Here is a 56502-nt window from a genome sequence, read left to right on the forward strand (position 1 = left end):
AGAGGGCGACCAGCGCCTCCTGGTAGGCCGCACTCTCATGCGCCGCGACGGCCTGCTCGAAGCTGTCGAACTCGATCAGGACGGTGCGCTCGGCGATTCCGGCGTCATGCGCCACGACCCGACTGCCACGGGCGAGGATCCGACCGCCCCCGGCCTTGACGGCCGGACCGGCCAGCTTGTTGTAAGCAGCCAGCTTCTCAGGGTCTGAAATGGTGCGGTAGGCGCTGACCCAGTAGCCCTTGGGCATGGAACCTCCAGTGTTGGGATGAGTGCATCTGACTTACGGGTTGGTCTCGGACGAGCGTCGGCGGGCGAGAGCGAGGCTAGTCAGCGTCGTGATCGCCATGGCGCCGATGCCGACCAGCGCCGCGGTGGTGTAGGCGCTGTCGTCGGGGAAGAGGTGGCCGGGGCCGGTGCCCGCGGCGAGGATCAGGCCACAGATGGCGCTGCCCAGGGAGTACCCGACGCTGCGGACGACGTAGTTGAAGCTCATGGCGCTCGACGTCTCGCTCTTGGGGGTGACGGCCAGGATGACGCCGGGCATCGCGGCCGAGAAGCCGCCGACGCCGAAGCCGAGCACGCCCATCGCCGCGAACAGTTCGGCCAGGTCCGACCGGGCCGCCGCGAACAGGGCGAACCCGCCGCCGACCACGACGGCGCTGCCGGCCAGGAGCAGGGGGTCGGCGATCCGCGCCCGGACCCGCGGCGTGAGCTTGCCGGCGACGAACCCCAGCACCGAGAACGGGATGAGGACCAGCCCGGCGACGAAGGTCGTCAGCCCGAAGCCGTAGCCGGCGCCGTGCGGCGTCTGCGCGTACCGGGTGATGAGCGTGAGCAGGAGGTACATGCCGATTCCGCCGACGAACATGGCGAGGTTCGCCCCGGCGACCGCCGGGTGCCGCACCGCCCGCACATCGACCAGGGGCGTCGTGCTGCGCAGCTCGATGACGGCCCAGACGCAGAGCAGCACCACCGCGACGACGGCGAGGCCCGCCGCCACGGCGAGGTGCCCGCTCCACAGATTCCGTTCGCCGGCGAGGAACAGCACCAGGAGCAACGCAGCGGCCAGGACGACCGCGCCTGCCACGTCCACGTGGGCGGAGCGGCCTTCGGGGGCTTCGGGCATGGAGCGCCACGCGGTCAGGAGGGCGGCGGCAGTGACGACCAGGCCGAGGCCGTAGGCGGCCCGTACCCCGCCGAGCTCGGCGAGCAGTGCGGCCAGCGGGTAGCCGACGCCGGCCCCGATGATCGAGACCACCGAGATCAGGGCGATCACGGCCGCACTGCGCTCCTCGGGGAGGTGATCCCGGGCCACGCCCATCATCAGCGCCGTAAGCCCGAGCCCGACGCCCTGGGCCGCCCTGCCGGCCAGCAGCCACGCGAACGGCAGCGGCAGCACGGTGAGCGCGCTGCCGGCGACGACGACCGCCAGCGTGGCGAGGATCGTGGCCCGCCGGTGCGGGCCGGCTCCGAGCCGGCCCAGGACCGGCGTGGCGACGGCGCCGCTGAGCAGCGCGACGGTCAGCGTCCACTGCGCGCTGCCGAGCGAGACGTGGAACGAGGTCGCCACGCTGGTGATGAGCGGCGTCCCGAGGCTGGCGACCGCTGCCACGACCAGAGCGATGAACATCAGGGCGGGGACCAGCAGCCGCGCTTCGGAACGCGCCACCGGGAATGCCTTCACCGCGCCACCGCCGACCGGCTGCCCGGTCACTGCTTCGGCCCTTCGCGGTCCTGGCTTTCGAGCTCTTCCAGATGCTTCAGCGCCGGAAGGGCCGCCACCAGCGCCTCGACCTCGTCGCAGGTGAGCTCGCCGATCAACCGCTCGAACGCGTGGACGCCCGCCTGGCGCCGCGTCCGGACATAGGAGGCGCCGGCCTCGGTCAGGCACACCAGCGTGACCCGCTTGTCAGACGCGTCGCCCCGCCGCTCGACCAGGCCGGACTCCTCCATCACCCGGACCAGGGCGGTCATCGCGGGCTGGGTGACGCCCTCGACCGCGGCCAGATCGCTGATGCGCCGCGGGCCGGTCCGGTCCAGGGTGGCCAGGGTGGCGGCGGACGTCAGGCTCATGTCCCGGGGCAGGCGTCTCGCGGCCCTGGTGGCCAGGCCGTAGAGGGCTGCCCCGATGGCGGCGGACGCGCCAGGAGCGGTGTCTTGACGACTCACGCTCGAAGCATAACATTTTTATATTCATAGTTTATGGATATCCTTTGGCGAGCTCTACCCTTCTGCCTGCCGACAGGCTGCGCGCAGGGCCACCATCCGCGCCGTTCGGGGCCAATGACAGCGTTCTTACCGGCACCCCGACATTCCGGCCCGGGGTCTTTCCCCGATCGTCGGGCGCGGTGCCCAGCGGCGGAGGCCTCCTCCCGTCCCATGCGTGGGCGGAACGGCGAGGTCAGCCACTCTGGGATATCCCATCTTCCCCATGATCTTGTAGGCCGGCCTCCATCTGAACCACTATTCCGGCAAGGCTTGGCCGGCACAGACCTCGCGGACACATCGGTCTCAGTTTCCGCTGGACTGGCCGAGCAAGTGGTCATGGAGCGACATGAAGGGGTTCGGCGATGCGAAGCACGATCGCATGGAGGATGTCGAAGGGTGCAGCACTCTCGGCAGCGGTAGCCGGCATGGTCCTCTTATCGCCGGCACCGCAGGCGAACGCGGGGACCTGCACTCTCGGATTCATCTGCGGCTACGTCGAGAACTACCTGCCAAGTTCGTACACGATGAAGATCGCGGAGCTCGGGGTCGGCTCGGAGACGTGCGTGACCCAAGAGGGGACCTTCACCTGCAAGACGTACTGGCTGCCCAGCGGAAAGAAGAGCAAGGACATCGGCGTCAAGGACGCCGACGCGTTGACGGTCGAGAACGCCGCATGGACCACGAATAACAACAGCACCTGGTTCGCCGCGGGCGCCTGGCAGAGGATCCACGACGACCAGGGGCGTGTTTGCAGCGTGGTGGACGGGCATCCGGCCTGCTATCAGAACTGACGCTCCCCGGGAAACCTATGCGGCTGGGTGGCCTCGACGGCTGCAACGCGGGCGGCGTATACCCGGTGCGCCTTGTGCTCAGCCGGGCCCGGCGCTGTCGGCGGCGGCAGCACTTGGCTCCAGCATGGTGCGGTGAAGTGCAAGCGGGGCCACTATGCGGACCGAATAGCCGGGGCCGCGGCGGATGTTCCGTCCTGGGACGAGGGCCAGGCGGACGACCTCGTCCCCAGCGATGCGCAGGAGATCGGCGAGTCGTCCGGGCAGGTCGAGGACCACGTCCACTTGTGGAGCGAGCACATCGTCCAGCTCGCCGGAACGGAATGGGGGCATGTCGAGCGGGCCAGACAGGTAGCGGGCGCCGGCGGCGTCGAGAACGCGGCGGATACCGCCGCGGCGAGCGTGGCCGAGTGCTTAACCAATTTCGGATGCTGGCGTACCCGCTCCTTGTCGGTCGCGGTCGCGTCGCGGTCGCGGTCGCGGTCTCGGCCTTGCCGCCGAGCTCGGTGGTGACGAGCAGGTCCAGCATCTCCAGACAGTCGTCGACCGCCTTGCCCTCCAGGGAGATCACCGTGGCCAGCAATGTGGGGAGCTCGCGGGAGGGGCCATGGCGGCGCAAAGCGTTCGCCGTGGCCTGCATGCCGTACCGCGCCAGATCGACCATCCGCCGGTGCGGCACCTCCGGCGGCAGTGGCATGGCCCCCAGCCCCGCTCCGAGGATTTCCCCGGCGAGTTCCAGCGCCTTCTCCAGATTCCTGCCCGAGGGCGCCGGGCCCTTGCGCCAGCGTTCCAGGTCCGAGGAGCGCCGGCCTTCGGGCACCTCCAGCAGTATCTCCAGGATCACCCGCTGCCGCGGCGCCAGCACCCCGCGCAGCGTGTCATAGAGCCGGTAGGTGGCCTAGGGGCTGTCTTCGAAGTGGTGGCTAGAGCCAGAGCAGGAGTGCTGCGATGGTGACCACGGCGGTGTATGAGGTGACGGTCTTGTCGTAGCGGGTCCTCGACCGTGGTGGATGCCGGGACTCGGACCGGAGATGTGGCTGGGCGCCCGATTACCACCGACCCACGCGACTGCTCGGTGGTCCCCGACGAGGCGGGTGGCGCGATCAATTTACAAACCGCCCGTGCTCGTCGGGCGGCCTGATCTCCTGCGGCGGTCACTCGTCGTACGGCTCCAGCCAGCCGCGGCTGCGGGCGGTCAGGGCGATCTGGAAGCGGGTCCTGGCGCCCAGCGCCTTGGCTGCGTCGCTGATGTGCTTCTGCACGGTGCGCCGGCTGAGCCCGAGGACCCGGGCCACCGCGTCGTCCTTCATGCCGGCGGCCAGCAGGCGCAGGATGTCCCGCGTGCGGCCGTCGAGTCCCTCCGGCAGGCCGCTCCCCCCGGGCACGGCGGGCTCGGGCGTGTTCAGCGCGACCGGCACCGCGCGCTCCCAGACGCTCTCGAACAGCGCGATCAGCACCTCCAGCAGGGCCGGGGAGTGGATCAGGAGGGAGCCCGCAGCCGGGTCGTCCGGACGCAGCGGCATGATGGCCGCCGTCCGGTCGAAGACGACCAGCTTCATCGGCACGCCGGCGCACACCCGCAGCCGGCCGCCGATGGCGGTGCCGCGCAGCACGGTCTCCAGCGACCTCTCGTCGGTCAGCCCGTCGGTGTCGTACACCGACCGGAACAGGACGCGCTCCCCCCAGGTGAGGTCCGCGTTCCCCGACGGCTCCCGCAAGGAGGTCACGTACGGCGGCTTGGCCAGGTGCAGCACCTGGTCGCGGCTGGATCTCAGCAGGTGGGCGTAGCGGGCGGCGACCTCCTCGGGCGACTCGAGGGCCTCGAACAGGTCGGAGGCCACGTAGCGGCCGGCGGCGGCCCGGTACGCCTCGTGCAGCCGTTCCATGTGCAGCTCGGCCAGCGCCAGCTCCTCCCGCCTGCGGGCGAGCAGTGAGCCGAGGCCGCTGCGGGGCGGGCTGGCGCGCCAGCGGACGGGGGATTCGCCGATCCGCACCGCCAGGCACTCGGCTTCGAGCGAGGTGAGGGCGGCCCGGACGTCGTCCGGCGGTAGGCCGACGGCCGCGGCGACCGCCTCCTCGGCGGAGGCCGGATGAGCGACCAGGTGTTCCAGCACCCGCCCGGCCAGGGAGGGCAGACCCGTCCCCGCCCACGACCCTCCGGGCGACAGGTCCATCGCGTGCTCCTACAGACCCTGACGAAGTGGCGGGGTTGATCGTACGCCCCCTCGCCGGGCCGGATGACCCGGCCCTCCCCTTCCTTTCTCACCTGCGCAACTGCGCGAACCCGCAGCGGTCAAGTCCTTGTCCCCGGGACGGCGCCGCGCGATGGTGATCGACGGCTGATCGGACAAAAGGGATCAGTTTACATGTTTGACATTTTGAAGGGACACAGATGTCCATAGGTTTCAGACGTGTTCCGGCCTTATTCGTGGCCGGGACGCTGCTGACCACCACGATGTTCACCGGCGCGGCCGCCTCGGCCGACGACGGCCCGGCGGAGACGGACGCGCCGGCGGCGCACTCCGTCACGCTGGCCGACGGGTCGGTGGTGCGCTGGTTCGACGACGGCACCGGAACGCTGACCGACAAGGCCGGCAGGACGCGCGCCTTCCCCGTCCCGCAGACGCGCGGCCGGACCGGTCTCGGCACCCCCCTGAACCCGACCGCCGCCATGCTGCAGCGCCGCGTGGACGCCGCCCGCCTCGCGCCCTACACCGTGGGCTCGGACACCGGCGCCGCCGGGTCTGCGGTGCGTCCCCAGACCATGAACTACGGGCCGGTCACGCTGCCCGCCTCCGCCCTGTCGGCCGGCCGCGCCTTCGCGCGCGCGACTCCCAAGGGCGCGACCCCCAAGCCCGGCCCCTCCCCCGCGCCCGGCGCGCTGCCGGCCAACGAGGGCCTCACGACCTCCTTCCAGTCGTACCTCAACGCCGGAGGCGTCAACGCCGTCGGCGCCTTCGCCGACACGGCCGCCTACCTGCACGCGCTTCCCGGCACCGGTCAGATCATCACCAACGTGTCCCTCGGCGACCTGACCGACCAGTCGATGGCCGACGCCGGCGACGACTATGTGCGGTCGTACGGCCCGACCACGATCGTGAAGGACGGCCAGCGCTACCTCGACTATCCGTCGATGCCGCTGATCCCCACCTACACCACCGACAACGACGGCCGTCTCGACCCGACCGGCGCGACCGAGGGGCAGGACCCCAACCTGGCCGAGGTCCTCATGGACTTCTCGCTCATGGCGCCCCTGCCGCACGACCGGCAGCGCCCAGAGGCGACCGGCAGCGGTGCCACCGACCTGCTCGGCATCGCCCCCGGCGCCCAGTACCGCCTGGTCGTGCCGAAGGAGCCCTCGTCCCACGGCATCGCCGTCGCGTTGCGCGCCGCCGCCGGCCAGCGGCCGCGCCCGAACGTCATCACCGCCAGCCTCGGCTTCGGCACGGACATGTCCATCGGCTTCCCCTCGCGGTGGCTGGAGGACGACCCGGAGGTCCGCGCCGCCCTTGAGGACGTCGTCGACTCGGGCATCGTCGTGGTCGTGTCCGCCAACGACGGCACGCGGCTGGCCCTGCCCGTCTCGATCGGTCCCGACGGCGGCAGCACCCCCACCGAGCGGACCGACCGCGCGTCCGAGCAGACCAGCATCGACGACGTCGGTCCCACCACGACGCCGTCCCGCGTACGGGACACCGGCGTGATCGACGCCGGCGCGACCACCGTGGACGACACCCTGACCTCGTCCGACGTCCGCACCGCGGTCTATCCGACGACCCGCTACAACGGCTCGGCCGGCTACTCCAGCGGGTTCGGCAGCCGGGTCGACCTGGCGGCGCCGGGCGACAACCTGCCGACGCTGATCCACACCCCGGACGGCCCGGGCCTGGTGTTGAACGGCGGCACCTCCGCCTCGGCGCCCATGATCGCGGCCGCCGCGGCGAACGTGCTGGCCGCCGCCTCGGCCACGCACCAGGAGCTCACGCCGGCCCAGGTGCGCGACCTGCTGATCTCGACCGGACGGCCGGTGGCCCAGCCGCCCCAGGCCGACCAGGATCTGCACATCGGCCCGCAGCTGGACGTCACCGCCGCCGTGGAGAAGGTGCTCGCCAAGCACTTCCCCATCGCGACCTCCGCCGTCCGGCTGTCGGTGGCCCACCGGCAGTTGCTGTCGTCCGACACCGTGACGTCCTTCGTCGAGGCCACCGACCCGGCCCACCTGGACCTGAACGGACCCGCCGACTTCTGGGGCACCCCCTCCGGCCAGAACGTCGTCGCACCGATCACCTTCGGGCTCGACATGACCGGCCGCGGCGACGACCTGACCTACCGGCTGCGCGTCGGCGACCACGGCGTGATCCCCTCGACGGGCCCGAGCCTGCGGCTGCTTCCTGGGGAGATTCTCGCGGCCGCCGGGCTGCCGGCGGCCTCCGACGCCGAGCGGACCGTCCCTGTGGTCTTCGAGGCGCTCGACCACGGCAAGGTCGTCGCCGCGCAGTCGCAGCAGCTCACCTTCTCCGCGACGGACGGCACCTACACGGGAGCACTGGCGCCCGACCTGCCCGGCTCGGTGCCGCTCGGCCGCCCGGTCACCGTGCGGTACGACCTCACCGGCGTGCGGAACCTGACCGACCCGGCCCTGGTGCTGTCGTCCGTGGGCCACTGGAGCCCCCTGTCGACCAGCGAGAAGTTCCGCGCGCAGTGGAGCACCCCGCTCACCGCCCCCAAGGGGACGGTGACGATCCCCGCCTCCGCCTTCGCTCCGGGCGGCGCCGGAATCTACGGCGTCGGCATCGTGCAGCAGGGGGTGATCTTCGGTGACTTCCGGGCCCTCCGCGTCGGCGTGGGGGCCGACCAGCGGCCCGAAGCGCCGATCCTGTCCGCCGGTGACACCAAGCAGGCGCACGCCGTCGCCCTGACGCTCGCCGCGCCCAAACTCACGGTGTCGTGGGACGTTCACAAGGTGCCCGGCGCCGATGGGGCGTCGATCGAGTTCCTCACCCCCGCCCCCACCCTGTACGGCTCGCTGAACACCACCACCAACCAGAACGGCAGCGGCCGCGACGACAACGGGGTCGACCACGTCTCCACGCTGCTGCGGCCGCTGCCCTCGGTCAAGGGCACCACCGTGCTGGACCTGAACGCCCTGGGCCTGCCCACCGGCGTGCAGTACCCGGTGCGCGTCCTCGCCACGAGCAAGGGCAGGCCGGTCGGCCAGGCGTCCCCCACGTCGTTCGTGGAGTACCGCGACGGCGACCTGGTCACGGGCGCGCTGGAGAACTTCGACGTGTCCGGCGGCACCGCGCTCATCGCCACCGACGAGTTCGCGGACGGCGACGACGGCTGGACGCACGTCCAGGCCTCGGCGACGACGCCGTACACGCTGAAGACCGGCACGCTGGGCGCCCCGCTCGCCCGGGAGTCGGGCGACGGACGGATGCAGCGGGTGATCGGGACCGACCCGGGCACCGGCCACACGCTCATCGTGCGGCCCCCGTTCCTGGTCGACGCGCCGGCGCTGGTCGAGTTGCGGGACACCCGTACCGGGGCGCTGGTCGCCCAGGCCTCGCTCGGGGATGGTCCCGACGCGCCGCGGACCCTGTTCCAGGGCGCCGCGATCGACCTCACCCGTCACCGGGCGGGCCTCGTGACGTACGACGTGAACAACGGCCTGGCCGCTCTGTGGCCGTTCGACATGAAGACGGGCGCAGTCGGCAGCCCCATCCCGGTGAACCCGGCGAACACGGGACGCGCCTTCAGCAACGTCAGCGTCGACGAGTCGACCGGCACGTTCTTCGTCGCCACCTCCGGCACCCTCGGCACGTGCCTGTCCGGTCGGGCGCCGTACTGGGGAGTGCGAGTGAACCTGGACGCCACGACCGCGTCCCCGGTCACCACCCTCCCCCTCTGCACGGCCGGGCTGCTCCCGGACGGCAGGGGCGGCCGTCTCTACGTGCTCAGCGGGGCGGTCACCCCCGACTACTACAGCGGCGAGTTCCCGACCAGCAGCTGGATCGCCGGTGACCAGTCCACGCTCACCGGGCCGTCCCCCGCCGACCTCGGCGCCCGGGGCCCCGCCTGGGCCGCGCTCGACGACATGAACCACGTCGCGATCGTCGCCCACCTGTACGAGGTCGGCACCATCGACGACAACAACGCGCAGAGCGAGATCACGGTCGTCGACCCGGCGACCGGCAAGGTGCTGGCCCGCCACCCGGTCGTCAACCTCGGCAACTCCACCCTCAGCACGTCGAACTTCGACTTCACGAGCCGTCGCGGGCTCTTCCTCGACCCCGCGACCCGTACGGGTTACGTCGTCAACCCGTACGGCAACGGCCTGGAGCGGTTCCGCTACTGAGGGCCCCGGCGCCGCCGCCCGCATGGCGGCGGCGCCGCACCGCCGGCGTGCTTCAGGTGAGCCGGGTCAGTCCAGGCAGAACTCGTTGCCCTTGGGGGTCGGTCATCACGATGTGGCCGGCCTCCAGCGGAGGAGCGGGCTCATACCGGCGTACCCGCGTCCGAGGTATCCCGCCGATCCGCTCACGCCGCGGGCCGCGCCGCCGCCGGCCGGCAAAGCTCCACGGCGACAAGGGATACGACTACGCCCACTTGCGCGCCTTCCTCCGCGGCCGTGGCATGATCCCGCGATCGCCCGCCGCGGGATCGAGTCCAGCCAACGCCTGGGCCGCCACCGCTGGGTCGTGGAGCGGACCGTCTCCTAGCTGGCCGGCTGCCGCCGCCTGCACCGCCGCTACGAACGCCGGGCCGACCATTTCGCGTCCTTCGTCGCCATCGCCGCCGCCCTCATTTGCTACCGCCGACTGGCCAAATGAGACGACGTCTTAAGAGGGCGTTTGATCCTGCGGGTTCCGTCTGATGTGGTTTCAGGTGCCGCGCCAGGTAGGGGTGGATTCGCCGGTGAGTCGGCGGGCCATGAGGTCGACCATGGCGAGATGGATCATGGCTTCGGAGCGGGCGGGCAAGGCTTCGTAGTCGCGGACCAGGCGGCGGTGGAGCATTAGCCAGCCGAAGGTGCGCTCTACCGTCCAGCGGCGTGGCAGAGGAGTGAATCCCCTGGTGGCGGGGTCTTTGCGGACGACTTCCAGGTCGATGCCGAGCGTGGCGCTGTGTTCGATGACGCTGGTGCGGTAGGCGCTGTCGGCCCAGGTCTTGGTGATCGTGGGGTGGGTGGCGGCGACCTGGGTGAGCAGGTGGCGGCCGGCGGTGGGATCGGACACGCTGGCGGCGGTGACCAGCACCGCGAGCAACAGGCCGAGGGTGTCGGTGACGATGCTGCGCTTGCGGCCGACGATTTTCTTGCCCGCGTCGATGCCCTGGGTGGCGGAGACGTTGGTCGAGGTCTTGACGCTCTGGGCGTCGATCACGCAGGCGGTCGGTTCGGGATCGTGGCCCTCGGCCGTGCGGACTAATCGCCGTAACATGCCGCTGAGCTGGGCGAATACGCCGTCTTTCTGCCAGTGGGCGAAGTAGCCGTAGACGGTGGCCCAGGGCGGGTGGTCGTGGGGCAGGTAGCGCCAAGGGATGCCGGTGCGGTCGACGTAGAGGATGGCGTTGAAGATGGCACGCAGGTCGTGCTCGGGAGGGCGTCCGATGTCCAGGCCTCTGCCCCGGCGTTCGGTGCGCCAGGCGGTCAGCACGGGTTCAACGAGCTTCCAGCGGGCGTCGGACAGATCGCTGGGGTACGGTCGCTGTTGGGTCATGTTCTGGGCGTAGCGCGTGAGATGGCGGGCCGCCCAGATCTGTACGGGTTTCCGTCACCAGCGGGTAAGCCACAGACCGCCGCATCTTGGGATGAGACAGGATTTTCTGCCACAGAACGACCCCTGACCGCCCAGGTGCTTGGCTGCGACGGCTAGCAGATCACGCGAAACCCATCAAAAACGACACTCGATCAATCCGTCGACTCCGGCGAAACACGGATTGATCAGGATCAAACACCCTCTTAGGGGCCGTCCCGGAAACGGTCGTTTCCGGGACGGCCGTCGAAGTCCTCCTCCGCGGGCGTGCGGACCACTCGCCGCAGCGCCCCTTCCCTGGTGAGGAAGCCGTTCGTGGGGGTTCTTCCGGTTAGGGCTCGCCTTCCACGTCGGCGAAGCGTGTGGTGATCTGCTGGCCGGACAGCCGCGGTGTCCCACCCAGCTCCAGCGACGCCGGCACTGTTGCCGCAGCCCGCAACCCCGCCAGGGCCACCTGGAGAACACGTTCCCGCTGCCCCTCGTCGACGTACTCGACCGTGCTGATGCCTGAGATCATCCGCAGGACGTCGTCAATCGAGACCTCCTGGCGCGCGGCGCCTACCCGCTGTGCCCGTTCGAGCAGGGGCTCGCCGGCCGCGCGCATCGCCCTGCGTCCGGCCTGGAAGCCGTCGGTGCTGCGGTTGAGCGCGTCGGCGAAGGCCAGCTTGGTGCCGATGTACTCGACGAACCGGTGCAGCCACGCGACCAGCGCCTCCCACGGCTCCAGCTCGACGACGACCTCGGCCTCGTGGCACAACGCCTCCACCTCCTCACGGTGGACCTCCTCGACCAGATCCTCCCGGGTGGGGAAGTTGCGGTACAGCGTGGCGATGCTCACTCCGGCGCGGCGCGCGACGTCCTCGAGGGAGGTCTGCGCACCCTTCTCGGCGAATGTGTCGCGGGCCGCCGCGACCAGGGCGTCGAAGTTGCGGCGCGCGTCCGCGCGCTTCGGCCGCCGAGACACCAGCCCAGGCTCCATGCCACCGTCCGCCCTTTCTTGACAACCGTAGGGTCCCTACGGTTAAAGTGTAGGGGTACTTTCAGTTTACCTGAGGAGTGAAAGATGGTGTCGTCCATCGAGAGCATCGCCCTGGTCACGGGTGCCAACAAGGGACTGGGCCTGGCCACGGCCCGGCAGCTCGCCGAACGTGGCTGCACCGTGCTGCTCGGCAGCCGCGACGCCGAGCGCGGCGCCGTGGCGGCCAGGGAACTCACCGAGTCCGGGCTCATGGTGCGCCCCGTGCGCATCGACGTCACGGACGACACCTCCGTGACCGAGGCCGCCGCGTTCGTCGACCGCGAGTACGGCCGCCTCGACGTGCTGGTGAACAACGCCGGCGTGCTCGCGCGCAAGCCCGCTACCGAGGTGTCGGCCGACGACCTGCGCCCAGAGTTCGAGACCAACGTCTTCGGGATGGTGCGGGTCGTGCACGCGATGTTGCCGCTACTGCGCCGCTCCCCGTCCCCGCGCATCGTGAACGTCTCCAGCGACTCCGCCACCTTCGCCAACGCCACCGAGCAGGGCTCCATGTTCGCCCGCTCGCACGACTCGTTCGCGTACTCGGCGACGAAGGCCGCGGTGAACATGCTGACGGTCAAGTACGCCAACGCCTTCCTCGACGACCCGGAACTGGCCCATGTGAAGATCAACGCCGTGACGCCCGGGTACGTCGCGACTGATCTGAACGGCTTCAAAGGCGTGCGCAGCACCGACGAGGGCGCCCGCGCCGCGGTGCACTGGGCCACGGTCGGCGACGACGGCGAGACGGGCGGCTTCTTCGACGAGCACGGCCGCGCCCCCTGGTGACGCCTCGGACGATCTCACTCCGGCCGAGTCCATCCCGGGTCCACCTTTCTTCCCCGGGAACGGGCCCGGCCGGTAAATCCTCTCCGGCCCCAAGTGTTGGGAGAACGGCGTTCAGGACAGTTGACAAGGCCGCCCGGCCCCGTGCGACGCTGATGCGCGAAGCTCCTGATCACCCTTCCCCCCAGTCACGGAGCGCGCATGGTCCGTCTCGCCCTCTCCCCCAAGATCCTTCACGGTCTCGACTTCGGCGCGCCGGCCGCCGAGCGGGACATCGGGCGGGGACTGGAGAAGTACTTCGTCGAGTCGCCCGCCTACCGGCGCGTCGAGGCCGGCGACAAGACGATCGTCATCGGCAGCCGGGGCTCGGGGAAGAGCGCGATCTTCCAGATGCTGGCCAGGCGGGAGAGGTCCAGGGGCACCCGGGTGATCGAGCTCAGCCCCGACGACTACTCGTACGAGCTGCTGAGCGCGACGATGGCGGCGGAGGACGCGGGCTCGTGGGCGAAGCACGGCGCGTACGCCGCGGCCTGGAAATACCTGCTCTACGTCCTCATCATGAAGGAGGTCGCGCGCAAGGGGATGCGGCTGGCCCGCGGCGGCGCCGACATCCATCGCTACATCCGCGACAACCACTCCACGGTGGGGATGGGGCCCCTCTCGCTCCTCGTCTCCTACCTGAAGCGCCTGGAGACCGTGAAGCTCGGCCCGATAGAGGCCGGGGCCAGGACCAGGGAGCTGGACAGGCTCTACAAGCTCGAGGAGATCCACAACCTGCTGCCGTCGCTCAGGCGCGTCCTCGACGGCGTCCGGGTCGTCGTGCTGGTGGACGAGCTCGACCGCGGGTGGGACTCGTCGGAGGACGCCCAGGCCTTCGTGTCCGGCCTCTTCCAGGCGTGCGTCTCCATCAACGGGCTCCACGACAACCTGCGCGTCTACGTCTCCCTGAGACAGGAGCTGTACGACGACATCCCGGCCCTGTACGAGGACGCGCAGAAGCACCGCGACCTGCTCGAGACGGTTCGATGGTCGCCGGACTCCCTGCTCAAGCTCATCGCCAGGCGGATCCGCCACTCGGCCAGGGAGATGGGCTACGACCGCGACGTCCTCGACCGGGCCGGTGACCTGAGTTGCTGGAACGCGGTGTTCGGCAATCCGCCGGGGATCCCGGCCGCCGGCTCGTTCGCCTACGTCGCCGAGCGGACCCTGCACCGCCCCCGGGAGATCATCGAGTTCTGCACGGCGGCGCTCGACGCGGCTCGGGACCGGCACCCCACGCTGCCGCTCCCCCTCGGCGCCATCGGCTGGGCGGAGCCGGGCTACTCCGCCGACCGCGCCCAGGACATCGCCGCCGAGTTCCGCTTCCAGTACCCGGGCCTACTGGGCGTGTTCGACGCCTTCCGCGGCCGCGGTCCGGTCGTCGACCGCGACGACCTCGAGTTCGTCTGCCTGGAGCTCGTCACCGGTGAGATCCGGGTGAGCGCCGCCTCCTGGTGGCTGCGGGAACGCAGCCCGGAGAACCTGATCGAGATCCTCTGGCAGGTCGGCTTCCTGAAGGCCAAGCCCAACGGCGACGACTCGCCGTTCGTCGGCGTGCACGAGGTGGCGCATCTCAATCTCGCCGCCGTGAGGCGCTTCGAGGTGCACCCGATGTTCCAGTCGTACCTCGGCGTCTCCCCAGGTTGATCACTCGTTGAGTTCAGCCATTCGTGGTCCAACGCGCGTCGGGGTGGGTGTCGTCTGGGCCATGGAGGCGAGGAGGCGTAGTTTCTCATCGCTCTCGCTACCTTGATCGGCGTAGTAGAGGACCAGGAGCAGGTCGTCTACGGGGAGCTTGTCTCGGTGCAGGCGCAGCTCACCGACGACGAGATGGTTCACGGTGGTGGTGCCGCCGTCGAGGTTGCGGACGTCGTGGCGCGCCCAGAGAGTCCGGAACCGCTCGCTCGACAGGGCGAGCTCGCCCACCAGTTCCACGAAGCGCGGGTTGTCGATGTCGTCGCCGATGGACTTCCTGAAAGCGGCGATGAATCCTTCCGCGGAGCGCGTCCAGTCCTGCTGGAACGCCTGCTCCTCGGGATCGAGGAGCAGCGATCGAAGACGGTTGTACCCGGGCTTGAGGCGTGGAGAGAGCGCGACCGCGAGCCGGTTGGATGCGAGCACATCGAACGCGCGTCCTTCCACGAACGCGGGAACCTGCACGCTCGCGAGGAGCTGATGCAACCGTGCGGGCACGCGTTCAGGCTTCCGGCGCCGCTGCGGCCTCGGGCGCGGGGCGACCATGCCGAGGAGGTATTCCTGCTCGAACTCGTCAAGATGCAGGACCCGCGCGAGCGATTCGAGGACCTGTGGCGAGGGGTTCTTGTCGCGGCCGCGTTCCAGCCGCAGGTAGTAGTCGGCGCTGATGCCCGCGAGCATGGCGACTTCTTCCCGGCGAAGCCCGGGAACGCGGCGGCTCGCCCCTGCCGGAAGCCCGACCTGATCCGGAGTGACCAGCGCCCGCCGGGCGCGGAGGTAGCCGCCGAGCAGGTTGGAGCGGTTGTCGTCGCTCATGCTCAGGATCGTAGTTCAGTGCCGCCTCAGCTAAGGGGGCCCTGACAGGACCCCGGAAGACGGGGGTACTGCCTCCGGCCGGAGAACAGGTCGACGCTGAAGGTGTCGCCGCACTGGTGGACCGGTTAAGAGCTGCTGCGGTACGGCCACACGGTCCGAACACCTGGTGACCCGAACGATCATCGACTGCGCCGACCGGCTTGTCGCTGTCGGCGCCCTGAGCAGGAGCAATCAATGGACATCACCAACCGCACCGTCTTCATCGCCGGCGCCACCTCGGGAATCGGCCTCGAGCTGGCTCGCCGCTTCGCCGCGGCCGGCAGCGTCGTCATCGTCGGCGGCCGGCGAACCGACCTGCTCGACCAACGCGCGGCTGAGGGGTTCGCGACCGTTCCCATCGACGTGACCGACCGGGACAGCATCGACCGTGCCCGCGACACGATCCTGCGCGGCCACCCGAGCCTCGACACGATTATGACGATGTCCGGGGTCATGCTCCTCGAGGACCTGCGCGATCCCGCGCACTTCAGTGCCGCGGAGAAGACGATCGACACCAACCTCCTCGGCACCATCCGCGTCATCGACGCGTTCACCCCGCACCTGATCGGGCGCGGCACCGGCACCATCATCACGGTCACCTCGGGCATCGGTTTCCTGCCGTTCCCGGTCATGCCGACCTACGCCGCCTCGAAGGCGGGCGTGCACGCCTACTCCGAGGCGTTGCGCGCGCAACTGGACGGCACCGGCGTCGAGGTCTCCGAACTCGTCCCCCCGGCGGTCGCCACCACTCCGGAGCAGGCACAGCGCAACCCCCGCGCGCTCAACCTGGCCGAGTTCTCCACCGAGGTCATGGACCTGCTCCGGACTGACCCCACTCCGCACGAGATCCTCGTCAAGGGCGTGCTGATGCACCGGTGGGCCGAGCGCGACGGCACCTACGACGAGCTGGTCGCCCAGCGGTCGCAGGCGCTCGCCATGCTCCCGAGCCGTCAGTGAGCACGACGGCCGCTCAGGGCGTCCCGATCACCAGATCCAGTTGACCGTTAAGGACTTAATGGTTAAGTTGTGAAGTATGGACGCACCCGGCACTGCTTCTACCGGCCCTCTGGACAGACTCAAGGTGATCAATTGGGCCCAGATGCAGGCAGGGCAGGAGTGGATCCGCTCCCGGGGACTCAGCGTGCAGCAGGCATTCGTGCTGGACTACCTCGCTGACCACCCCGGGGCCATCCAGCGCGACATCGCGGAGGCGACACGGACGACGCCCGCGAATGTCTCCGGGGTCCTGCGCGGCCTGGAAGCACGGGGTCTCGTCGAGCGGCGCTTCGAGGACGGTGACGTGCGCAGTAAGCGGGTCTTTGCCACCGACGCCGGGATCGACCTCATCTCCGGACACGAGGAGGCGATGCGGGCCGTGGACGAGTCGATCCTCGCTCCCCTGACCGTGCAGGAGCGGGCCACTCTGCAGGCGCTGCTCGACAAGATCACCGCCGTGCTGCCCGGCCTCGGCGAGTCCTGAGTCCCACGCCGCCAGAACCAACACCGGGTCACCCGACGTGTCGGCAAGGAGCCGGCGCGCGCTCGAACCTGCCCGGGGCCAGCGCGTGGACCAAGGAAAGGAGCGTCGTCATGACGACGCAGGCAGAACAGACACTGACCATGATTCGAGAGGTGTGCGCCCTGGGACGCGTCGAGTTCGATCGCCCGCACACCGCCGAGGGCGACCCCGCCGCCGGGCGGGCGCTCGTCCAGGGACTGCACGCCATCGACGAGGGCGGCGAGCCCAGCGACATCTCCCTGTCCCTGGGCCTGCTGGCACCGCGCGCCCCGTACTTCGACCAGCTCGTGCTGGATGCCCTCGCGGCCGGAACCCGCCAGATCGTCAACCTCGGCGCCGGCTACGACGACCGCGCCCTGCGGTTCAGGCACCCGGGCGTGCAGTTCTTCGACCTGGATCTGCCGGAGGTCGTCGCCGACAAGGCTCTCCGCCTCCAGGCACTGGACACCGACATCACCCACGTCACGTTGGCCGCGGTGGACTTCGCAACCGACGACGTCGCCGCCGTCCTGGCCCGCGCCGGGCACGACGCCCGGCAGCCGACCCTCTTCATCAGCGAACACCTCGCCCTCTTCCTGCAGCCGAGCGATGTGGAACGTCTCCTGGCCGGCGTCTCCACCTGCGCCGCGAAGGGAAGCACCCTGGCCCTCACCGCAGAGGTGCACCCCGCCGGCCTCACCTCCGCCCTCGTCGTCTCGACGGTGGCGGAGGTGATGTTCGCCGGAGCCGTCCTCCTGCAGACCATCAAGACCCGCGACGCCTGGCTGGGCCTGTTCAAGAAGCACGGCTGGCAGGTCGAGAACGCCACCGAGGTGACGGCCGTCAACCACTTCGAACTCCCCATGGCCGACAAGTCCGTCCAGATTCAGACGCAGTTCCTCACCGCAACGACCGTCTGACACAGACCGGCCCCCATGTCAGGGTCGCGTCCGGCTGGGTTCCGTGAGAACCGGCGCAGCGGGCGGGTCAGCTCCCTGAGCTCACGCGTGACGGGACGCTACCGGCTTCGTCATCCGGCACGGCGCAGGGTACGGCCCGGCCGCCGTGGCCGGGCCGCCCCAGGTGATCTCAGGCCGGGACCAACTGCCATTGCTGGTTGGCGCCGCCGTTGGCGGTCCACTGCACGACCTGGGCGCCGTCGGAGGTCGACGCGCCATACACGTCCGCCAACAGCCCGCTGCTGTAGCTGACGATCGTGTAATAGCCGTCGCCGGTGGACCGCAGGTACCACAGCTGGTTGGTGCCGCCGTTGGCGGTCCACTGCTGCAGTTGCAGCCCTTGGGTCGTACTGCCGCCGTTGACGTCGAGGACCTTGCCGGTGGGCACGTAGCGCAGGGTGTAGGCACCGCCCTGACCGCTGGTGACGGTCCACGCGGCGGAGCCGGTCTGCTGCACGGCCTTGGCGCCGTCGGCGGACGAGTTACCGGCCACGGCCAGCGGTTTGCCGCTGTTGCGGTTGACGATACGGTAGGTCGCCCCCGACACCGGGCCGCCAGAACCGGACGCGAGGGTGAAGTACTCGACCGCGTCGGTGAACGTCGTGGCACCCGACTTGGTGGTCGTCAGTACCAGGTACACCCGTGAGCCGCTCGCCGGGGTGGTGAAGGTGACGGGCTGGGTGACCCGCGAACCGAGGGGGATGTTCAGTGTGGTCTGTCCCGACGCGATCACGGTGCCGTCGGGCCGGTCGAGCCGTGCCGACCAGGAGAAGCCGACGGAGGCGCCGCGCAGGTCGTCGTTGAAGACGGTGATGTTGCGGGTCACGGAGGTGTTGGGGGCGTAGGTGTTCACAGCCTGCGGCAGCGGGAAGGTGCCGTTGGCGTCGGAGACCCCGGACGCCGACCAGTAGGGCAGGTCGATCGCCGTGACCGGGTTGAACGCGGCTTGGACGCGCTGGATCTCAGGGTTGCTCCAGGGATCGGGCAGGTTGTCCGCACCGTAGACCGGATGGCCGCCCTCCTCCGGCACGAAGTCCGTGGAACGCACCCCGGGCACGAAACCGGCCCACGCGGACAACAGCGTGTACGGGCGCAGGTCGGCGGCATCCTTGCCACGCTTGGCGGCCGTCGCCGTGGCGAACCACATGAAGCCCTGCTTGGTGTTGCACTTGTTCCAGACGTACTCGCCCTCACCGTCGGGTCGGCTGGTCACGGGAGCCAACCGCTCCCCGTACTGCCCGACGCCGTCGAGGTAGTGCGCGAAGACCGCGAAGTTGCCGTACCTCATGTTCGGATACCGGCTGGGTGCGTCGGCACCGGGCGCGGCGTCGAGGCTGACCGGGCGGGTGCCGTCGTCGCCGTTCATCGCCGCGTAGAGATCCTGCTCGAACTGCTCGGAGTCGTTGCCGAAGGTCGGTTCGTTGGCCTGGCTCCAGCGGATGACGGCGGGATGGTTGCGGTCCCGCACGGTGAGCGCGCGGGCGTGAGCCACCATGGTGTCGTGCCCCGCGACGAAGTCCTGCGCGCTGCCGCGGATGCCCGTCTCGTCGATGATCATCAGGCCCATCTCGTCGGCCACGTCGAGCATGTACGGGCTGGCCGGCTCCTGGTGGATGCGCACCACGTTGTAGTTGAGCCGCTGGTAGTTGTCCACGGCCTGCGGCCAGCCGCCGTTGCCCGTCGACGGCGGGAGGAAGCCGGGCAGCGTGTCGTAGGCGTCGCCCTTGCCTCCGTTGTCGACCCGGTCGTAGTCCGCGCCCTGCAGGTTGTCACCGCGGAAGTTCACCCGGACGCCGTTGATGTAGTAGTACTCGCCGTTCTGGGTGGTCTCCCGGAACCCGAACCGGTACGTCGCGTCACTTGTCCGGCCGTCGTCGGTCGTCGCGCGAACCTTCAGCCGGTGGAGCTGGGCTCGATACCCCGACCGGTAGGGGACGTTCGGCCACCAGTAGGAGGTGCTGCCGAGGTTCCACGCGACGGAATCGACCGTGACCTTGGCGGTCGACCGCGCCCCCACGGTCACGGTACGGGACGGCAACGCGGGGTAACCGAACGTCCCGCCGCCGTCCGACGACAGCTCGCCGGTCACCGTCACCGATCGGGCGCTGCCGGAGGCGTTGGTCACCCATACGTCGTAGCCGAGGGTCTGATTCGCCACCGACGTGCGGATGAACGTGTCACTGACGTACACGGCCGGATACACCCGCAGGAACGCGGAGCGGAAAATGCCCTGCGGAACCGCCTCGGACCAGTCGGCGGCCACGGGCACGATGTACTTGCCGTTCGCCGGGTTCTTCAGCGCGCCGCGGCCCTTCACGTCAACGGTGATCGTATGAGTGGTGCCCGGGGCGGCGTAGGCGCTGATGTCGAACTTCGACGGGGTGAAGGCCGTGGTCTGCGTCGCGACCACCCGGCCGTCCACCGACAAGGTCGCCTGGTGGTTCACGGCGCCGAACTCGATCCACGTCGACTGCGGCTGTCCCGAGTCCGGCACCGTCACCGTACGTGAGTACACCGCCTGGGACACATCGGTGAAACCCTGCTTGTACCAGCCGCCTCCGGGTACCTTGATCGACGTCGTCGACCGGCCCGCCGGCGTGAAGCTCCACGTCCCGGCGAGATCGACCGAGGCGATCGCGGCATTGCCCGCGGTGACGCCGTCGATGTCCCCAGCGGCGGCGGCAACTGCCGCGGTGGACGCCGACGGCGCGGACCGCTGTGCGGCCACAGCCGGTTGAGCTCCGATCATCGCGACCAGCAAGGACGCCACCACAGTCGTCCAGTTGCTCAACCGCCGTCGGGCGCGACGAGGAAGATCGCTCCGATTCACGCGTAATCCTTTCGAGTGCATCCCTTGTGCGATGTGCGTCTCATCCGGCCGCCGGCTGTCCAGGCCGTTGCCGTTCGTCCGCGCGAACCGAGGGCTTGATCGGGGCACGCTGTCTCCGAGTAAGGGGTGTGTCGTATCGGTTCGACGGCATGGACGGACATCACACGTAAGCCCCGGATGCCCTCCTGTCAAGGCTCACGGTTCAGTGGAGATGGGATCACTTCGGCCATGCGGTGCCACCACAGCCGATTCACCTTAAGTAAGTCGAACGGATGCAACTTTCAGAGCACATCGGATGCCTCGTACCTGGGGTGTGTCAGCGGTTCACGAGACCGGGAACCGAAGCGCATGCGGCAGGAACATCCCGACGGAGTCGGACCTCTCTAGCGACTCGATTCGATGCCCGGCGCTGGTGCGGCCGGCGTTCGGGCGATCGTCTCCCCGGCTGTCGCGTCGACCCGCTCCAGCAGCATCTGGCGGGGGCAGCAGTGCTCGCCTCAGCTCGCGCCGCTCCAGCAGTAGCGGCACTGCGGCCCCCTTTCGGTTCCTGGGGCAGGGGGCGGCGGTTTTCCGTCCCCTGCCCCAGCCGGTCAGCCGCCGAAGTCGGCCTTGTGATCGTTGGTCCACTGGGCGTAGGTGCGCGCCGGATGCCCGGTGATCTGCTCGATGACGTCGTTGACCGGCGCCGGCTTCCCGACCGCCCTCGCCATGAGACCGAACAGCGCCGCCAGGAACTCGGCGTCCATGAACTGGCTCATCTGCGCCAGTACGGGCTCGGGGTCGAGGTCCTCGACGGTCAGCGTCCGTCCCAGCGTTTCGCCCAGGATGCGTACCTGCTGTGCCTGAGTCAGCGACTCGGGGCCGGTCAGGTCATAGGCCCGGCCCGCGTGCCCGCCGCCGGTGAGGATCCGCGCGGCCACCTCGGCGACGTCCCGCTCGTGCACGGCGCTGAAGGCGGCTTTGGTGTACGGCGCGCGGATCACATCGCCGCCCTGCAGTTGCATCGCGAACGTCAACGAGTTGATGGCGGGGAACATCAACCGCAGGAACGTCCACTCGATCCCGGACGCCTCGATGGCCCGCTCGACGTCACGGTGATACTGGGCGATCACGTCAGGCTGCCGCTCGGCCCCGCCGTCGACGGCCCCCGACGACAGGAACACCACCCGCCGCACCCCGGCCTCGCACGCGGCCTCCAGGAGCGGAGCGACATCCATTCCATACTGGAGGACCAGGAAGGCGGCCTCGACATCCTGCACCACCGTCGGCAGCGTCTCGGGCTTGGTCAGATCACCCTGGACGACCTCGACGCCCTCGGGCAGCCCGGCCTTCTCCGGAGACCGGGTCAGCGCACGCACCGGCGCCCCAGCGGAGACAAGCTCCTCAACCGCCTGACGTCCGAAGTGAGCCGTGGCGCCAACGACCAGATACATGAAGGGTTTCCTTTCATTCGATGACATGCGTGACAGGGAAATTTCGTGGTTCAGGATGCTGCTTCCGGTGTCAGCGGACCTTGCGGAAGAACTGCCGGATGTCGCCGACCAGCAGGTCCGGGGCGTCGTGGGCGGCGAAGTGGCTGCCGCTGTCATAGACGTTCCAGGAGACGATGTTCTTGTGGTCGCGCTCGGCGAACGTGCGGATCGACTGGTAGTCCCAGGCGAAGTTCGCCAGGCCGAGGGGGACGGTGGTCGGTTCCGGCACGGTGGTGCCCCGGCCGTTCGACTTCTGTTGCACGGGTGCCGCCGCCGCGTCCTCGTAGTAGAACCGGGCCGATGAGGCGGCCGTGTTGGTCAGCCAGTAGATCATCACGTTGGTGAGCACGAAATCGGGATCGAGCGACCCGCCGAGCAACTGTGCGCTCCAGCCCAGCTGGCCGGCCGGGGAGTCCGCCAAGGCGTGGGCCAGGTTCTGCGGCTCGGTGGACTGGAGCTTGTCGTATGCCCCGCGGTTCTGGGTGAACCACTCGGCGAACCGGAGCTTGCCGAGCTCCTCCTCGGAGAGGCCGGCCAGCTCGGCGGGGTCCCCGGACGGGAACGAGAAGACCTGCGTGACGTGCACGCCGCAGACGTGGTCGGGGTCGACCCGGCCCACCTCGGGTGAGATCAGCGATCCGCCGTCGTTGCCGGCCGCGCCGTACCGGTCGTAGCCGAGCCGGCGCATCAGCTCCGCCCAGGCGCGGGCGACCCGGTAGCGGTTCCAGCCCGGCTCCCGGGTCGGGCCGGAGAAGCCGAAGCCCGGCACCGACGGGATGACCAGATGGAAGGCGTCCGCCGGGTCGCCACCGTGGGCGCGGGGGTCGGTGAGCGGGCCGATCACGTCCAGCCACTCGACCACGGTCGTCGGCCAACCGTGGGTCAGGATCAGCGGCGTCGCATCCGGCTCCGGTGACCGGACGTGCAGGAAGTGGACGCTCTGGCCGTCGATCTCGGTGGTGAACTGCGGGTACGCGTTGAGCTTCGCCTCCCAGGCCCGCCAGTCGTATCCGGTGCGCCACCGTTCGACCAGCCCCTTGACGTAGCCCACCGGAACGCCGTACTCCCACCCGGGCGGCACGGGCCCGGCCGGTGCCGCCGAAACGTCCAGGGACAGCTCCTCCGCCCACCGGGTCCGGGCCAGCCGCTGCTGGAGGTCGTCAAGATCGGACTGGGGGACGTCGATCCGGAACGGAGTGATGGCGTTGTCGTTCGTCATGGTCATCACGGTAGAGAGCAATTAGGTAAGGCCCGTTCCTAATGGCCTGGCAGACTTCAGGGAATGTTGGAAACCTCGGCGCGGCTGCTGCGCCTGCTCTCCCTGTTGCAGACACCCCGCGAGTGGACCGGCTCCGAGTTGGCCGAGCGGCTGTCGGTCAGCACCCGGACCGTCCGCAACGACGTGGATCGCCTGCGGAACCTCGGCTATCCGGTGCACGCCAGCCGGGGCGCCGTGGGCGGCTACCGGCTCGGCGCCGGTGCCACGCTGCCGCCGCTGCTGCTCGACGACGAGGAGGCGGTCGCCGTCGCGATCGGGCTGCGGACCGCCGCCGGTGGCACCATCACGGGGGTCGAGGAGACCTCCCTGCGGGCGCTCGCCAAGCTGGAACAGGTCTTGCCGTCCCGGCTCCGGCGCCGGGTCAGCACCCTCCAGCAGTACGCCGTCGCGGTGCCCAGGGATGAGCCCGGCCCGCGGGTCGACGCGGACACCCTGACCACGATCGCCACCGCCTGCCGGGACCATGAGCGGCTGCGGTTCGACTACCGCAGTCACGACGGCTCGGACAGCCGGCGGGACGTCGAGCCCTACCGGCTGGTCAACTGGGGGCGACGGTGGTACCTCATCGGCTTCGACGTCGCGCGGGCCGACTGGCGGACGTACCGGGTCGACCGGATCAGTCCGCGTACCCCGACGGGTCCCCGGTTCACCCCCCGCGAGCTGCAGGAGGACCCCGTCAACCAGGTGCGCCGGGGAGTGTCGTCGGCCGCCTGGCGGTACCGGGCCCAGGTCACCCTGCACGCCCCGGCCGATGTGGTCGCCGAACGGATCAACGCGGCCATCGGCACCGTCACGCCGGTTGACGACACCCGGTGCCTGCTGGACACCGGCGCCGACAGCGTCGAGGCGCTCGCCGTCCACCTCGGCCTGCTCGGCATCGACTTCACGGTGACAGAACCGCCGGAACTGGTCGAACTCGTACGTGTCCTCGCCGACCGCTACCACCGCGCCACCACGCGCTGATCGTCCGCATAAAAGCCTGGGAACTCGGGGGCCGGCGGATGTCGAGAATGCTCCGGCGGCTCCGTCCCAGGGGCGGATCACGACAACGACCCTGGAGGGACGCCATGCGAGCGAACGAGATCACCGAGATCCTGGACCGGCCGATCAGCCGAGAGCTGCTGGCACGGGACATCACCCGGCTGGGCTACGTGGCCAAGGACGGCACGCCCAGGAACGTCCCGATCGCGTTCACCTGGAACGGTTCGGAGATCGTCATGTGCACCACGAAGAACGCCCCGAAGCTCCCGGCTCTGCGCGAGAACCCGATGGTCGCCCTGACGATCGACACCGAGGTGCACCCGCCCAAGATCCTTTTGATCCGCGGCCGGGCCGAGCTGGACGTCGTCGACGGCATCCCGGACGAGTACCTCCACATGAACGGCTCGTACGAGATGACGCCCGAGCAGCGCATCGAGTGGGAGGCCGAGGTCCGCTCGCTCTACGACGGCATGGTCCGGATCGTGGTGACGCCGACGTGGGCGAAGCTGATCGACTTCGAGACGACCCTGCCGAGCGCGGTCGAGGAGCTGATCCGGCAGCGGGCCGAGCGTGAGCGCGCCTGAACACTGCCCGGGCGCGCATGGCGTGGCTGCCCTGATGCTCCTCGCTGAACCGTTCGGCCTGCACCGGTCCCGGCCCGGCGCCATGGCCGGTTTCCCGGATCATCGGATCCGCGCCGTGTATATCCGACCATCCAGGCACAGGGACGGCCGGCATGAGTATGATCCCGGGTATGAGCGGAGATCGAAAGGCGCGGATCACCATCACCGTGGACCCCGACGTCCTCGAATACGCCGAGCACCTCGTCGCCGCCGGTAAGGCCACCAGCGTGGCCGCCGTCTTCAACGACGCCATCGCGGAAAAGCGCATCACTGATCAGCGTGCGCTGGCGCTGCTGCGCGAACGCGCTCGTCAGGCCGACCCGGTCCGGGTGGCCCGCATGATGCGGCACGTGAACCGCCAGCTCGCCGAGCACGGGTTCCCGGCGGCATCAGGTGAGTGACCTAACCCCCACGCCGTACATCCTCGACACCAGCGTGCTGGCCGACGTCGCCCGAGGCGACGCCGATCTGATCGGCCTCCTGCAGGACCTCGACCAGGCGGGGCAACCAATCATCGTCCCCGCGCTGGCGGCCGCCGGGGCGCTCCTCGACGGCCGCGGCTCGCCGGACGCTCAGGCTCTCCTCGCCGGCCTGGCCGCGTTCGAGCACGCCGTCGTCGCCCCGCTGGACGGGGTCGCCCAATCCTCCAAGCTCGTCGACACGATGGCTGTGACCGGACTCGACGTCTACGACGCTCACGCCGCCGCCATCGCGGACGTGTCGATCTGCCCGATCCTCACCCTGCGCGGCGGCAAATGGCAGCAGCCGTCTCGCGCCCTGGGCAACCCCCTGCACGTCATCGAGATCGCCGACCCTGACGACTGATCGCACGACCGCGCCGGTCGAGGACTCCCGCCGGGAGTCGCTCCCCGCGGGATCCTCTGCGGTGACGCCGGCAGAGCAAGGAGGGTGACGGCCTCGTTTCAGGCTCCGATCCAGGCGTCGACGAGGTCGAGCCGCTCGAGTGGGGGTTCGGGCGGGCGGAATCCGAGTGCCTCGGTCAGGACGCTGTCGACGACCGGGTGGAGGCGTTCCTCGACGAACGTCTGCCAGTCGGCCTCGGACTCCCACACGTCGACGTAACGCAGGCCGTTGCCGGTGCGGTAGGCCAGATGCGCGATGAGCCCCTTGGGCGGCTCGGGTCCCAGCCCCTCCTTGATGCGGGCGTAGATGTCGGGCCCGATCGGGACCTCGTAGGTGAACGCGTGTGCCATGGGGACCTCCCCAGCGACTTTGATCCGAAATGCCTTCGGACGAATAGTGTTAGCATGAGCCCCGTGCCAGGACAGGTCAAGAGGCGATACGACGCCAGCGGGCGACGGGAGGCGGCCGAGGCCAACCGGCGGGCCATCCTGGAGGCGGCCCGCGAGTTGTTCACCGCCCGCGGCTACGCGGCCACGACGATGAACGACATCGCCGAGCGGTCCGGCGTCGCCCTGGACACCGTCTACGCCGCTGTGGGCCGCAAGCCCGCGCTCTTCCTGGAGCTGGTGGAGACCGCGCTGTCCGGCACCGACCGGGCCGTTCCCGCCCGGCAACGCGGGTACGTCCAGGCCATCCGCGCCGAACCCGACGCCGGGCGCAAGCTGGAGATATACGCGCAGGCGATCGGGGAGATCCACAGCAGGCTGGCGCCGCTGCTGCGCGTCGCCCAGACTGCGACGCATCCGGAGGTCCGCGAGGTCTGGCAGGACATCGCGCACCGGCGTGCGGTGAACATGCGGGAGCTGGCACAGGACCTCGTCGACACCGGACAGGTGCGGCCGGGGATCGACGTGGACGAGATCGCCGACGTCGTCTGGGCGACCAACTCGCCGGAGTTCTACTGCCTGCTGGTCGAGGACCGGGGCTGGCCCGCGGAGCGGTTCACCGCGTGGCTGGCCGACACCTGGCGTCGGCTGCTCATCGTCTGACGTTCGGGCCGGAGACCACCGACCGGCCGCAGCCCATTTCGAGACCCCCGTGCCACCGGGCTGGCATGCTGGGGCGGGCGGCACACCGTTTTCGGCCGGGCGGCAGGGGCGATTCCTGCGCGGCCGGGGAAGTGACGAGGCCTGCGGTGGGTGGGATCCAGGAACAGCTTCAGCGTCATATCGACACGCTGGTCGGTACCGGCGCGGAGACCGGTGTGCAGGTCGCCGTCTACAAGGACGGCGTGCTGATCGTCGACGCGGTGGCCGGCACGGCCGACCCGGCCACCGGCCGGCCGCTCACCTCCAGCACGCCGATCTTCAGTTTCTCCACCGGCAAGAACGTGTCGGCCACGCTCGCGCATCTGCTCGTGGCGCGTGGGTTTCTCGACTACGACAGCCCGGTCGTCGACCTGTGGCCCGAGTTCGGTGTGCGCGGCAAGGCCACAGCGACACTGCGGCACATACTGACCCACACGGTGGGTCTGCCGGCCATGCCGCGCGAGATCACCCCGGCTGAGCTTCCCGACTGGTCCAGGGTATGTGAGGCGCTCGCCGCTGCCGGGCCGCGCTGGCGGCCGGGCGCCGCCACGGGCTATCACTCCTACACCTTCGGCTATCTCGTCGGCGAGCTGGCCCGCCGCGCGACCGGGCGGTCCATGGGCGAGCTCCTGCGTGAATGGATCACTGTGCCGCTCGGTATCGAGGGGCAGCTGTACTTCGCCGTTCCGAAGGAGTCGTTGCCGGGGTTGGCGCGTCTGGAGCACCAGGCGGGGCAATGGCCTGCCGGCCCGGACGACGGTGACGCGATCCTCGCACCGTGGGAAGGCCGGCCGAGTGCCGATTTCGGCAACGACGGCGAGATCCTTGGCGCCGATATCCCGTCGGTGGGTACGGCCACCGCGCACGGGCTTGCCGCGATGTACAACGCCGTGCTGCAGGGTGAACTCGTCGATTCCGCGCGGTTGGCGGAACTGCCGCGGGTCGCGTTCGAGGGGGTGGACCAGGTTTTCGGCAATCCGGCGCGGATGGCGCTGGGCTACCCGCTCGGCAGGGTGGGCGCCCCTGCCGAGGAGAACTCCGTGGCGTTCGGGTGGCCGGGCGGGGGCGGAAGCTACGCCTACGCCGACCCCGCGCGAGGGGTCGCCTTCGCGCTGACGAAAACCCGGCTCGTCCCGAACTTCGACACCGCGCTGTCGGTCACCACGCTCCTGGCCGACCATCTCGCCGAGGCCCGCTGACCCCCGCGCGGATGCGCCCGGGGTGGAATTCGCGACGACCACAAGGAGAGGTTCATGTCCGCTCATACGACCGGCGACTCGACCACGCCGCAGACCAGCCTCGGCCCGTTCTCCTCGCCCGGCGCCAGCCCGACGCCGTGGGAGACGACGGAGTGGGCACTGCGCCGGATCCAGAAATTCCAGCTGTGCACCGTACGCCGGGACGGCCGCCCCCACGTGACACCGTTGCTGGCGATCTGGACGCTCGGCGCGATGTGGTTCACCACCGGCGACGGCGAGCAGAAGGCCAAGAACCTCAGCGCCAACCCCTACTGCGCGCTGACCACCGGAACCGACACCCTGACCGGCGTGGACTACGTCATCGAAGGCACCGCGAGGCTGGTCACCGACCCGGCCACCAGGCAGACCGTGGCGACCGCGTTCGAACAGGCCTATGGCTGGCAGCTCACCCGCGAGGACGGAACCTGGTACCAACTGGGCGACGCCGTTCGGACCGGGAATGTTCAGCTCTACCGGGTCCAGCCGGACAAGGGGTTCGCCTTCGCCACCGGTACCCACTCGTCCCAGACCCGCTACCGGTGGAGGTGAGGGCACAGCGCCTGGCTGCCACCGGCTCGGGGACCCTGGTCAGGCGGTTCCGGTGAGGCCGCGGAGCGCCAGGCCCAGGCCGAGCACGACGACGACGCAGGCGGTGACGATCGGCGCCACCGCCGACAGACGGGCCGCCACGCCGTGGCTCCTCACCGCGACCCGGTGCAGCGATCCGGCCAGCCTGACCAGGAGCAGCCCCGCGGCGGTGAGCGAGGCGGCCATCCCGATGCCGTAGGCGAACACGAGGGCGATCCCGAACCAGGTGCGGCCGAGCGCGACCGCGCCGAGCAGGACGACGAGCGCCGACGGGCTGGGCACCAGTCCCCCGGCCACGCCCATGCCCACGAGCCCGCGGCGCGAGCCTCGCTCCTTCCGCCCGTGATCTCCTCGCTCCCGCTCCAGGAGCGCCACCCCGCCGCTCTCCGGGCTCCGAGGTCCGTCACCGGCACCGTGCACGTGGCCGTGGCCGTGGCCGTGTCCATGGCCGTGTCCATGGCCGTGTCCATGGCCGTGCTCGTGATGACCGGGTTCGTGGCCATGACGGCCCTGCCAGGCCGACCTCAGGAGACCCGCGCCGATCGCGGTGATCAGCAGGCCGCCGGCCAGTCCGAGCCAGCGGACCACCGACTCGCCGGTGAGGGTGGAGAAGACGGTCAGCAGCAGGCCGGCCACGAGAACGCCGAGGGTGTGGGTGCCGGTCACCGTGGCGCCGACGATCAGCGCGTCACGCGGACGGCCTCGCCGCCCGGCGAGGTAGGCGGCCATGATGGTCTTGCCGTGGCCCGGGGCCAGAGCGTGGCCGGCGCCGAGCAGCGTGGCCAGGAGGACGGCCAGCAGGCCCAGCGGCACGGTCAGTGACTCGGTGCCGACCAGCCCGGTGAACGTCTCGTCCAGAGCGGCCAGTGCGTGTGCGACCGGTCCGCCGGCCGTCAGAGGCGACGCGGCCGCGATCGGCCCGGTCCCGGTGGCGACGCGCAGCTCCGCCGTACGCTGGTCGAGCGGGCTCGCCAGCAGGTCGCCGGGATAGACGCGCAGTTGCTCGCTGACGCTCGTGCCGGGAACAGGCGAGCGCACCAGACGCACCCCATCCGTGGCGACGGCGGTGATCTCCCGCCAGCCCAGCCGGTCGGCGAGGAAGGCGTCACCGAACTCGACCGTCCCCCGGGTCGCCGTGGACGCTGACAGCCGGCACGTCAGACGGCTGGTCGGCAGCCCGCCCTGCCCCGGCGCGTAGGCGAAGCCGGCCGCGGAGATCCGCCACGGCGTCAGGGTCCCGTTCACCGTGAGCCGCTGCGCGGCGGCGAGCTCGCGGCATCTGGCCATGCCGTACGCCGACCGCTCGGCGTCGGACACCGTTCCCGATCGGTCGGCGTCGACGACGGGGCGGGCCTGCAGCGTGGGCAACTCCGCGCTGTCCACGATCGCCAGGTTCGCGACCCCGTCCGGGGTGATCCGCAGGCCGTTGTAGTGGTTGACGGTGAAGTTGCCCAAGGGGTGCAGGGGCACGGCGGCGGCGGGGGCCGCGGTCACGCCGAGCATCGCGCCCAGCGTCAGGCCGGCCGCCGCGGCCGCCGTACCGAGAGTCCTTTTGAGCATCATGAGAACCTCGCCAGCGCGGGAAGATCGGGTGAGAAGGCGGGGTCGGCGTCGCGGACCCTGGCGGCGGATCTCCGTGCGTCCTCGTTCATCCCGAGGGCGCGCTCGATCTCCGCGCGGTGGTGGTGGAGCAGCGCGTTGCGCCAGCCGGTGGAGGTGGCCGTGCGGGCGTACGGAAGCGCCTCCCGGTCGCGGCCGTCGCGGTGCAGGGCCCAGGCGAGGGCGTCGGCGGCGACCACGCTCGGATTGCGGGCGTACTCGGCGCGGGCGTGTTCCACCGCCAGCGCGGGAGAGCCGTGGTCGGCCTCGTACTCGGCCCAGGTCAGGTCGTCCCTGACCCCGGCGGCCTTCATCAGGTCGCGCTGGGCGCGCAGCAGCGTCCACTGGTCCGCAGGGTCGCCGCCCTCCGCCGTCAGCACCTCGCCGTACTCGATGACGTACTGGGCGAGCGGCAGCCGGGCGACCACGGTCTGGTAGAGGCCGGCCGCCTCGGCCAGCCGGCCGCCGAGGGCGGCGGCCCTGGCGGTTCCCGCGAGGGCGGGGGTGAAGTCGGGGGCGGCCTTCAGCGCGAGGCGGTACTGCTCGGTGGCACCTCTCAGGTCACCGGAGTGCAGGGCCAGCTCGCCCAGGTAGTGGTGGCAGTAGGCGATGTCGGCGGGCGAGAACGCGTCGTCGAGGGCGTGCTCCAGCATGCGGCGGGCCGTGGCGCGGTCGCCGCGGATCTCGGCGTCGTAGGACGCCCGCGTGAAGGCCGCGACGCCGGGGTGCAGCGCCATCATCCTGTCGATCGCCCGCGTGGCGTCGCCGTACCGCCCGAGCTGGGTGTAGGCGTCGGCGAGCACCGCCTGGGCGCCCTGGCCGTACGGGTTGGCGGCCTCCGACTGCCGGGCCAGCCGTACGGCCTTGGCGAAGTCGTGGCGGCCTGCGGCGAGCGCGGCCTGACCGGTGAGCGCCGCGAAGTTGCCGGGGCGCAGGGCGACGGAGCGGGCCAGCGCCCGCTCGGCCCGTGGGTAGAAGGACGGGTCGGCGGTCAGGCGCGCCTGCTGGACGTAGGCGGAGCCGAGCTGGGCCCAGGCCTGGTAGTCGCCAGGGAGACGCCGGAGCCGGGTGGTGAGCGCCCGGATCGCGTCCTTCAGCGAGACGACGGAGACCGGGATCTCGGTGGTCTGCGCCCCGTCGGTGACGGGCGGCGACGACCGCTCGCCGGTGACGAGGGCGGCGCCCAGAGTCAGGACGGAGGCCAGCCCCAGCGCGGCGGCGGCGATCCGGAGTGTCGCGGAGGTCTTCACGGTGATCCCCTCGGGAACGGGCGCGGGACCCGGGCGGACCGGGTCCCGCGCCGCCGGTCAGCCGGCGTTGACCGACGCGTGGCCGGGCAGCGGGATGTAGGGAAACCGCGTGGTGAACGGCTTGTCGTTCTGGTCCACCTTGTCGCCGGCGGCCAGGGCGTCGACCAGCTTGCCGGTCTGGCCGGCGCCGGCCATCGCCTGGAGGGCGATGTCCACCACGTCGTCGCCCAGACGGCGCCCGTTCGGGAAGCCCTGCAGGTCGCCGGCGAGCACGCCGAGCCGGTTCGGGTTCGCCGCGGGCGGGATGGACATGTTCAGCCGCAGCATCTCCGAAGGACGCAGCCTGCCCGCGTCCTTGTTCAGACTCTGCGAGTTGAGATCGGCCTTGATCGGGCCGTTGGCCTTGGCGATGCCGGTCAGGAAGATCTCGACCAGGTCGTTCCGAGGGGTCTTCGGCGCCTTGAGGCCGTAGATGGCCTCAAGGAGCCTCGGCACCTCGGGCTCGGTGACGCGCTTGACGACGGCCGGGACGTCGGCGTCGTTCCTCGGCGGCAGCGCGTTGAACGCGTCCTTTAGCCCGGCCGGGACGACGACCTCGTTGACCAGGGGCTGGCCCAGGCGGGAAACCTGGACGTACCCCCGTGGGCTCCACTTGTCGACGGTCGACCAGACGCCGATGACCGGGTTGCGGCGCGCGTCGGCGCGCAGCGCGACCTCGCGCTTGGGCACCTGCAGGGCCAGGCTGTGCACGTTGTAGCCCTTGAGTGTGTCCCGGCCGACCTCCGACAGGTTGCCGCCGTAGAGCAGGTCGAAGACCCGCAGGTCGGCGAAGAACGCCTCGTCGGCCTGCCCGGCGAACGCCTTGCCGCCGCCGGGCAGGCTCCTGATGGACTGGGCGCGCAGTCCGGCGTAGTCGGGCATCGAGGCGGGGCCGGTGTCGCTCGGCGCCACGACGCCGTTCGAGACGAGCGTCCGCACCCCGCCGGGGGTGATCCTCTTGAGCGTGTATCGCTGCCTCAACAGCAGGTTCTTGTCGTTCAGCGAGGTGACCGGACCGTTGTCGTAGAGGAAGGTGCCCGTGTTCCGCCGGTCCTCGTTGCGGAAGGTCCACTCGTAGGTGACGTCGGGCCTCGCGTCGCCATTGCTGTCGATCTTGATGGAGTAGCGCGAGCCGGTGTCGAACTGGTAGAAGTTCGGGCCGCCGGTCGGCTCCTCGAACGGGATGAAGTTGGCCATCAGGGTGACCGTGTCGGGCTTGTCCGGGCTGACGAAGGCGTACACGTCGGTGTTGTCGTTGCGGGGGTCGCCCGCGATCATGGGGGCCTCGCGATGCGAGGACGCCACGCCGGTCTCCGCTCGGAGCAGGGCGAGCGAGGACGCGGTCACCACGCCTGCCGTGCCGAGGGCGATGAGAACGCGCCGACTGATTCGGAGCTCCATTGTCTGCTGGGTCCTTTCGGCTCCCGTCCACGCGAGTGGCCGGTCGATGCGGTACGGAGGAAAGGAACCGGCCGGATTCCTGTCTCTCGTTCGCCGCCGGTGGGCCCGGGGATTGGTCCGAGAATCTCCCGCGAAGGAAATGGCACGGCCCCCGGTCCCGTGCGGGGTCCGAGGGCCGTGCCGATGCGGTCAGGCCGAGGTGAGGTCGAGCAGCAGCATCGGCCGCGTGGTGGGCTGCGCCGACCCGCCGGCCGGTTCGACGGTCACCCCTACCTGCTCGACGCCGGCGGTGTCGACGATCACCGGAGGCACCCGGCCGGAGTCGTCGGGACGCAGCAGCCCCGCCGACCGGATCGCGCCGGGAGCGATCCGCCACAGCTGGTAGGTCTGGGACGGCGGCAGCGCCGCCAGCCCCGACGAGACGAACACCAGTCTGCCCTGGGAACGGGAGACCACGGCCGTCCCGGTGGCGCCGCGCCCCGCCGTCGCGGACACGGTGCGGGCGTCCGGCGCCGCCAGCACCGCCACGACCCCGCGGTCATCGGCTCTGACGCGCTCCAGCTCGTCCTGCGTGCGGACGGCGACCGCGCCGAGCGCCACGGACGCGGCCACCCCCGCGGCGGCCAGCCCCGCGGTGACGCGCGGCCACCATGCCGCCCCGCCCCTCCTGGAGAGACGACGACCGCCCGGCGGGACGCCGACCGTGGGAGGGAGCTGACGCACCTGTCCGATCTCGGCCAGCACCGCGGCGCGCATGCCGGGCGGCGGCTCCGCGGCGACGGCCTGCCCCAGCCGGGCGGCGGTCTCCGTCAGGCCCCGCACCTCCTGGGCGCATTCGTCGCAGGTGCGCAGATGCTCCTCGAAGCGGAGCCGTTCGAGGTCGTCGTCCATCGCGTCGAGCGCGTAGGCGCCCGCCAGTCTGTGCGGGTCGTATCCACCGGCCCCGGTCATCGTTCCACCCCCAGGCAGTCGCGCATCCGGATCAGTCCGTCGCGCATCCGGGTCTTCACGGTCGCCAGCGGCACCTTCAGCAGTTCGGCCACCTCGCGATAGGTGTAGCCCTCGTAGTAGGCGAACGTCACCGATTCCCGCTGCAACTCGGTCAGCCCGTTCAGGCAGCGGCGCAGCCGTTCGACGTCCAGCGTCCTCTCCACCGAGTCGGCGACCTCGTCGAAGGGCCGGCGCACGTCCAGGCGGGCCACCCGTTCCTCGCGGGTCGCCGCCGCCTGCGCCGAACGGACCCGGTCCACCGCGCGACGGTGTGCGACGGTCATCACCCACGCCCTCGCCGACCCCTTGGACGGGTCGTACCGGGCAGCGCTGCGCCACACCTCCACCAGCACGTCCTGAGCGACCTCCTCGCTTTGCGCCGGATTCCGCAGCACCCGCAGCACCAGCCCGTAGACCTGGCCGGCGACCTGGTCGTACACCTCCTCGAACGCGGCGTGGTCCCCCCGGGCCACCCGCCCCATCAATCGCTCCAGTCCTCCATCGCCGGCTCGCCCGGACGGCCGGTCGTCCCCTGGTCGCACGGTCGGTCTGTCCGGGCCCATGCCGCCTCCTCCGCCACGCCCACACGTCGTCGCCTGCCCTTCGGAGCCGACGGGCCGGCGGATTGGTACGCGTTCCGGGGCCGATACTCCCCCGCGCCGCCGGCTCGGACAATCAGCAGGCGATCAGGAGCAGCGGTCGGCCACGCAGATGGGGATTCCGGTGGCCGCGGCCGCGCCGTTGTCGCCCGCGGGCGGGGGCGGGCTGGGGTCGTTCCGCATCGGGGTGGTGGTGCCGAGCGCCGCGCCGGCAGAGCCCGGTGCGGCCTGGTTGTTGTACCAGGCTCGGACGCCGCCTCCGTCGTCGATGACGAGATAGTCGGCCCGCCGGTCGCCGTTGATCTCGGCCAGGTCGACCTGGCTCCGGGGGGCGCCGACGCCCGAGGCGATCTCGCCCAGCGACAGCCATGCCCCGCCCTGGCCGCCGCGGTTGTTGATCCAGGCGCGGATCTGCCCGTACTCCCCCATCACCAGGTAGTCGTCGCGGCGGTCGCCGTTGACGTCGGCGAAGGTCACGGTGCTCCCGGCCGCGCCGACACCGTCGGCGATCTGGCCCTCGCTCTTCCAGGGGGCGCCGCGAGCGCCGCGGTCGTTGAGCCAGGACCGGACCCGGCCCTGGGCGTCGACCACGAGGTAGTCGTCTCGGCCGTCGCCGTTGACGTCGGCGAACCGCACCTGGTCGGGGCTCGCGCCCACGCCGGAGGCGATCACGCCCTGGTGGGCCCACCCGGACCCGGTGTACCGCCAGGCGTCCACCTGGCCCTGGTCGCCCAGCACCAGGTAGTCGTCTCGGCCGTCGCCGTCGACGTCGGCGAACCGCACCCGGTCGCGGGGACCGGCGCCCGTGGCGATGCGGCCCTGGTAGTCCCAGCCGACATGGTCGCCGTCGAGGACGTTCCACCAGGCCGTGACCTGGCCGTCGGTGCCGACCACGAGGTAGTCGTCGCGACCGTCGCCGGTCAGGTCGGCGAACCGGACCTGCTCGCGGGTGGCGCTGCTGGAGGCGATCCGGCCCTGGTAGTCCCACGGGTCGGCGCGGCCGAACCGGTCGTTCAGCCAGGCGGTGACCGCGCCGGCGCCGTAGACGACCAGGTAGTCGTCGCGGCCGTTGCCGTCCACGTCGGCCAGGTTCACCTGGGAGCGGGCGGCGCCGGTGCTCGCGGCGATCTCGCCCTGGTACGTCCACGGCCTGTCGGCCTCGACGGTGTTGAGCCAGGCGCGGACCTGGCCCTGGTCGCCGACGACGAGGTAGTCGTCGCGGCCGTCGCCGTTGACGTCGGCGAACCGCACCTGGTCGCCGGGCACGCCGACACCCGAGGCGATCTCGCCCTGGTAGGTCCAGGGCGCGCCGCTGCCACCGATGTTGTTCAGCCAGGCGCGCACCTGCCCCTGGTCGCCGACTACCAGACAGTCGGCCCGTCCGTCGACGTCGATGTCGGCGAACCGGACCTGGTCCCCCAGCGCTCCGACACCCGAGGCGATCTCGCCCTGGTACGTCCAGTGGTCCCCGGCGTTGAACCACGCCCTGACCTGCCCCTGGTCGCCGACCACGAGGTAGTCGGCCCGTCCGTCGCCGTTGACGTCGGCGAACCGCACCTGCGCCCGGGTCGCGCCGACGCCGGAGGCGATCTCCCCCTCTCCTCCCAGCCGCTGCCCGGCTTCTTGTACCAGGCGCGGACCTTCCCCTGCTCGTCGACCACGAGGTAGTCGTCGCGCCCGTCGCCGTTCAGGTCTGCGAACCTGACCGACTCGGCGATCGCACCGACGCCCGAGGCGATCTCCCCGGCCCACTTCCAGCCGTCCAGGGTCGTGGGTGTCGGAGGGGCCGGCGGAGGAACGGACGGGTCGGGGTCGCACGCTCCCGGGTCGCCCGGGAGCAGCGGCGCGAGCTGCCCCTCGTTCTTGGCGAGGGTGATCGCACGGGCGAAGGCATCGGCCATCTTGCGGTAGCCGGTGTTGCCGGGGTGGAGCGAGTCGACCAGATCGGCCGTGGTGACCGCGCTCATGCTGACCGCCCGGACCCGTTTGCCTTCGTTGCGCAGGCCGGTGACGATCGCCGGGATCTGCGCGTTGTACTGCTGGATCCGCGCGTTCGTCACCGGAGACGTCGACGGTATGAGGGTGGCGACGAAGACGGTGGTGGACGGCGAGATGTCGGTGATCTTGTCGATCAGCGCGCGGAGCCGGTCGGGCGCCGTGGCGACGTTGTCGTTCTGCGCCATGTCGTTGGTCCCGATGTGCAGGGTGACGACGTTGGGCCGGTAGCGACGGATCGTGCAGTCGCTCACGAGGCTGTCGATCTGGCTGATCCGCCAGCCCGGATGCCCCTCATGGTCGGTGTCGGGCAGCTGGCCGGTCTTCACCGAGCCGACGAAGTCGAGCGTCTCCACGTCGTCGGCCAGCTGGTTCCACAGGCTCGCGCGGTAGCCGGTCCCGGGCGGGGTGCCGCCGACGCCGTAGGTGATCGAGTCTCCCAGCGGCAGCACCCGCAGCTGGACGCCACCGGTCGTGAAGCCGGCCCGCCGGGCCGCGTCCCAGAAACTGCCCCTGACGCCGGGGGCGTACGCGGTCAGGTTGCCGGACAGGGCGGCGACGGTGCGCCCGAACGCGGAGGTCCACCACCAGCCCTGCAGCTTCTGCCCCCAGGCCAGCAAGGTGGCGGCGGCCTTCTCCACCATCGCCTGGCCGCTCACGTCGATGAAGGGCCCGAGGGCGGCCTCCCACGCGGCGGCGCCGAGGCCGTACACGAGTGAGCGGATGAGCAGGTTGGACCAGGCGAGGTCACTGGAGGTCTTGTTGACGGCGATGGTGAGCGCGCCGTCGACGAACGTGCCCATGAAGGCGCCGAGCCCCGCGCACACCGATTTGGCCAGCACTCCCACCGGGCCCAGGGAGAGGAAGAACAACAGGCAGAGGGTCCGCGAGCCCAGGTTCGCCGCCAGGGCGCCGATGGCGATCAGCAAGGTCTGCCACTGCGTAGCGTTGGTGAGCGCCTCGTCCGTCTCGATCGTGATCGACAGGCCGGCGCCGGTCAGGGCGATGGTGCCGTCGAAGGCGACCCACTCGCGTGGCGGGGCGTCCGGCACCTCCACCGGACTGCTCTCGAGCTCCTCCTTGATCGAGTCGCTGAGCAGGGCGTGGCGCGTGTTGAGGTCGTCGACCCAGTCGGCGACCTCGGTGCGCTGGAAGCCCTCGGCGAGGGGAACTCCATGGTGATCGTGGTGGGGGTGGCAGCGTGGGCCATCGGCTCCAGGCCTGGCCTGAGCAACAGAGTCAGGGCGGCGAGCAGGGAGACCGCCACCCTGCCCAATCTCCGGGTGCGAGCGGACACGGTTCCTCCAACTGATCACGAGAGGCAAGGTCATGAAATCGCGCCCGCGTCATGGATCAGTGGCCGCGGAGTGAACAGCCGGAAACGCCCGTCCCGCCGGCGGCGTGCCGCCGCTGTGGTGTCAGAGGTTGGCGTAGCCGGGGATGCCGGCCTTGACGCGCTCGAGTTCGCGTTCGTCGGAGATGCCCTGGAAGTCGTAGCGAGGGGTGTAGGGGGCTTCCAGGCGGCGGGCCTCCTCGTCGGTGAGGTCGAGGTCGAGGGAGGCGACGGCGTCGTCGATCTGCTGAATGGTGCGGGCGCCGACGATGGGGGCCGCGACGACGGGGTTGCGGCGCAGCCAGGCGAGGGCGACCTGGGCGCGGGTGACACCGCGGGCGTCGGCGACGGCGCCGACCTCGTCGAGGATGGCCCGGTCGCTGTCGGCGGTGGCGCGGGTGTAGAGCAGGTCGGCGTACGCGCCGTCGGTGGCGGCGCGCTCGGTGGCGTTCGCCTGGTCGGCGGGACGGGCGAGGCGGCCGCGCGCGAGGGGGCTCCACACCATCGTGGCGACGCCCTCGTCGGCGCAGAGCGGGAGCATCTCGCGTTCCTCCTCGCGGGCGAGCAGGTTGTAGTGGTCCTGCATGGTGACGAACCGGGCCCATCCGTGGCGCTCCTGGAGGTGGAGGACCTTGGCGAACTGCCAGGCGTGCATCGAGGACGCCCCGAGATAGCGGGCCTTGCCGGACTTCACCACGTCGTGCAGGGCCTCCAGGGTCTCCTCCAGCGGCGTCTCGTCGTCGAGGCGGTGGATCATGTAGACGTCGACGTGGTCGGTGCCGAGGCGGCGCAGGCTGTCGTCGATCTCGGTCATGACCGCCTTGCGGGACAGCCCCTTGCCGTTGGGCCCCGGGCGCATGGCGTGGCGCACCTTCGTGGTGATGACGACCTCGTCGCGGCGTGCGTAGTCCTTGAGGGCGCGGCCGAGGATCTCCTCGCTGGAGCCGTACGAGTACAGGTTGGCGGTGTCGAAGAAGTTGACGCCGGCCTCCAGGGCGTGCCGGATCAGGGGGCGGGCGGCCTCCTCGTCGAGCGACCAGACGGGGTGGCCGCGGCCGGGCTCGCCGTACGTCATGGCGCCGATGGCGACCGGGGAGACGTCGAGGCCGGTACGGCCGAGCTTGATGTAGCGCACGCGGGCTCCTACAGTGGGGGACGAAAAAGCGGAGAACTCTCCGGATGACTCCCGAGACGTTAGCGGAGAACTCTCCGCATCGCAATCGGACGACCGCCCGCACGCAGGAGGACCACGTGCCCGACGCCGCGCCGCCGCAGCGCCCCGACGCGCTGAAGAACCGGGAGGCGATCCTTCAGGTCGCCCACGACGCGCTCGCCGAGTCGGGGGACGCCTCGCTCAACTCGATCGCCAAACGCGCGGGCGTCGGCGCCGGCACGCTCTACCGGCACTTCCCGACCCGCGAGGCGCTGATCCTGGAGGTGTACCGGCACGACGTGAGCCGCCTCGTCGGCTCCGTGCCGGACCTCCTCGCCGCCCACACGCCGCTGGACGCGCTGCGGCGCTGGTTCACCACCCTCGCCGCCTACGTGCGCCTCAAGCACGGCCTCGGCGACGCGCTGCACACCGCCGCCGCGCAGGAGGTCGTCGGCGCGACGTACGCTCCCGTCACCGCCGCCGTCGGCCGGCTCCTCGACGCGTGCGAACGCGCCGGTGAGGTGCGCCCCGGCCTCGACCCCGCCGACGTCATCATGCTGCTGAGCTGCCTGTGGCGCACCCCCGACGACCCGGACGGCGCCGCCCAGGCCGACCGCCTGCTGGAGATGGCGATCGACGGCTTCCGCCCATAGGGGGCGACATCCGCCGGCCGGACATCTCCCCCGGGCGCGGGCGGTCCCGGCGCGGAGGATGTGCTGCACGGGTTACCCGTGACGCGAGCCTGCCCGATTCCGCGATCGAAACAGCTGAGCAGCGGCGGAGAGGCGGGGCGCCCGATATCGCGGCGGCGATGCTTGGGAGGATGGTCCCGGCGCACCGCCGGACCGAGCCGCTGTGGAGGCCTGATGTCGGACGACCCGCTGCCCTGGCTGGACGAGCACACGATCACCGTCGCCGCCGGGCCCGAGGCGCTGTGGCAGGCGGCGGCCCAGGTGTTCGGCCGGTCCTTCTCGCGCGGTTCCTCGGCCCGCTACGCCCGGATGGTCGGAGCCGAGCCGTGTGCGGAGGCCTGGCCCTGGCCGCCCGCCGAGGGCTCGACCGTGCCGGGTTTCCGGGTCATGTCGGCCGTACCCGGACGAGACCTGGCGCTGGCCGGGCGGCACCGCTTCTCGGACTACACCCTCGTGTTCCGGATCGAGCCGCTCGGGCCGGGCCGCAGCCGGCTGCGGGCCGAGAGCCGGGCCGCCTTCCCGGGCGCCGCCGGGCGCGGCTACCGCATGCTGGTGATCGGCACCGGAGCCCACGTGCTCGGCATGCGCCGCCTGCTCGCGGCGATCCGCCGCCAGGCCGAGGCGACCACCCCTTAGGGATCACTGCTGGAGCGCCGCCGTACGGACCGGGTCGGGGCGGGCAGCCTCGACGCGACCGGGCAATCGGTGCACCATCGGTGCTATGCCCGCCCTTGCCCCCGGCGATCCGCGCCAGCTCGGTGAGTACTGGCTGGCGGGCCGCCTGGGAGAGGGCGGGCAGGGCGTCGTCTACGAGGGGTACGACGCGTCCGGGCGGCGTGTCGCGATCAAGGTGTTGCACCCGAGCGCCGGGGCCGAGCTGCGCGGCCGGTTCGCGAAGGAGGCCGCGGCCACCCGAGCGGTGGCGGCGTTCTGCACGGCCCGCGTCCTGTCCGTCGAGCTCGACGGCGTCCGGCCCTACATCGTCAGCGAGTACGTCGGCGGGCCCAGCCTGCGCCGGGCCGTCGAGAGCGGCGGCCCCTACGGCCCGGATGACCTGCGCCGGCTCGCCACCGGCATCGCCACCGCGCTGACCGCCATCCACGAGGCCGGGGTGATCCACCGCGATCTCAAGCCCGACAACATCCTGATCGGCCCCGACGGCCCTCGCGTCATCGACTTCGGGATCGCGCGGACCTCCGAGATGTCGCTCACGCCGACCGGCCAGGTCGCCGGCACACCCGCCTTCATGGCCCCCGAGACCGTCGTCGGCCAGCGCGCCGGGCCCGCCGTGGACGTCTGGGCGTGGGGCGCCGTCGTCCTGTACGCGGCCATCGGCCGCGACCCCTTCGACGGCGAGAACCTGGCCGCGCTGCTGCACCGCATCCTGGCCGCCGACATCGACGTGTCCTTCCTCCAGGAGCCGCTGCGCGATCTCGTCGCCGCGGCGCTCGCCAAGGACCCCGGCGACCGTCCGACCTCCCGGTCCCTGCTGCTGTCGCTCGTCGGCGGCCGCGGGCTGAACGCCGACGCGCTGCTGGCCGAGGGCAGCAGGGCCGCCGAGCGGATACGACCTCCGGCGCAGCTGTCGCCGCCGCCCCTCGAATCGGTCGCCGAGCAGGTCTACCGGCGCCTGCGCGGCACCGACCAGGCGCTCGTGCCCCAGATCATGCTCCGGATGGTCATGCCCGGCGACGGCGCCGAGGACATGTTGCGCCAGGTCCGCTCCGACGAACTCGACGACGGCGTCGTCCACCCGCCCGTCCTCGAACGCGTCCTGACCGGGTTCGTCCGCGCGGAGCTGGTCGTCCGCAACGGCGAGACGGTCTCGCTGGCCAACGCCGCCCTGCTGCGCGCCTGGCCCCGGATGCGTGAGTGGATCGACGCCGACCGCGACGGGCTGCGCGTCCACCGCCGCCTGGGCGCCGCCGCCCAGCACTGGGACGCCCACGGCCGCCGCACCGCCGACCTCTACCAGGGCAGTGCCCTGGAGACCGCGCTCAGCTGGGCCGCCACCGGCCGCCAGCACGTCACGCTCAATCTGGTCGAGAGCGCCTTCCTCGACGCCGGCCTGGCCCACAGCCGGATCCGCGACCGGCGCCGCAGGCAGATCACCGCCGCCCTGTCGGGGCTGCTGGTCATCGCGCTCGCCGCCGGCGGCGTCGCCGTCACGCAGCGGGCGGAGGCCGTACGGGAACGTGACATCGGCCTGGCCCGCGCCCTTGCGGCGGAGGCCGAGACGGCGCGCGCCGACGACCCGCTGCGCGCGATGACACTCAGCGTGCGCGCCTGGCGGCTCGCCCCGGTGCTGGAGGCCAGGGCCGCCCTGTACGGCTCGGTGTCCCAGCTGGAGGACGACGTCTTCCGGCCGTCGAACGTGACGGGGGCCGCGGTGTTCGCGCTCAGCCACGACGGGCGGCGGCTGGCGATCGCCGACTCGGGCCGGGCGTCGGTGTGGGACGTCCGCACACGGCGGCGGGTCGCCGAAGTGGACATCCCCGGCGGCGCGGTGACCGCTGCCGCCTTCAGCCCCGACGGCCGGGTGCTGGCCGTGGCCGGCCCGACGGTCACCACCTGGGACCTCACCACGTCGCGCCCCGCAGGACCCGCCTTCGGCAGAGGCGGGAGCGAACTGACCTTCAGTCCCGGCGGCCGATACCTGGCGATCGTCGATGTGAAGGCGGGCCGCTGGCAGGTGTGGGAGCCCGGCTCGGGCCGCCTGGTCGTCGACCGCCCGGGCCCGGACGTCAAGGCCGTCGCCATGTCGGACCGGTTCGCCGCACCCATGGTCACCGGACGGCGGTTCGAGTTCTGGGACCTGGCCACCGGCGCGCCCGTGGACGCACCCGACGGAGGCAGGGGCGCGGCCGTCGCCTTCGGTCCCGGCGGCGCGGTCGCCGTCTGCGCCGGAGACCAGGTGCGCATTCACCGTCCCGATGGCGCCGACGTCGTCCTGGAAGGCGCGGCCGCCGCGCGCATGGAGTTCAGCCCCGACGGCGCGCTGCTGCTCACCTTCGACTGGTCGGCGATCGGCGTCTGGTCGGCCGTCACGGGCCGCAGTCTCCTTTCCTATGGTCTCGACGACTCCGGCGGCGGGCTGACCGCGACCGTCGGACCCGGCGACCGCACCCTGAGCTATCTGCGCGGCGACGGGTCCGTGGTGACGATCTCCCTCGGCGACCTCACCGGCTCCTCGGGCACGGCGCAGGGGATCGCGAGCGGCCAGCTCAGCGCGGACGGCCGTCTCGCCGCCTACTCGGACGGCACCCGCGTATGGCTGCGTGACACCCGCCGTGGTGCGGCCGTCGCCCTGGCCGAAGGGCTGGCGCTCGCCTTCTCCCCCGACGGGCGGACACTCGCGACGGGGGCCCTGGCCTCGCCCGACGTGACGGTCTGGGACCTCGTGACGTGGCCCCCCACGGTGCTCACCCGCCTGAGGCGCCCGCCGGGCATGTGGCCCAGAGGACTGGCCTTCAGCCCGTCGGGCCGCTACCTCGCCGTCGCCCCGGCCCGCGACGACGCCTGGGGGCCCGTGGAGATCTGGCGAACCGCGGTCGCGACGGGCGGATCGTCCGCCCTCCCTTGGAGCCGGGTTCCCGGGCCGGGGCCGTCGCCCGGGCCGCCCGGCGCGGACGCGATGGCCTTCGACCCGGCCGACACGGCGCTGGCCGTCGGGAGCGAGCACAACGCCCTGGTGTCCCTGACCGGAGGGCGGAGCGCCGCAGGCTCCTTCGGGGCCAGCGGAACGGGCGTGAGGTCGGTGGCCTTCAGCCACAGCGGCGCGATCATCGCCACCGGGTTCAGCGACGTGGGCGTCGCCCTGTGGGACGCCACGACCCATGCGCGGATCGGGCAGCTCGCCATGCCCGGTGACGAGGCGACGGCGCTGGCGTTCTCACCGGACGACCGATACCTCGCCGTCGGCGGTCAAAGCGGCGAGGTGAGCCTGTGGGACGTGGCGTCGCGGCGGCCGCTGGGCACGCCGTACCGGATGCAGGCGGGCGTCGTCCTCTCACTAGCGTTCACCCCCGACGGCCGTCGGCTGCTCAGCCTGGCGGAGGACGAGGTGCTGCGCACGTATCCGATCGACCCGCGGGCCGCGCTGGACGTCGTGTGCGCGCGGCTGGCGCTCTACGGGAGGGACTGCCCAACGTCATGAACTGGCTCACCACGCTCCTGCGGCGGCTCCTCGACTTTCTGCGATGGCTGCTCGGCCTCCTGCGCGGCGGCACGGTCGACGTCGACGTCCCCGCGCACATCGCCTTCACCGAGGTCGATCCCGACCCGGTGCTCCTCGTCGCCGGATCGAGGGCGTCGGTCAGGGCCCGGGCGGTCACCGCGGGCGGGCGCGACGAGACGCTGACCGGAACGCTCATCGCCCCCGACGGGACGACCGCGCCGCTGGCCTTCCGCGCCGCGCTGACGACTCCCGAGGAGACCTCGTGGGAGGCCGACGGCCCGCTCCCGGTGGCCGCCGCCGGCTCCTGGCGGCTCTCCCTCGCGTACGGCAAGGCGGAGGCCGAGGTGACGTTCACCGCGGAGGAACCCGACGCCCGGCGGGCCACCCGGTTCCCGGCGTTCGACGTCACGCCCGAGGAGGAGGACGCCGGAACCCCGATCCTGCTGCGCGGGGCACTGGAGGTGCAGGTGGGCGGCGGCCAGGAGTTCGCCGGGTTCGCCGACCAGCCGGTGACGCTGGAGTTCCGCTACCCGGACTCCTTCGCCTGGATCGAGATCACCGACACGGTGACCGGGCCGAGGGGCAACTTCGAGGTGACCGTCACGGCCGAGGAGTCGGGGTTCTGGCGGGCGGCCTACGATCCCCCCGAGGACGTGCCCGGACCGGTCATGACGTTCGCCGCCGACCAGGCGAGAGCGGCGAGCGCGACGCGCGGCGCCCGGAGCCGGGAGGCCCGGAACACGGCCCGGGTGCCTCCGGAGTTCCTGCACGTCCGCATCTTCAGCTTCGCCGCGTCCCCCTCGACGATCGGGTCGAAGGAGAACGTGGTGTTCAGCGGATACCTCCGGCGGAGGCGGGAGAAGGACAAGAACACCAAGAGCTGGGAGAACTACTCCGGCAGGAGCGTCGGGGTGAAGCAGAAGGACGGTTCGCCGTCAGGAGCGGACGTCACCCGCAACAACGGCTTCTTCACCGTCGGGTTCACCCCTGGGGAGACCGGCACGTGGAAGGCCCACTACCAGAAACGCGGCACCAGCGAGGGCAACGGCGATGCCAGCGTCAAGGTGAAGCGGAAGTGAAGGACATCGGGACCACCCGCCCGAGCGCACGGCCGTCGTCCCGCTGACGGCGGCCGTGCGCTCATGACCGCGAGCCGTATTCGACCGTACGGGTGCGGTCAGGAGCGGGTCCACCTCTGGTTGGCGCCGCCGTTGCAGGTCCAGATCTGCACCTTGGTGCCGTTGGCGGTCTGGTTGCCGTTCACGTCCAGGCACAGGTTCGACTGGACGCCCACGACGCTGCCGTTGGAGTTGAGGGTCCACTTCTGGTTGACGCCGCCGTTGCAGTCCCAGATGCCCACCGCGGACCCGGCCGTCGTCTTCTGGTCGAACACGTCGAGGCATTTGGCGCCGCCGAACGCGCGCAGCTCGCCGGCGGAGGTGAGGGACCACTTCTGGCCCCCGCCGCCGTTGCAGTCGTAGATCTGCGCGGTCGAGCCGTTGACGGCGGCGCCGCCGGTGACGTCGAGGCAGCGGCCCGACTGGGCGCCGACGAGCGAGAAGCTCTGCGAGGGCACCGCGGCCCATGTGCCGGTGGCCGTGTCGATGGTCCAGGCGTCGTAGTAGGTGCTCATCGACGCGGTGCCGCCGTTGATCGTGAGCGGCAGCCAGACGGGGAGGGAGCTGTTGAGGTCGTTGGAGTTCCACCGGTCGCCGATGTAGACGTACGTGGTGCCGGACGAACCGGAGACCGGCAGGACGAACGAGGTCTGGGAGTCGAACGTGCGGCTGCCGGACGGGGCGAAGGTGCTGAATCCGCTCCACGGGCCGGACGGCGAGCCGGCGGTGGCGTAGACGTTGTCGTTGGTGGACCAGCCCGTGAGGTGTGAGGCGAACAGCAGGTACCGTCCGTTCACCTTCACCATGGCGGGGGACTCCAGGTCGGCGAGCACCGCCGCCGTGCTCACCGCCTGGGTGTAGTCGTTCGAGAGCCGGTCGATGCGCAGGCCGTGGGCGCGGTCCTCGGTCAGCAGGTACGCCGTGCCGTCGTCGTCCTTGAACAGGCCGATGTCCCGGCTTTCGAACCCGAGGGGGCGGGAGGATCCCCGATAGGTGTACGGCCCGCACGGCGTCGGGCTCGTGGCCACCCCGGCGCGCGCGTCGCTGTAGGAGGAGTTGTCGATGTGCACCCACATCACGTACTGGCCGGTGGCGGAGTTGTAGAGCACCTTCGGCCGCTCCACGATGCGCCCTGCCGCGAGGTCGCCGCTGCTCTGACGGCTCAGTGCGTTGCCCACCCTGGTCCAGGTGGCGAGGTCGGTCGAGGAGTAGCAGGCCACCGCGGTGAACGTGGCGCCGGCCGTCTTGTCCTCGCCGACCATGTAGTACGTCGAACCGACCTTGAACACGCCGGCGCCGTGCGCCTGCAGCCGGTTGCCCGCGGTGTCGTACCAGAGCACACCGGGGTGGATCGTCGCGGCGGCGGACAGGGCCGGAGCGGGCACGAGCAACCCGGCGATCGTGAGAACGGCCGCGATGAGCGTCGTCGACCAGGCCAGTCTTCTTCTCATGGTTGCCAATCCGCTCGCGGTGGACGGAGCGCCCCGTTCACCGCGGCGGAGGACCACGTGCCGGCCGCGGGCGTCGGACGTGCGTCGGAAGCTATCCGCGGTTCGGGCGCGGGGCAACGGCGAGGGGGCGGCCGGCTCCCGCCCTCCACCGCTGACCTGGGCACGGGACCGGCCCGCCGGACACGGCGGAGGAAACTTTCACGGCTCTTCGGCTCCGAACGCCGCAGGCCGGAAGCCGGCGGGAGGCGGAGTGCGCTCCGCCTCCCGAACGTCGATGAGCCGTGCACGGCCTCACACAGTGATCACATGGTGCGTCGCCGGATCGCCGCCTCGAGGTTGTCGAGCTCGTCGCCGCGATGGGCGCGGTGCTGCTGCGTCCACGTGTCGTCGTGGAGGGGGTCGAGCGTCATGACCAGGGTCGTGCGGTCACCGGCGGGCTCGATGTCGATGGTCGTCAGGTGCTCGTACGGCTCGTGGTCCGGCACGAAGTCGATCGGCGACACGTAGGCGAGGCGGGTCGGCGCCGCGACCTCGGTGAACGTCTTGTGCAACTCGCTCGAGAGCGGCATGCCGGCGTCCCGCATGTACGCGACCTGCTCCGGGGCGGTCGCGGTCATGGTGAACCGCACCTGACCGCCGGGCCTGACCTCGAGCTCGCTCACCCGGCTTTCGAAGCCCTTGGGCGCCCACCACTCCTCGAGGCCGGCGGCGGTGGTCAACAGCTCCCAGACGAGCTCCGCCGGGGCGTCGTAGGTGCGCTCGAGCCGCGCGGCGTTCGTGCCGGTCGTGTATTCGGTGGTCATGGAATCCTCCTCGGTCGATCGGTCGGTCGGTGTTCAGTCCCAGCGGCTGATCTCGCCGGCGGGGTAGGCGGCGAACGCGCCGCTTTCCGCGCCGGTCTTGAGGCTGGTGAGGTAGGAACCCCAGTTGGTGCTGCATCCGCTCATGAACTCCCCGGCCTCCTGCCAGCCGGCATGGGTGAACAGAAGCGTGGTGCCGCCGTCCTCCCTGGGCCGGAGCGTGAAGCTGATCCGGGTGTCGATCCAGCTGTCGGGTCCTTCGGTGACCCGCCACACCACGTGGTCGGGGGTGTCGGTGAGGACCTCCATCACGGCGGCGGGCTTGTCGGCGTCGCCGAAGCAGACGCCGAAGCCGGAGCCGACGGCGTGGTCGCCCGTGAGCGGCCGCCCGGTCCACCAGAGGGCGATGCCGTCGGTGTCGGCGATGAGGTCGTGCACCCGCTGCGAGGGGGCGTCGATGCTGATTCGGTGCAGGATGTCAGGCAATGTGGGTCCTTCGGTCGGCCGGCCGGCGAGGACGTCGGCCGGGTCGATTGGGCGGCTGCTCGGGCCCCCTCTCGGGGGATCTGCTGCAGTGACGAACGGCCGGACGCCGGACGGACACCCGCGCCGGAAAATCTGCGGGCGGTCGCCGTCCGTCCACGGCGCCGCCGTTCGTCTGATACTCGAAGCGGCACACACCTGCGACAGGAGGACATATGCAGTACGCGTTGCTGGCCTACTCCCCCCCGGAGGACACGGACCGGGCGTCGCGCCCCATTCCGGGTGGCCTCGCCCCTCTGCTCGACCGGCCGGACGTCACCGGCTGGGCGCGGCTCCACGCCGACGAGTCGGCGACGACGCTGCGCAACGACGACGGACGGATGCTGCTGACCGACGGGCCGTTCATCGACAGCAAGGAGTACCTGGCCGGCCTGATCCTCATCGAGGCCGACAACCTCGACCGGGCGCTCGCCATCGCCGCGGAGATGCTCCAGGAGACCAGACCCGGCACCGCGATCGAGGTGCGGCCCATCCTCGACGGACGCTTCCGTGGCGCTTGACGCCGTCTTCCGCGACCAGTGGGGCCGCGTGCTGGCCACCCTGGTCGGGATACTCGGCGACATCGAGCTCGCCGAGGACGCGGCCGCCGAAGCGTTCGCCATCGCCGCCGAACGCTGGCCGCGCGACGGGGAACCGGCCAACCCCACCGGCTGGCTCGTCGCGACCGCACGCAACCGCGCCATCGACCACCTGCGCCGCCGGCAGGTCCTGGCCGACAAGACGACGCTTCTCGCCCGCGACATCGAGACCGGGCTGCGGCCACCGGAGGCTTTCGTGGACGACTCCGCCACCATCCCGGACGAGCGGCTCGAGCTGATCTTCACCTGCTGCCACCCGGCGCTCGCCCTCGAGGCGCAGGTGGCGCTCACCCTGCGCACCCTCGGCGGCCTGTCCACCGACGAGATCGCGCTCGCGTTCCTCGTCCCGTTCGAGACCCTGAGCAAGCGGCTGACCAGGGCGAAACACAAGATCCGCAATGCGGGCATCCCGTTCGCCGTGCCGCCCGACCACCAGCTGCCCGACCGGCTGGCGGCCGTCCTCGCCGTGGTCTACCTGATCTTCAACCAGGGCTGGGGCGGCGGCCGTGTCGACCTCGCCGCGGAGGCGATCCACCTCGGCCGCGCGCTCGCCGGCCTGATGCCGGACGAACCCGAAGTCCTCGCGTTGCTGGCGCTGATGCTGCTGCACGACGCCCGCAAAGCGGCCCGCCTGCGCGACGGGCAGATCATCCAGCTCGACGACCAGGACCGTACCCTGTGGGACGCCCGGCAGATCGACCAGGGCCGAGAGCTGCTGCGGCGCGCCATGGCGCACGGACGCAGCGGGCCGTACCTGGTGCAGGCCGCCATCGCCGACCTGCACCTGCACGAGCCCCGCGACTGGGGGCAGATCGCCGCGCTGTACCGGACGCTCGCCCGGCAGACCGGCTCGCCGATCGTCGAGATGAACCTCGCCGTCGCCGTGGCCGCGATCGACGGGCCCGAGGCCGGCCTGGCCATCCTCGACGGCCTCGACCTCGACCACTACCGGTACTTCCACTCCACCCGCGCCGAGCTCCTGCGTCGCGCCGGCCGCGACGGCGAGGCCCACCAGGCGTACCGCCGGGCGCTCAGCGCCGCGCAGACCGAGCCGGAACAGCGCTTCCTCGCCGACCGGGTGGCCGAGACCGCACCCTCCGCAGTGAGTGAGCCCCGCCAGGCCGGCGCGTGAGCGTCCGCCGGGTTTGTCTTCCCCACCGCAGGAATCGATCAATAGAGTACGAGCGACGGAACGTCGAACTTCGCTGGGAGGGCCCCTGCTCATGGTCCCCGACGGTTTCGTTCGCGCCCTGGACGCCTTCGAGGCGGTTCTGGCGGCGACGCCGTCCGATCGCTGGGAGTCGCCTTCGCCGTGTGAGGGCTGGTGCGCCATCGATGTGGCGGGCCATGTCATCGCCGGACTGTGGGTGATCGAGGCTCGTGCCGCCGGCCGGCCGCTCCCCGAGGCCGATCCTGACTGGCGGGAGGCGGCGGGTGAGGATCCGGTGGCGACGTGGCGTGCCGCGCGCGCCCGCGTGACGGCCCTCCTGGGACCCGAGGCGCTGGCTCGCCGGATACAGCTGGCGTTGGGCCTGGAGATCACGCTCAGCGAGTGGCTTGAGCGGTATCCGCTGGAACTGCTCGTGCACACGTGGGACCTGGCGCAGGCCACGGGACAGGTCGTCGTCCTGGAGCCCGACCTGGTACGCGCGGCCCTGGAGACGGCGAAGGAGTTCGCGCCGCAGGGCCGGGAGGCGGGCATGCTGGGGCCGGAACGCGCCGTCGCCGACGACGCCGACGACCAGACGCGCCTGCTGGCGGTCTTCGGCCGCGGCGTCGGCTGACCCGGCGCCTTCCGGGCGAGGAAGCACCTGCCGCCGAACGAGGTGCGGTCTACGTCCTTCCCGTCCCCGAAGGCGGGCCGGCGACGCCCGACAGGTGGGCCAGCAGCAGGTCCAGCGGCCGCGGCACGCGGTCGAGATCGAGCGCCGCGACGAGCAGCGCCGAGTAGCGGATCTTGCGGCCGCTGCCCGCTCCCATGAACCGGCGCAGCTGGTCGTGCGTGGTGCCTGCGCGCCATGCGGGTTGCCTCTGCAGCGTGCGGAACGAGCCGAGCTCGCCCTCGGCATCGATCACCCGCTCCACAGCGGCGGTGCCGAGGGCCCGGATCAGCTCGTCTTCCAGGTCGGCGACGCACACGAAGAACCCGAGCGCCTCCAGATCGCCGCGGGTGAGATCGGATCCGAGGCCGGCGCGCTCGAGCCCCCGCCGGAAGTCGCCCTCCTCCCCCGCGTCGCACAGACCGGCCAGCCGCAGATCGCGCCCGGAAGGACCGAACCTGCCGAGGTACGTCCCGATGCTCCTGGCGCCGCCCATCGCCACAATGGAGATGCCTTCGGCCACCAGGTTCCGGCCACGGCGCTCGGCCAACGCCTCGACGGCCGACTTGTCACTGGCTCCCTCGACGAGGACGACGGCCCGCGTGTCGCTCACGAGCCCAGCCTCGCACCCGAGGCTGGGCAGGTTCATCCCTTTTATGCGCCCCGTCCCGGCCGTACGGTCATCCGGCGAAGAGCTGGGCGAGCTTCTGGACCAGCTCGTAGACGCCGTACGCGAAGGGCAGCCCGACCCAGGCCCACGCGAGCACCATCAGCCCTGTGTGCCGTCGCGCACCTGCGTCCGGCTGCTGCGAGTCCGCGGATGTCATCGCGTCTGTCCCCTCTCCGCCGCCCGCGTCTCGGGCTCCGCCGCCGGTCGCTCGTGGTACCGCTCGCTCACCGGCCGGATCAGCTCGTTGGCGAGGAAGCCGACGGCGAGCAGGCCGATCATGATGTAGAGCGAGGTGGTGTACAGGGCGGGCCCGGTGCGGCCCGCGGCCTTCTGCGTGTCGGCGATCGCGTTGACGATCAGCGGGCCGAGCACGCCCGCCGTCGACCAGGCCGTGAGCAGCCGGCCGTGGATCGCGCCGACCTGGTAGCTGCCGAACAGGTCCTTCAGGTACGCGGGGACCGTGGCGAAGCCGCCGCCGTAGAAGGACAGGATGCCGAGGGCGCACACGATGAACAGCGGCCGGGAGGCGTTCCCGGTCAGCGCGATCACGAGGTACAGCAGCGCGCCGACCCCGAGGTAGACGCGGTACATGTTCTTGCGCCCGATCAGGTCGGAGGTGGACGACCACACGAAGCGTCCCGTCATGTTCGCCAGCGACAGCAGCGCGACGAAGCCCGCGGCCGCGCTCACCGCCACCGGCGTCGCCGTCTCGGCGAAGAAGTCCGTGATCATCGGAGCGGCCTTCTCCAGGATCCCTATGCCGGCCGTGACGTTGAAGCACAGCACGATCCACAGGAAGTAGAACTGCGGGGTGCGGATCGCGTTGCGGGCCGAGACGTCGGCGGTCGTGACCAGGGCCCGGCTCGCGGCCCGGCCCGGCTCCCACCCGGCCGGCCGCCAGCCCTCCGCCGGGACCCGCACCAGCAGCACGCCCATCGTCATGAAGACCGCGTAGACGACGCCGTGCACGAGGAAGGTCCTGGCGATCCCCCCGGTGTCGGTACCGAACGCCGACAGCATCTGCGCCGACCACGGCGAGGCGATGAGAGCGCCCCCGCCGAAACCCATGATGGCGATGCCGGTGGCCATGCCCGGCCGGTCCGGGAACCACTTGATCAATGTGGAGACCGGCGAGATGTAGCCGATGCCGAGCCCGATCCCGCCGACGAAGCCGTACCCGAGGACGACCAGCCAGTACTGCCGGGTGGCCACGCCGAGGGCGGACAACAGGAATCCGGAGGAGAAGCACACCATCGAGACGAACATGGACCACCGGGGCCCGTTGCGCTCCACGAGCGTGCCGCCGAAGGCGGCCGACAGGCCGAGCATGACGATGCCCAGCTGGAACGGCAGGGCGCTCTGCGTGCCCGACAGGCCGAGCGACGACTCCAGCGGCGGTTTGAAGACACTCCACGCGTACGCCTGGCCGATGGCCAGGTGCACGGAGAGCGCGGCGGGCGGCACCAGCCAGCGACTCCAGGTGGGCGGGGCGACGGTACGTGAACGGCTGAGGAATCCGGGGGCGTGTACGACGTTCGTTCTGTCTACCACCCTCCCGCCGTATCACATACGGTATGCCGGACTCCGAATCTCACTCGGTCTTTACGGCAAGCGGTCAGGAACGATCGGCGAACGGTCGGCACCCGGGTACGGCGACGGGGTCACTGCTCGCTCTGCAGATCGAGAAAGGCCAGCGCCGCGCAGCGCGGGCACAGGTGGGCCTCCTGCGGGGCGGGGCCGGGGTAGTCCTATCTGGGACGACGCCCGGTTCGACCGGGTATCTGGGTCAGGGCGGCGGCGTGTCCGGTTGTCACCCCAGCAGGAGTGCGGCGACCGCCTCCGGGGCCTCATGCATCGCGTCGTGGCCGGTCGGGAGGTCGTGGACCTGCCATCCGGGATCGGCGTGGAGCCGGGCGCGGAGTCCGGCGAACGGCGTCCGGTCCTCCCATCCCGAGCAGTAGACGAACTCCCGGCGCGGGACCTGGGCGAACGCGCCGGTGAGCCGGATCGTCTGCAGGAACGAGGCGAGGGGATGGGGACGGCGGCGGGGATCGCCGCCCTCGGGCGGCCGGACGGCGTAGCCGGTGGTGGCGGCGCCGGCGGCGAACACTTTCCGGAAACGCTCGTTCGTCGACGACCAGCACGACTCGCCGTCGCGCGGTACGTAGGCGTCGAGATGCACCAGTCGTGAGATCCGGCCCTCAGCGCGATCGGCGGCGGCGGCGATCACCATCCCGCCGTAGCTGTGGCCGACCAGCGTCGCGCCGGTGATGTGGGCGCGATCGAGGAGCCGCAGAACGTCGCCGGCGTGCGTGTCGAGGTTGGCGGTCGCGACCGTCGCGTCGTCGTCGTCCGGCCGCAGACCGGTCAAAGTCAGGGCGTGAACGGCATGGCCGGCGCGCTCCAGCAGCGGCACCACCGCCTCGAACGACCAGGCGCCCTTCCAACCTCCGGGCACGAGCACGAACGTCGCCATGGGTTTGTCTCCTCTCAGACCGACGACATGTGGTCCCGGCCGGGCGCTCCGCGCGACCGACGACCAGTCCGCACGCAGACAGTGTCACCAGACGACGATGTGGCGGACCACCGATAGAATGCCAACCGATGCCTGTTCCCCGCCAACCTCGCCGGATCGCCGGAGTGACGTCGCACATCTGGCCGTCCGGCGGGCGCCACCTCTGGCCGTCCGGTGAGACGAGCGCGGTGCAGTCGCACGCGCGGGGACACCTGGTGTACGCGGCCGGCGGTGTCCTGGCGGTCCACACCGAGCGCGGCACGTCGATCGTCCCCGCCAACCGGGTCGCCTGGACCCCCGCCGGGTTCACGCACTACCACCGCGCCCACGGCGACACCGACATGCGGATCGTCTTTCTCCCGCCGTCCCTCGCCCGGCTCGTACCCGACCATCCCGCCGTGTTCCTGGCCTCCGGCCTCGCCCGGGAGGTCCTGCTCGCCCTGACCGGCCCCCGCAACTACGACGACGCCGCGCCCGGCTACAGCCGCTCCGCGCGCTCCCGGCTTCTTCGCGTCCTCGTCGACGAACTCCGCGAGGCACACGAACAGCCGCTGCATCTGCCGGAGCCGCGCGACGACCGGCTGCGTGCCATCGCCCGGATGCTGCACGAGAGTCCGGGAGACAACTCCTCGCTGGCCGAACTTGGGACGACGATCGGAGCCAGTACCCGCACCCTCAGCCGGCTGTTCCGCGACGAGCTCGGCATGACCTTCTACGAATGGCGCACGCAGCTACGCGTCTACCACGCGCTCGTGCTCCTCGCCGACGGTCACGACACCACCCAGACCGCCTACGCCTGCGGATGGGCCAACCCCAGCGGCTTCATCGCGGCGTTCACCGGCATCATCGGAACGACCCCGGGCCGCTACCGGACCGGTCGCCAGACCCCCGCCCGCGCCCCTGGACTCCCGTCGCACGAGTGACCTCTCCGCGCGGAGGGCGGGCGGGCCCGCCGTGATCGCCGCGCTCAACAGCTCCCTGGCCGATCGCGACCAGTTCATCCTCACCAGCCGGACCGGTGAATTGGCCGCCACCACCTGGCCTACCTCGCCCGTCACCTGACCGCGCACCGCACCCGCGACCTCGCCTGGTGGCGCCTGGCTGGCCACACCACCACACCCGCCCAGCGACGCCACACCGCCCGCGTGGTCGGTTTCGCGGGTGGGTTCGCGGTCGGGCTCACGTCCGGGCTCGTGATTCAGACCGGATGAGAGGCCGGCCGCTGTGCGTCAGCCGTGACTGATGACCACCTTGCCGAATCCGCCGCCCGACTCGCAGTACGCGAAGGCCGCCGAAACGTCCTCGAACGGGAAGACCCGGTCGATCACGGGACGCAGCCGATGCGCCTCGACGGCGCGGTTCATCTGGACGAAGTGGGCCCGGCTGCCCGTGGCCACCCGGCGCAGCACCGCGCCGGCCATGAACAGGGCCGCGGGATCGACGGGCGCGGCCCCCTCGGCTCCAGACAGCCAGTAGCCCACGAACGCCACCTCACCGCTGGGGGCGACGGACCTCAGCGACTGGTGGAGGGGTCCCGCCGTGTCGACGACGCGGTCGACGCCGACGCCGCCGGTCAGCGCACGCACCTCGGACGACCAGTCCGGGTGCTCCCGGTAGTCGATCACCTCGTCCGCCCCGAGCGCCCTCAGCCGTCCGGCTTTGGCGGCACTGGACGTCGTCACGATCACCCGGGCACCGGACAGCTTGGCGAACCGCAGGACGAACAGCGACACGGCTCCAGAACCGAGGGTCAGCACGGTCGAGCCCGGATGCGGCGCCTCGCCGGTGGTGAGGGCGTTCCACGCGGTCACCGATGCCAACGGCAGCGCCGCGGCCTCCTCGAACGACAGGTGGTCCGGGACGCGGACCACGCCGTCCTCGCTCAGCAGCGCGTACTCGCTCAGCACACCGTCGATCATCGTGCCGAGCTGCGCGGCGTCCTCGCGCCTGAACGGGCCGTCGAGCCAGCGCGGGAAGACGGTGGCCGCCACGCGGTCGCCCGGCTTCACGCGGGTGACGTCCTGGCCGACGGCGACGATTTCCCCGGCCCCTTCGCAGCCCGGCACCACGCCGGGCCGGATGGGAAGCGGATAGTCGCCGGCCAGCACCAGGAGGTCGCGGAAACCGAGGGAGTTCGCCCGCATCCGTACGAGGACCTGCCCGCGCCCCGGTTCGGGCTCGTCCCGGTTTTGGACGGTCAACCCGGCGAGCCCATGACCGGGTTCGAGTCGATAGCTCTTCATCGCAGCCTTTCACGCCGTACCGCTCCCTGCGCGGGCCACCTGGTGACGCCGCGCGCCGATGTCGGGATCATGCGGGGCGGCCGCGACATCGGGCAATTTCCCAGAGGGAATTGGCTAATACCGGAGGGGCCGGATAGGAAGAGGCCGGATAGGAATCCGGCCTGGTGCTGAGCCGATGCACCCAGCCCGTGCCCTGGCACCCCAGGAGGCTGCTCCGCGTGGGCCGGCGAGGCGACGACGAGACTGAGGATTAAGGCCGCCGCGGTGGTGGCGGCGATGTGCAGTGCTTTCCTAGCTACCTACACCTATAAGCCTCTTCGAGGCATGGGAGACGTGGGCGAGTGTCGACCCCCGCGTACGTCGCGCTGGGCTCATGATCGAGACTTTGTATGGTGAAGTGGATCCTTACATGAGTGACAAATTGGTCGCCCGCGGCTATGCACAGTGCGGCCCCGCTGATCGGTCATGGTGTGCGTCCGGCTCTGAGAAGGCGGGCGCGGACATCTGGAGCCGGTCGCGGACAGCGCGGACGGTGCGTTCCGCGTCTTCGGCGAGGCTGTGCTGCGGCGCGTTGAGGAACTCGGTGCCCCGCAGCGGATGCGTGGCGGGCCGGGGATAGAGCCAGGCGTGGAAGTGCTGGACACGGTCCCGGGTCGAGAGCACATGCACCCGCTCGGCACCGGTCACCGCACGCAGCGCACGGTCCAGCACGGTCACCAGCAGACCGAAGGAGGTCGCCTCCTCGGTGTCCATATCGGCGAAGTCGACGTAATGGCGACGCGAGGTGATCCGCAGCCCGCCCGCCATCGTGGTCTCCGGATCCCCCTGGCTGACCAGCCAGTGCTCATTGCGGAGTATCCATCCGCCGACCGGCTCAGGCCGCGTCGGGTCATCGAGGTTGCAGTAGGGGCAGTGCCGGGGTTCGGCCACCGCGGGCTCCTTCGCGTCAGGCGGGTTGGAACAGTTCGAT

Annotated in this window: 51 protein-coding genes and 2 pseudogenes (2 of these 53 running past the window's edge); 23 read left to right on the forward strand and 30 right to left on the reverse strand. The window is 71.1% G+C overall.

Annotation, left to right across the window (positions count from 1 at the left end):
• The 3 genes in view from Mco01_RS27580 to Mco01_RS27590 are tightly spaced (at most 41 nt apart) and all read right to left on the reverse strand, a layout consistent with a single transcriptional unit that may run on beyond the window.
• Positions 1–247 carry the 5' portion of a DUF1330 domain-containing protein gene (locus tag Mco01_RS27580; RefSeq protein WP_204059769.1) on the reverse strand. It extends 47 nt beyond the left edge of the window, so 247 of the gene's 294 nt are visible here — the first part of the coding sequence; its start codon is at positions 245–247; its stop codon lies beyond the left edge, outside the window.
• A 33-nt stretch (positions 248–280) separates the two neighbouring features.
• Complete coding sequence (locus Mco01_RS27585) at positions 281–1669, reverse strand: MFS transporter (RefSeq protein ID WP_204059770.1); 1389 nt, start codon at positions 1667–1669, stop codon at positions 281–283.
• Positions 1670–1710: 41 nt separating this feature from the next.
• Positions 1711–2169: a MarR family winged helix-turn-helix transcriptional regulator gene (locus tag Mco01_RS27590; RefSeq protein WP_239103954.1), complete on the reverse strand. Its 459-nt coding sequence runs from the start codon at positions 2167–2169 to the stop codon at positions 1711–1713.
• A 464-nt stretch (positions 2170–2633) separates the two neighbouring features.
• Here Mco01_RS27590 and Mco01_RS27595 point away from each other — a divergent pair, with 464 nt between their 5' ends.
• Entirely contained in the window at positions 2634–2999 is a 366-nt protein-coding gene (locus Mco01_RS27595) for a hypothetical protein (RefSeq protein ID WP_204059771.1), read from the forward strand.
• A gap of 78 nt (positions 3000–3077) precedes the next feature.
• Here Mco01_RS27595 and Mco01_RS27600 read toward each other — a convergent pair whose 3' ends face one another.
• Positions 3078–3329, reverse strand: a complete 252-nt coding sequence (locus tag Mco01_RS27600) for a hypothetical protein (RefSeq protein ID WP_204059772.1) — start codon at positions 3327–3329, stop codon at positions 3078–3080.
• 821 nt (positions 3330–4150) lie between these two features.
• Positions 4151–5170: a helix-turn-helix domain-containing protein gene (locus tag Mco01_RS27605; RefSeq protein WP_204059773.1), complete on the reverse strand. Its 1020-nt coding sequence runs from the start codon at positions 5168–5170 to the stop codon at positions 4151–4153.
• Positions 5171–5424: 254 nt separating this feature from the next.
• Here Mco01_RS27605 and Mco01_RS27610 point away from each other — a divergent pair, with 254 nt between their 5' ends.
• Both Mco01_RS27610 and Mco01_RS27615 read left to right on the forward strand, forming a co-directional pair.
• Positions 5425–9354, forward strand: a complete 3930-nt coding sequence (locus Mco01_RS27610; protein WP_204059774.1) for a S8 family serine peptidase — start codon at positions 5425–5427, stop codon at positions 9352–9354.
• 152 nt (positions 9355–9506) lie between these two features.
• Positions 9507–9829 (forward strand): annotated as a pseudogene (locus Mco01_RS27615) (transposase); the annotation flags it as partial.
• A 51-nt stretch (positions 9830–9880) separates the two neighbouring features.
• Here the strand turns inward: Mco01_RS27615 and Mco01_RS27620 are convergent.
• Both Mco01_RS27620 and Mco01_RS27625 read right to left on the reverse strand, forming a co-directional pair.
• Positions 9881–10717: an IS5 family transposase gene (locus tag Mco01_RS27620; RefSeq protein WP_204059775.1), complete on the reverse strand. Its 837-nt coding sequence runs from the start codon at positions 10715–10717 to the stop codon at positions 9881–9883.
• A gap of 367 nt (positions 10718–11084) precedes the next feature.
• A complete protein-coding gene (locus Mco01_RS27625; protein WP_204059776.1) occupies positions 11085–11717 on the reverse strand; it encodes a TetR/AcrR family transcriptional regulator in 633 nt (210 codons plus the stop codon).
• A gap of 99 nt (positions 11718–11816) precedes the next feature.
• Here Mco01_RS27625 and Mco01_RS27630 point away from each other — a divergent pair, with 99 nt between their 5' ends.
• Both Mco01_RS27630 and Mco01_RS27635 read left to right on the forward strand, forming a co-directional pair.
• Positions 11817–12560, forward strand: coding sequence for an SDR family oxidoreductase (locus Mco01_RS27630; RefSeq protein ID WP_204059777.1), 744 nt, complete (start codon positions 11817–11819; stop codon positions 12558–12560).
• A 198-nt stretch (positions 12561–12758) separates the two neighbouring features.
• Positions 12759–14243 carry a P-loop ATPase, Sll1717 family gene (locus Mco01_RS27635; protein WP_204059778.1) on the forward strand — a complete coding sequence of 495 codons (1485 nt, stop codon included), beginning with the start codon at positions 12759–12761 and terminating at the stop codon, positions 14241–14243.
• Here Mco01_RS27635 and Mco01_RS27640 read toward each other — a convergent pair whose 3' ends face one another.
• Positions 14244–15107, reverse strand: a complete 864-nt coding sequence (locus tag Mco01_RS27640; protein ID WP_204059779.1) for a helix-turn-helix domain-containing protein — start codon at positions 15105–15107, stop codon at positions 14244–14246. It abuts the gene before it with no gap.
• Positions 15108–15341: 234 nt separating this feature from the next.
• Between Mco01_RS27640 and Mco01_RS27645 the strand changes: the two genes are divergently transcribed.
• From Mco01_RS27645 to Mco01_RS27655, 3 genes are all read left to right on the forward strand, one after another.
• The gene (locus tag Mco01_RS27645) at positions 15342–16103 is read left to right on the forward strand and encodes an SDR family oxidoreductase (protein ID WP_204059780.1); all 762 of its coding nucleotides are present in this window, start codon (positions 15342–15344) and stop codon (positions 16101–16103) included.
• Between the two features lie 76 nt (positions 16104–16179).
• Positions 16180–16626, forward strand: coding sequence for a MarR family winged helix-turn-helix transcriptional regulator (locus Mco01_RS27650; protein ID WP_204059781.1), 447 nt, complete (start codon positions 16180–16182; stop codon positions 16624–16626).
• 110 nt (positions 16627–16736) lie between these two features.
• Positions 16737–17564 (forward strand): class I SAM-dependent methyltransferase, encoded by an 828-nt coding sequence (locus tag Mco01_RS27655; protein WP_204059782.1) that lies wholly within the window; start codon positions 16737–16739, stop codon positions 17562–17564.
• A gap of 169 nt (positions 17565–17733) precedes the next feature.
• Here the strand turns inward: Mco01_RS27655 and Mco01_RS27660 are convergent, their stop codons facing one another.
• From Mco01_RS27660 to Mco01_RS27670, 3 genes are all read right to left on the reverse strand, one after another.
• Complete coding sequence (locus tag Mco01_RS27660) at positions 17734–20331, reverse strand: RICIN domain-containing protein (protein WP_204059783.1); 2598 nt, start codon at positions 20329–20331, stop codon at positions 17734–17736.
• Between the two features lie 692 nt (positions 20332–21023).
• Positions 21024–21866 (reverse strand): NAD(P)H-binding protein, encoded by an 843-nt coding sequence (locus tag Mco01_RS27665; protein ID WP_204059784.1) that lies wholly within the window; start codon positions 21864–21866, stop codon positions 21024–21026.
• Positions 21867–21936: 70 nt separating this feature from the next.
• Positions 21937–23130, reverse strand: coding sequence for an epoxide hydrolase family protein (locus Mco01_RS27670; protein ID WP_204059785.1), 1194 nt, complete (start codon positions 23128–23130; stop codon positions 21937–21939).
• Positions 23131–23187: 57 nt separating this feature from the next.
• On the opposite strand from Mco01_RS27670, the gene Mco01_RS27675 reads away from it, so the two are divergent.
• The 4 genes from Mco01_RS27675 (at position 23188) to Mco01_RS27690 (ending at position 25613) form a co-directional block, all read left to right on the forward strand.
• Positions 23188–24147 carry a helix-turn-helix transcriptional regulator gene (locus tag Mco01_RS27675; RefSeq protein WP_204059786.1) on the forward strand — a complete coding sequence of 320 codons (960 nt, stop codon included), beginning with the start codon at positions 23188–23190 and terminating at the stop codon, positions 24145–24147.
• A gap of 104 nt (positions 24148–24251) precedes the next feature.
• Entirely contained in the window at positions 24252–24749 is a 498-nt protein-coding gene (locus Mco01_RS27680; RefSeq protein ID WP_204059787.1) for a pyridoxamine 5'-phosphate oxidase family protein, read from the forward strand.
• A 170-nt stretch (positions 24750–24919) separates the two neighbouring features.
• Positions 24920–25189: a hypothetical protein gene (locus tag Mco01_RS27685; protein WP_204059788.1), complete on the forward strand. Its 270-nt coding sequence runs from the start codon at positions 24920–24922 to the stop codon at positions 25187–25189.
• Positions 25182–25613, forward strand: coding sequence for a PIN domain-containing protein (locus Mco01_RS27690; RefSeq protein ID WP_204059789.1), 432 nt, complete (start codon positions 25182–25184; stop codon positions 25611–25613). Before Mco01_RS27685 ends, Mco01_RS27690 begins: the two co-directional genes overlap by 8 nt.
• Positions 25614–25711: 98 nt before the next feature.
• On the opposite strand, the gene Mco01_RS27695 is transcribed toward Mco01_RS27690, so the two are convergent.
• Complete coding sequence (locus tag Mco01_RS27695; protein ID WP_204059790.1) at positions 25712–26002, reverse strand: hypothetical protein; 291 nt, start codon at positions 26000–26002, stop codon at positions 25712–25714.
• A 54-nt stretch (positions 26003–26056) separates the two neighbouring features.
• Here Mco01_RS27695 and Mco01_RS27700 point away from each other — a divergent pair, with 54 nt between their 5' ends.
• The 3 genes from Mco01_RS27700 (at position 26057) to Mco01_RS27710 (ending at position 28527) form a co-directional block, all read left to right on the forward strand.
• The gene (locus Mco01_RS27700; protein WP_204059791.1) at positions 26057–26701 is read left to right on the forward strand and encodes a TetR/AcrR family transcriptional regulator; all 645 of its coding nucleotides are present in this window, start codon (positions 26057–26059) and stop codon (positions 26699–26701) included.
• 146 nt (positions 26702–26847) lie between these two features.
• Positions 26848–27939: a serine hydrolase domain-containing protein gene (locus tag Mco01_RS27705; protein WP_204059792.1), complete on the forward strand. Its 1092-nt coding sequence runs from the start codon at positions 26848–26850 to the stop codon at positions 27937–27939.
• Between the two features lie 54 nt (positions 27940–27993).
• Positions 27994–28527 carry a pyridoxamine 5'-phosphate oxidase family protein gene (locus Mco01_RS27710; RefSeq protein ID WP_204059793.1) on the forward strand — a complete coding sequence of 178 codons (534 nt, stop codon included), beginning with the start codon at positions 27994–27996 and terminating at the stop codon, positions 28525–28527.
• A 39-nt stretch (positions 28528–28566) separates the two neighbouring features.
• Here the strand turns inward: Mco01_RS27710 and Mco01_RS27715 are convergent, their stop codons facing one another.
• The 8 genes and pseudogenes from Mco01_RS27715 to Mco01_RS27745 all read right to left on the reverse strand — a co-directional run bounded on the left by Mco01_RS27715 (position 28567) and on the right by Mco01_RS27745 (position 38907).
• On the reverse strand, positions 28567–30126 hold the full coding sequence (locus Mco01_RS27715) for a High-affinity nickel-transporter (protein WP_239103955.1): 1560 nt from the start codon (positions 30124–30126) through the stop codon (positions 28567–28569).
• Positions 30126–31415: a tetratricopeptide repeat protein gene (locus Mco01_RS27720; protein WP_204059794.1), complete on the reverse strand. Its 1290-nt coding sequence runs from the start codon at positions 31413–31415 to the stop codon at positions 30126–30128. Before Mco01_RS27720 ends, Mco01_RS27715 begins: the two co-directional genes overlap by 1 nt.
• 57 nt (positions 31416–31472) lie before the next feature.
• Positions 31473–32855, reverse strand: a complete 1383-nt coding sequence (locus Mco01_RS27725) for a DUF4331 domain-containing protein (protein WP_204059795.1) — start codon at positions 32853–32855, stop codon at positions 31473–31475.
• A gap of 189 nt (positions 32856–33044) precedes the next feature.
• Complete coding sequence (locus tag Mco01_RS27730; RefSeq protein WP_204059796.1) at positions 33045–33806, reverse strand: anti-sigma factor; 762 nt, start codon at positions 33804–33806, stop codon at positions 33045–33047.
• Complete coding sequence (gene sigK / locus Mco01_RS27735; RefSeq protein WP_204059797.1) at positions 33803–34408, reverse strand: ECF RNA polymerase sigma factor SigK; 606 nt, start codon at positions 34406–34408, stop codon at positions 33803–33805. Before sigK ends, Mco01_RS27730 begins: the two co-directional genes overlap by 4 nt.
• A 123-nt stretch (positions 34409–34531) precedes the next feature.
• On the reverse strand, positions 34532–36001 hold the full coding sequence (locus Mco01_RS39320) for an FG-GAP repeat domain-containing protein (RefSeq protein ID WP_239103957.1): 1470 nt from the start codon (positions 35999–36001) through the stop codon (positions 34532–34534).
• A 341-nt stretch (positions 36002–36342) separates the two neighbouring features.
• Positions 36343–37770: pseudogene (locus tag Mco01_RS40080) on the reverse strand (SGNH/GDSL hydrolase family protein); the annotation flags it as partial.
• Between the two features lie 87 nt (positions 37771–37857).
• Positions 37858–38907, reverse strand: coding sequence for an aldo/keto reductase (locus Mco01_RS27745; protein ID WP_204059799.1), 1050 nt, complete (start codon positions 38905–38907; stop codon positions 37858–37860).
• Positions 38908–39023: 116 nt separating this feature from the next.
• Between Mco01_RS27745 and Mco01_RS27750 the strand changes: the two genes are divergently transcribed.
• The 4 genes from Mco01_RS27750 (at position 39024) to Mco01_RS27765 (ending at position 44873) form a co-directional block, all read left to right on the forward strand.
• Entirely contained in the window at positions 39024–39578 is a 555-nt protein-coding gene (locus Mco01_RS27750) for a TetR/AcrR family transcriptional regulator (RefSeq protein WP_204059800.1), read from the forward strand.
• Between the two features lie 213 nt (positions 39579–39791).
• Positions 39792–40253 (forward strand): SRPBCC family protein, encoded by a 462-nt coding sequence (locus Mco01_RS27755; protein ID WP_204059801.1) that lies wholly within the window; start codon positions 39792–39794, stop codon positions 40251–40253.
• A gap of 85 nt (positions 40254–40338) precedes the next feature.
• Positions 40339–43773: a WD40 repeat domain-containing serine/threonine protein kinase gene (locus Mco01_RS27760; RefSeq protein ID WP_204059802.1), complete on the forward strand. Its 3435-nt coding sequence runs from the start codon at positions 40339–40341 to the stop codon at positions 43771–43773.
• Positions 43770–44873, forward strand: a complete 1104-nt coding sequence (locus Mco01_RS27765) for a hypothetical protein (protein ID WP_204059803.1) — start codon at positions 43770–43772, stop codon at positions 44871–44873. The genes Mco01_RS27760 and Mco01_RS27765 overlap by 4 nt, the downstream gene beginning before the upstream one ends.
• Positions 44874–44971: 98 nt before the next feature.
• Here Mco01_RS27765 and Mco01_RS27770 read toward each other — a convergent pair whose 3' ends face one another.
• The 3 genes from Mco01_RS27770 to Mco01_RS27780 form a co-directional block, all read right to left on the reverse strand.
• Positions 44972–46363 carry a ricin-type beta-trefoil lectin domain protein gene (locus Mco01_RS27770; RefSeq protein ID WP_204059804.1) on the reverse strand — a complete coding sequence of 464 codons (1392 nt, stop codon included), beginning with the start codon at positions 46361–46363 and terminating at the stop codon, positions 44972–44974.
• A gap of 302 nt (positions 46364–46665) precedes the next feature.
• A complete protein-coding gene (locus Mco01_RS27775) occupies positions 46666–47166 on the reverse strand; it encodes an SRPBCC family protein (RefSeq protein WP_204059805.1) in 501 nt (166 codons plus the stop codon).
• A 33-nt stretch (positions 47167–47199) separates the two neighbouring features.
• Positions 47200–47649: an SRPBCC family protein gene (locus Mco01_RS27780; protein WP_204059806.1), complete on the reverse strand. Its 450-nt coding sequence runs from the start codon at positions 47647–47649 to the stop codon at positions 47200–47202.
• Between the two features lie 212 nt (positions 47650–47861).
• On the opposite strand from Mco01_RS27780, the gene Mco01_RS27785 reads away from it, so the two are divergent.
• The 3 genes from Mco01_RS27785 to Mco01_RS27795 all read left to right on the forward strand — a co-directional run bounded on the left by Mco01_RS27785 (position 47862) and on the right by Mco01_RS27795 (position 50068).
• Complete coding sequence (locus Mco01_RS27785; RefSeq protein WP_204059807.1) at positions 47862–48206, forward strand: YciI family protein; 345 nt, start codon at positions 47862–47864, stop codon at positions 48204–48206.
• A complete protein-coding gene (locus Mco01_RS27790) occupies positions 48196–49416 on the forward strand; it encodes an RNA polymerase sigma factor (RefSeq protein ID WP_204059808.1) in 1221 nt (406 codons plus the stop codon). The genes Mco01_RS27785 and Mco01_RS27790 overlap by 11 nt, the downstream gene beginning before the upstream one ends.
• Before the next feature lie 91 nt (positions 49417–49507).
• Positions 49508–50068 carry a TIGR03086 family metal-binding protein gene (locus Mco01_RS27795; protein WP_204059809.1) on the forward strand — a complete coding sequence of 187 codons (561 nt, stop codon included), beginning with the start codon at positions 49508–49510 and terminating at the stop codon, positions 50066–50068.
• Between the two features lie 49 nt (positions 50069–50117).
• On the opposite strand, the gene Mco01_RS27800 is transcribed toward Mco01_RS27795, so the two are convergent.
• The 4 genes from Mco01_RS27800 to Mco01_RS27815 all read right to left on the reverse strand — a co-directional run bounded on the left by Mco01_RS27800 (position 50118) and on the right by Mco01_RS27815 (position 53250).
• The gene (locus tag Mco01_RS27800; protein WP_204059810.1) at positions 50118–50717 is read right to left on the reverse strand and encodes a TOPRIM nucleotidyl transferase/hydrolase domain-containing protein; all 600 of its coding nucleotides are present in this window, start codon (positions 50715–50717) and stop codon (positions 50118–50120) included.
• Positions 50718–50784: 67 nt separating this feature from the next.
• The gene (locus Mco01_RS27805) at positions 50785–50931 is read right to left on the reverse strand and encodes an MFS transporter small subunit (RefSeq protein ID WP_204059811.1); all 147 of its coding nucleotides are present in this window, start codon (positions 50929–50931) and stop codon (positions 50785–50787) included.
• Positions 50928–52238 (reverse strand): OFA family MFS transporter, encoded by a 1311-nt coding sequence (locus Mco01_RS27810; RefSeq protein WP_239103958.1) that lies wholly within the window; start codon positions 52236–52238, stop codon positions 50928–50930. Before Mco01_RS27810 ends, Mco01_RS27805 begins: the two co-directional genes overlap by 4 nt.
• Before the next feature lie 346 nt (positions 52239–52584).
• Positions 52585–53250, reverse strand: a complete 666-nt coding sequence (locus Mco01_RS27815; RefSeq protein ID WP_204059813.1) for an alpha/beta fold hydrolase — start codon at positions 53248–53250, stop codon at positions 52585–52587.
• A 128-nt stretch (positions 53251–53378) separates the two neighbouring features.
• Between Mco01_RS27815 and Mco01_RS27820 the strand changes: the two genes are divergently transcribed.
• Positions 53379–54212, forward strand: coding sequence for an AraC family transcriptional regulator (locus Mco01_RS27820; RefSeq protein ID WP_204059814.1), 834 nt, complete (start codon positions 53379–53381; stop codon positions 54210–54212).
• A 306-nt stretch (positions 54213–54518) separates the two neighbouring features.
• Here Mco01_RS27820 and Mco01_RS27825 read toward each other — a convergent pair whose 3' ends face one another.
• The 3 genes from Mco01_RS27825 to Mco01_RS27835 all read right to left on the reverse strand — a co-directional run.
• Positions 54519–55532, reverse strand: a complete 1014-nt coding sequence (locus tag Mco01_RS27825; RefSeq protein ID WP_204059815.1) for a zinc-dependent alcohol dehydrogenase family protein — start codon at positions 55530–55532, stop codon at positions 54519–54521.
• A 435-nt stretch (positions 55533–55967) separates the two neighbouring features.
• Positions 55968–56462, reverse strand: coding sequence for an HIT family protein (locus Mco01_RS27830; RefSeq protein ID WP_204059816.1), 495 nt, complete (start codon positions 56460–56462; stop codon positions 55968–55970).
• 16 nt (positions 56463–56478) lie between these two features.
• On the reverse strand, positions 56479–56502 hold the final stretch of the coding sequence (locus Mco01_RS27835) for a VOC family protein (RefSeq protein WP_204059817.1). 357 nt of this gene lie beyond the right edge of the window; the window shows 24 of its 381 coding nt (coding positions 358–381); its start codon lies off the right edge, out of view; its stop codon occupies positions 56479–56481.

It is taken from the genome of Microbispora corallina (genome assembly GCF_016863035.1).
Classification (GTDB): domain Bacteria; phylum Actinomycetota; class Actinomycetes; order Streptosporangiales; family Streptosporangiaceae; genus Microbispora; species Microbispora corallina.

Excerpts from the sequence above, each read along its gene's own strand:
- Mco01_RS27710 (WP_204059793.1), top strand. The coding sequence starts at position 27,994 with ATGTCCGCTCATACGACCGGCGACTCGACCACGCCGCAGACCAGCCTC.
- Mco01_RS27630 (WP_204059777.1), top strand. The coding sequence starts at position 11,817 with ATGGTGTCGTCCATCGAGAGCATCGCCCTGGTCACGGGTGCCAACAAG.
- Mco01_RS27650 (WP_204059781.1), top strand. The coding sequence starts at position 16,180 with ATGGACGCACCCGGCACTGCTTCTACCGGCCCTCTGGACAGACTCAAG.
- Mco01_RS27815 (WP_204059813.1), bottom strand. The coding sequence starts at position 53,250 with ATGGCGACGTTCGTGCTCGTGCCCGGAGGTTGGAAGGGCGCCTGGTCG.
- Mco01_RS27700 (WP_204059791.1), top strand. The coding sequence starts at position 26,057 with ATGAGCCCCGTGCCAGGACAGGTCAAGAGGCGATACGACGCCAGCGGG.
- Mco01_RS27770 (WP_204059804.1), bottom strand. The coding sequence starts at position 46,363 with ATGAGAAGAAGACTGGCCTGGTCGACGACGCTCATCGCGGCCGTTCTC.
- Mco01_RS27820 (WP_204059814.1), top strand. The coding sequence starts at position 53,379 with ATGCCTGTTCCCCGCCAACCTCGCCGGATCGCCGGAGTGACGTCGCAC.
- Mco01_RS27620 (WP_204059775.1), bottom strand. The coding sequence starts at position 10,717 with ATGACCCAACAGCGACCGTACCCCAGCGATCTGTCCGACGCCCGCTGG.
- Mco01_RS27795 (WP_204059809.1), top strand. The coding sequence starts at position 49,508 with ATGGTCCCCGACGGTTTCGTTCGCGCCCTGGACGCCTTCGAGGCGGTT.
- Mco01_RS27725 (WP_204059795.1), bottom strand. The coding sequence starts at position 32,855 with ATGGAGCTCCGAATCAGTCGGCGCGTTCTCATCGCCCTCGGCACGGCA.
- Mco01_RS27645 (WP_204059780.1), top strand. The coding sequence starts at position 15,342 with ATGGACATCACCAACCGCACCGTCTTCATCGCCGGCGCCACCTCGGGA.
- Mco01_RS27595 (WP_204059771.1), top strand. The coding sequence starts at position 2,634 with ATGGTCCTCTTATCGCCGGCACCGCAGGCGAACGCGGGGACCTGCACT.
- sigK (WP_204059797.1), bottom strand. The coding sequence starts at position 34,408 with ATGGGCCCGGACAGACCGACCGTGCGACCAGGGGACGACCGGCCGTCC.
- Mco01_RS27685 (WP_204059788.1), top strand. The coding sequence starts at position 24,920 with ATGAGCGGAGATCGAAAGGCGCGGATCACCATCACCGTGGACCCCGAC.
- Mco01_RS27635 (WP_204059778.1), top strand. The coding sequence starts at position 12,759 with ATGGTCCGTCTCGCCCTCTCCCCCAAGATCCTTCACGGTCTCGACTTC.
- Mco01_RS27775 (WP_204059805.1), bottom strand. The coding sequence starts at position 47,166 with ATGACCACCGAATACACGACCGGCACGAACGCCGCGCGGCTCGAGCGC.
- Mco01_RS27785 (WP_204059807.1), top strand. The coding sequence starts at position 47,862 with ATGCAGTACGCGTTGCTGGCCTACTCCCCCCCGGAGGACACGGACCGG.
- Mco01_RS27825 (WP_204059815.1), bottom strand. The coding sequence starts at position 55,532 with ATGAAGAGCTATCGACTCGAACCCGGTCATGGGCTCGCCGGGTTGACC.
- Mco01_RS27605 (WP_204059773.1), bottom strand. The coding sequence starts at position 5,170 with ATGGACCTGTCGCCCGGAGGGTCGTGGGCGGGGACGGGTCTGCCCTCC.
- Mco01_RS27655 (WP_204059782.1), top strand. The coding sequence starts at position 16,737 with ATGACGACGCAGGCAGAACAGACACTGACCATGATTCGAGAGGTGTGC.
- Mco01_RS27640 (WP_204059779.1), bottom strand. The coding sequence starts at position 15,107 with ATGAGCGACGACAACCGCTCCAACCTGCTCGGCGGCTACCTCCGCGCC.
- Mco01_RS27730 (WP_204059796.1), bottom strand. The coding sequence starts at position 33,806 with ATGACCGGGGCCGGTGGATACGACCCGCACAGACTGGCGGGCGCCTAC.
- Mco01_RS27665 (WP_204059784.1), bottom strand. The coding sequence starts at position 21,866 with ATGTATCTGGTCGTTGGCGCCACGGCTCACTTCGGACGTCAGGCGGTT.
- Mco01_RS27755 (WP_204059801.1), top strand. The coding sequence starts at position 39,792 with ATGTCGGACGACCCGCTGCCCTGGCTGGACGAGCACACGATCACCGTC.
- Mco01_RS27715 (WP_239103955.1), bottom strand. The coding sequence starts at position 30,126 with ATGCTCAAAAGGACTCTCGGTACGGCGGCCGCGGCGGCCGGCCTGACG.
- Mco01_RS27760 (WP_204059802.1), top strand. The coding sequence starts at position 40,339 with ATGCCCGCCCTTGCCCCCGGCGATCCGCGCCAGCTCGGTGAGTACTGG.
- Mco01_RS27695 (WP_204059790.1), bottom strand. The coding sequence starts at position 26,002 with ATGGCACACGCGTTCACCTACGAGGTCCCGATCGGGCCCGACATCTAC.
- Mco01_RS27675 (WP_204059786.1), top strand. The coding sequence starts at position 23,188 with ATGTTGGAAACCTCGGCGCGGCTGCTGCGCCTGCTCTCCCTGTTGCAG.
- Mco01_RS27680 (WP_204059787.1), top strand. The coding sequence starts at position 24,252 with ATGCGAGCGAACGAGATCACCGAGATCCTGGACCGGCCGATCAGCCGA.
- Mco01_RS27670 (WP_204059785.1), bottom strand. The coding sequence starts at position 23,130 with ATGACCATGACGAACGACAACGCCATCACTCCGTTCCGGATCGACGTC.
- Mco01_RS27805 (WP_204059811.1), bottom strand. The coding sequence starts at position 50,931 with ATGACATCCGCGGACTCGCAGCAGCCGGACGCAGGTGCGCGACGGCAC.
- Mco01_RS27600 (WP_204059772.1), bottom strand. The coding sequence starts at position 3,329 with ATGCCCCCATTCCGTTCCGGCGAGCTGGACGATGTGCTCGCTCCACAA.
- Mco01_RS27765 (WP_204059803.1), top strand. The coding sequence starts at position 43,770 with ATGAACTGGCTCACCACGCTCCTGCGGCGGCTCCTCGACTTTCTGCGA.